Annotated in this window: 56 protein-coding genes; 29 read left to right on the plus strand and 27 right to left on the minus strand. The window is 72.2% G+C overall.

Features of this window, described 5'->3' with window-relative positions:
- The first annotated feature begins 190 nt into the window (after nt 1–190).
- Nucleotides 191–547, plus strand: a complete 357-nt coding sequence (locus ACWGH0_RS25535; RefSeq protein ID WP_453406566.1) for a hypothetical protein — start codon at nt 191–193, stop codon at nt 545–547.
- A 19-nt stretch (nt 548–566) separates the two neighbouring features.
- Here the strand turns inward: ACWGH0_RS25535 and ACWGH0_RS25540 are convergent, their stop codons facing one another.
- Complete coding sequence (locus tag ACWGH0_RS25540; RefSeq protein WP_453406567.1) at nt 567–995, minus strand: VOC family protein; 429 nt, start codon at nt 993–995, stop codon at nt 567–569.
- A gap of 159 nt (nt 996–1,154) precedes the next feature.
- On the opposite strand from ACWGH0_RS25540, the gene ACWGH0_RS25545 reads away from it, so the two are divergent.
- Both ACWGH0_RS25545 and ACWGH0_RS25550 read left to right on the plus strand, forming a co-directional pair.
- Nucleotides 1,155–1,514, plus strand: a complete 360-nt coding sequence (locus ACWGH0_RS25545) for a phage holin family protein (protein ID WP_453406568.1) — start codon at nt 1,155–1,157, stop codon at nt 1,512–1,514.
- Between the two features lie 39 nt (nt 1,515–1,553).
- On the plus strand, nt 1,554–2,408 hold the full coding sequence (locus tag ACWGH0_RS25550) for an alpha/beta fold hydrolase (protein ID WP_453406569.1): 855 nt from the start codon (nt 1,554–1,556) through the stop codon (nt 2,406–2,408).
- A gap of 87 nt (nt 2,409–2,495) precedes the next feature.
- Here ACWGH0_RS25550 and ACWGH0_RS25555 read toward each other — a convergent pair whose 3' ends face one another.
- Both ACWGH0_RS25555 and ACWGH0_RS25560 read right to left on the minus strand, forming a co-directional pair.
- The gene (locus tag ACWGH0_RS25555) at nt 2,496–3,149 is read right to left on the minus strand and encodes a hypothetical protein (RefSeq protein ID WP_453406570.1); all 654 of its coding nucleotides are present in this window, start codon (nt 3,147–3,149) and stop codon (nt 2,496–2,498) included.
- Between the two features lie 137 nt (nt 3,150–3,286).
- A complete protein-coding gene (locus ACWGH0_RS25560) occupies nt 3,287–3,859 on the minus strand; it encodes an HPP family protein (RefSeq protein ID WP_453406571.1) in 573 nt (190 codons plus the stop codon).
- Between the two features lie 566 nt (nt 3,860–4,425).
- Between ACWGH0_RS25560 and ACWGH0_RS25565 the strand changes: the two genes are divergently transcribed.
- The 7 genes from ACWGH0_RS25565 to ACWGH0_RS25595 all read left to right on the plus strand — a co-directional run bounded on the left by ACWGH0_RS25565 (nt 4,426) and on the right by ACWGH0_RS25595 (nt 9,852).
- Nucleotides 4,426–5,178, plus strand: a complete 753-nt coding sequence (locus ACWGH0_RS25565; protein ID WP_453406572.1) for an alpha/beta fold hydrolase — start codon at nt 4,426–4,428, stop codon at nt 5,176–5,178.
- The gene (locus ACWGH0_RS25570; protein WP_453406573.1) at nt 5,175–5,684 is read left to right on the plus strand and encodes a hypothetical protein; all 510 of its coding nucleotides are present in this window, start codon (nt 5,175–5,177) and stop codon (nt 5,682–5,684) included. Before ACWGH0_RS25565 ends, ACWGH0_RS25570 begins: the two co-directional genes overlap by 4 nt.
- Nucleotides 5,685–5,798: 114 nt before the next feature.
- A complete protein-coding gene (locus ACWGH0_RS25575; protein ID WP_453406574.1) occupies nt 5,799–6,212 on the plus strand; it encodes a DUF4190 domain-containing protein in 414 nt (137 codons plus the stop codon).
- A 276-nt stretch (nt 6,213–6,488) separates the two neighbouring features.
- A complete protein-coding gene (ppk2, locus tag ACWGH0_RS25580; RefSeq protein WP_453406575.1) occupies nt 6,489–7,469 on the plus strand; it encodes a polyphosphate kinase 2 in 981 nt (326 codons plus the stop codon).
- 250 nt (nt 7,470–7,719) lie between these two features.
- Nucleotides 7,720–8,688: a class A beta-lactamase gene (gene bla / locus ACWGH0_RS25585; RefSeq protein ID WP_453406576.1), complete on the plus strand. Its 969-nt coding sequence runs from the start codon at nt 7,720–7,722 to the stop codon at nt 8,686–8,688.
- A 199-nt stretch (nt 8,689–8,887) separates the two neighbouring features.
- Nucleotides 8,888–9,271, plus strand: a complete 384-nt coding sequence (locus ACWGH0_RS25590) for a hypothetical protein (protein ID WP_453406577.1) — start codon at nt 8,888–8,890, stop codon at nt 9,269–9,271.
- Nucleotides 9,272–9,402: 131 nt separating this feature from the next.
- Complete coding sequence (locus ACWGH0_RS25595) at nt 9,403–9,852, plus strand: SRPBCC family protein (protein WP_453406578.1); 450 nt, start codon at nt 9,403–9,405, stop codon at nt 9,850–9,852.
- A 48-nt stretch (nt 9,853–9,900) separates the two neighbouring features.
- On the opposite strand, the gene ACWGH0_RS25600 is transcribed toward ACWGH0_RS25595, so the two are convergent.
- Complete coding sequence (locus ACWGH0_RS25600; RefSeq protein WP_453406579.1) at nt 9,901–10,251, minus strand: hypothetical protein; 351 nt, start codon at nt 10,249–10,251, stop codon at nt 9,901–9,903.
- A gap of 228 nt (nt 10,252–10,479) precedes the next feature.
- Here ACWGH0_RS25600 and ACWGH0_RS25605 point away from each other — a divergent pair, with 228 nt between their 5' ends.
- The 4 genes from ACWGH0_RS25605 to ACWGH0_RS25620 all read left to right on the plus strand — a co-directional run bounded on the left by ACWGH0_RS25605 (nt 10,480) and on the right by ACWGH0_RS25620 (nt 13,580).
- Nucleotides 10,480–10,659: a CsbD family protein gene (locus tag ACWGH0_RS25605; RefSeq protein WP_453406580.1), complete on the plus strand. Its 180-nt coding sequence runs from the start codon at nt 10,480–10,482 to the stop codon at nt 10,657–10,659.
- Nucleotides 10,660–10,965: 306 nt separating this feature from the next.
- A complete protein-coding gene (locus ACWGH0_RS25610; protein WP_453406581.1) occupies nt 10,966–11,253 on the plus strand; it encodes a polyprenyl synthetase in 288 nt (95 codons plus the stop codon).
- Entirely contained in the window at nt 11,246–12,298 is a 1,053-nt protein-coding gene (locus tag ACWGH0_RS25615; protein ID WP_453406582.1) for a polyprenyl synthetase family protein, read from the plus strand. Before ACWGH0_RS25610 ends, ACWGH0_RS25615 begins: the two co-directional genes overlap by 8 nt.
- A gap of 115 nt (nt 12,299–12,413) precedes the next feature.
- Entirely contained in the window at nt 12,414–13,580 is a 1,167-nt protein-coding gene (locus tag ACWGH0_RS25620; RefSeq protein ID WP_453406583.1) for an oxygenase MpaB family protein, read from the plus strand.
- Nucleotides 13,581–13,607: 27 nt separating this feature from the next.
- On the opposite strand, the gene ACWGH0_RS25625 is transcribed toward ACWGH0_RS25620, so the two are convergent.
- Nucleotides 13,608–14,318, minus strand: coding sequence for a TetR/AcrR family transcriptional regulator (locus tag ACWGH0_RS25625; protein ID WP_453406584.1), 711 nt, complete (start codon nt 14,316–14,318; stop codon nt 13,608–13,610).
- A gap of 116 nt (nt 14,319–14,434) precedes the next feature.
- On the opposite strand from ACWGH0_RS25625, the gene ACWGH0_RS25630 reads away from it, so the two are divergent.
- A complete protein-coding gene (locus ACWGH0_RS25630) occupies nt 14,435–15,145 on the plus strand; it encodes a DUF4386 domain-containing protein (RefSeq protein WP_453406585.1) in 711 nt (236 codons plus the stop codon).
- Nucleotides 15,146–15,281: 136 nt separating this feature from the next.
- Nucleotides 15,282–15,713 (plus strand): VOC family protein, encoded by a 432-nt coding sequence (locus tag ACWGH0_RS25635; RefSeq protein ID WP_453406586.1) that lies wholly within the window; start codon nt 15,282–15,284, stop codon nt 15,711–15,713.
- A 33-nt stretch (nt 15,714–15,746) separates the two neighbouring features.
- Here ACWGH0_RS25635 and ACWGH0_RS25640 read toward each other — a convergent pair whose 3' ends face one another.
- Entirely contained in the window at nt 15,747–16,649 is a 903-nt protein-coding gene (locus ACWGH0_RS25640) for a LysR family transcriptional regulator (RefSeq protein ID WP_453406587.1), read from the minus strand.
- Between the two features lie 46 nt (nt 16,650–16,695).
- Here ACWGH0_RS25640 and ACWGH0_RS25645 point away from each other — a divergent pair, with 46 nt between their 5' ends.
- The gene (locus ACWGH0_RS25645) at nt 16,696–17,658 is read left to right on the plus strand and encodes an EamA family transporter (RefSeq protein ID WP_453406588.1); all 963 of its coding nucleotides are present in this window, start codon (nt 16,696–16,698) and stop codon (nt 17,656–17,658) included.
- Between the two features lie 154 nt (nt 17,659–17,812).
- Here the strand turns inward: ACWGH0_RS25645 and ACWGH0_RS25650 are convergent, their stop codons facing one another.
- A complete protein-coding gene (locus ACWGH0_RS25650) occupies nt 17,813–19,429 on the minus strand; it encodes a phospholipase D family protein (protein ID WP_453406589.1) in 1,617 nt (538 codons plus the stop codon).
- A 155-nt stretch (nt 19,430–19,584) separates the two neighbouring features.
- Nucleotides 19,585–20,190: a flavodoxin family protein gene (locus ACWGH0_RS25655; protein WP_453406590.1), complete on the minus strand. Its 606-nt coding sequence runs from the start codon at nt 20,188–20,190 to the stop codon at nt 19,585–19,587.
- Between the two features lie 226 nt (nt 20,191–20,416).
- Here ACWGH0_RS25655 and ACWGH0_RS25660 point away from each other — a divergent pair, with 226 nt between their 5' ends.
- The gene (locus ACWGH0_RS25660) at nt 20,417–20,629 is read left to right on the plus strand and encodes a hypothetical protein (RefSeq protein WP_453406591.1); all 213 of its coding nucleotides are present in this window, start codon (nt 20,417–20,419) and stop codon (nt 20,627–20,629) included.
- Between the two features lie 34 nt (nt 20,630–20,663).
- Here the strand turns inward: ACWGH0_RS25660 and ACWGH0_RS25665 are convergent, their stop codons facing one another.
- Complete coding sequence (locus ACWGH0_RS25665) at nt 20,664–21,365, minus strand: DUF2637 domain-containing protein (protein WP_453406592.1); 702 nt, start codon at nt 21,363–21,365, stop codon at nt 20,664–20,666.
- Nucleotides 21,366–21,504: 139 nt separating this feature from the next.
- The gene (locus tag ACWGH0_RS25670) at nt 21,505–21,813 is read right to left on the minus strand and encodes a hypothetical protein (protein WP_453406593.1); all 309 of its coding nucleotides are present in this window, start codon (nt 21,811–21,813) and stop codon (nt 21,505–21,507) included.
- Nucleotides 21,814–22,480: 667 nt separating this feature from the next.
- Between ACWGH0_RS25670 and ACWGH0_RS25675 the strand changes: the two genes are divergently transcribed.
- Nucleotides 22,481–22,924, plus strand: coding sequence for a flavin reductase family protein (locus ACWGH0_RS25675; protein ID WP_453406619.1), 444 nt, complete (start codon nt 22,481–22,483; stop codon nt 22,922–22,924).
- 114 nt (nt 22,925–23,038) lie between these two features.
- On the opposite strand, the gene ACWGH0_RS25680 is transcribed toward ACWGH0_RS25675, so the two are convergent.
- From ACWGH0_RS25680 to ACWGH0_RS25705, 6 genes are all read right to left on the minus strand, one after another.
- Nucleotides 23,039–23,860 carry an endonuclease I family protein gene (locus tag ACWGH0_RS25680; protein WP_453406594.1) on the minus strand — a complete coding sequence of 274 codons (822 nt, stop codon included), beginning with the start codon at nt 23,858–23,860 and terminating at the stop codon, nt 23,039–23,041.
- A gap of 253 nt (nt 23,861–24,113) precedes the next feature.
- Nucleotides 24,114–24,695 (minus strand): isochorismatase family protein, encoded by a 582-nt coding sequence (locus ACWGH0_RS25685; RefSeq protein WP_453406620.1) that lies wholly within the window; start codon nt 24,693–24,695, stop codon nt 24,114–24,116.
- Between the two features lie 142 nt (nt 24,696–24,837).
- A complete protein-coding gene (gene istB, locus ACWGH0_RS25690) occupies nt 24,838–26,025 on the minus strand; it encodes an IS21-like element helper ATPase IstB (protein WP_453406595.1) in 1,188 nt (395 codons plus the stop codon).
- A gap of 165 nt (nt 26,026–26,190) precedes the next feature.
- Entirely contained in the window at nt 26,191–27,024 is an 834-nt protein-coding gene (locus ACWGH0_RS25695; RefSeq protein ID WP_453406596.1) for a class II glutamine amidotransferase, read from the minus strand.
- Between the two features lie 72 nt (nt 27,025–27,096).
- On the minus strand, nt 27,097–27,792 hold the full coding sequence (locus tag ACWGH0_RS25700) for a L,D-transpeptidase (protein ID WP_453406597.1): 696 nt from the start codon (nt 27,790–27,792) through the stop codon (nt 27,097–27,099).
- Between the two features lie 144 nt (nt 27,793–27,936).
- Complete coding sequence (locus tag ACWGH0_RS25705; RefSeq protein WP_453406598.1) at nt 27,937–28,341, minus strand: ATP-binding protein; 405 nt, start codon at nt 28,339–28,341, stop codon at nt 27,937–27,939.
- A 280-nt stretch (nt 28,342–28,621) separates the two neighbouring features.
- On the opposite strand from ACWGH0_RS25705, the gene ACWGH0_RS25710 reads away from it, so the two are divergent.
- The 5 genes from ACWGH0_RS25710 (at nt 28,622) to ACWGH0_RS25730 (ending at nt 38,960) form a co-directional block, all read left to right on the plus strand.
- Complete coding sequence (locus ACWGH0_RS25710; RefSeq protein ID WP_453406599.1) at nt 28,622–29,410, plus strand: restriction endonuclease; 789 nt, start codon at nt 28,622–28,624, stop codon at nt 29,408–29,410.
- An 83-nt stretch (nt 29,411–29,493) separates the two neighbouring features.
- The gene (locus ACWGH0_RS25715; protein WP_453406600.1) at nt 29,494–30,384 is read left to right on the plus strand and encodes an RNA polymerase sigma factor SigF; all 891 of its coding nucleotides are present in this window, start codon (nt 29,494–29,496) and stop codon (nt 30,382–30,384) included.
- A gap of 347 nt (nt 30,385–30,731) precedes the next feature.
- Nucleotides 30,732–35,033 carry a HAMP domain-containing protein gene (locus ACWGH0_RS25720; protein ID WP_453406601.1) on the plus strand — a complete coding sequence of 1,434 codons (4,302 nt, stop codon included), beginning with the start codon at nt 30,732–30,734 and terminating at the stop codon, nt 35,031–35,033.
- The gene (locus ACWGH0_RS25725) at nt 35,030–37,354 is read left to right on the plus strand and encodes a SpoIIE family protein phosphatase (protein WP_453406602.1); all 2,325 of its coding nucleotides are present in this window, start codon (nt 35,030–35,032) and stop codon (nt 37,352–37,354) included. The genes ACWGH0_RS25720 and ACWGH0_RS25725 overlap by 4 nt, the downstream gene beginning before the upstream one ends.
- A gap of 97 nt (nt 37,355–37,451) precedes the next feature.
- Nucleotides 37,452–38,960, plus strand: a complete 1,509-nt coding sequence (locus ACWGH0_RS25730; RefSeq protein WP_453406603.1) for an alpha/beta hydrolase — start codon at nt 37,452–37,454, stop codon at nt 38,958–38,960.
- A 54-nt stretch (nt 38,961–39,014) separates the two neighbouring features.
- On the opposite strand, the gene ACWGH0_RS25735 is transcribed toward ACWGH0_RS25730, so the two are convergent.
- The gene (locus ACWGH0_RS25735) at nt 39,015–40,211 is read right to left on the minus strand and encodes a phospholipase D-like domain-containing protein (RefSeq protein WP_453406604.1); all 1,197 of its coding nucleotides are present in this window, start codon (nt 40,209–40,211) and stop codon (nt 39,015–39,017) included.
- A 96-nt stretch (nt 40,212–40,307) separates the two neighbouring features.
- A complete protein-coding gene (locus tag ACWGH0_RS25740) occupies nt 40,308–40,883 on the minus strand; it encodes a DUF6328 family protein (protein ID WP_453406605.1) in 576 nt (191 codons plus the stop codon).
- Nucleotides 40,884–41,031: 148 nt separating this feature from the next.
- Here ACWGH0_RS25740 and ACWGH0_RS25745 point away from each other — a divergent pair, with 148 nt between their 5' ends.
- From ACWGH0_RS25745 to ACWGH0_RS25760, 4 genes are all read left to right on the plus strand, one after another.
- Entirely contained in the window at nt 41,032–41,835 is an 804-nt protein-coding gene (locus tag ACWGH0_RS25745) for a maleylpyruvate isomerase family mycothiol-dependent enzyme (RefSeq protein ID WP_453406606.1), read from the plus strand.
- 30 nt (nt 41,836–41,865) lie between these two features.
- Complete coding sequence (locus tag ACWGH0_RS25750; protein ID WP_453406607.1) at nt 41,866–42,957, plus strand: DNA glycosylase AlkZ-like family protein; 1,092 nt, start codon at nt 41,866–41,868, stop codon at nt 42,955–42,957.
- An 88-nt stretch (nt 42,958–43,045) separates the two neighbouring features.
- Entirely contained in the window at nt 43,046–43,717 is a 672-nt protein-coding gene (locus ACWGH0_RS25755) for a lipoprotein (RefSeq protein ID WP_453406608.1), read from the plus strand.
- Nucleotides 43,718–43,966: 249 nt separating this feature from the next.
- Nucleotides 43,967–44,449, plus strand: a complete 483-nt coding sequence (locus ACWGH0_RS25760; RefSeq protein ID WP_453406609.1) for a MarR family winged helix-turn-helix transcriptional regulator — start codon at nt 43,967–43,969, stop codon at nt 44,447–44,449.
- On the opposite strand, the gene ACWGH0_RS25765 is transcribed toward ACWGH0_RS25760, so the two are convergent.
- The 9 genes from ACWGH0_RS25765 to ACWGH0_RS25805 form a co-directional block, all read right to left on the minus strand.
- Entirely contained in the window at nt 44,446–45,636 is a 1,191-nt protein-coding gene (locus ACWGH0_RS25765; protein ID WP_453406610.1) for a PP2C family protein-serine/threonine phosphatase, read from the minus strand. The genes ACWGH0_RS25760 and ACWGH0_RS25765 overlap by 4 nt on opposite strands.
- Nucleotides 45,637–45,759: 123 nt before the next feature.
- Entirely contained in the window at nt 45,760–46,272 is a 513-nt protein-coding gene (locus ACWGH0_RS25770) for a MarR family winged helix-turn-helix transcriptional regulator (protein ID WP_453406611.1), read from the minus strand.
- 73 nt (nt 46,273–46,345) lie between these two features.
- On the minus strand, nt 46,346–46,921 hold the full coding sequence (locus tag ACWGH0_RS25775) for a pyridoxamine 5'-phosphate oxidase family protein (protein ID WP_453406612.1): 576 nt from the start codon (nt 46,919–46,921) through the stop codon (nt 46,346–46,348).
- A gap of 35 nt (nt 46,922–46,956) precedes the next feature.
- Nucleotides 46,957–48,216, minus strand: a complete 1,260-nt coding sequence (locus tag ACWGH0_RS25780) for a globin domain-containing protein (RefSeq protein WP_453406613.1) — start codon at nt 48,214–48,216, stop codon at nt 46,957–46,959.
- 67 nt (nt 48,217–48,283) lie between these two features.
- Nucleotides 48,284–49,585: a PP2C family protein-serine/threonine phosphatase gene (locus ACWGH0_RS25785; RefSeq protein WP_453406614.1), complete on the minus strand. Its 1,302-nt coding sequence runs from the start codon at nt 49,583–49,585 to the stop codon at nt 48,284–48,286.
- On the minus strand, nt 49,582–50,595 hold the full coding sequence (locus ACWGH0_RS25790; protein ID WP_453406615.1) for a SpoIIE family protein phosphatase: 1,014 nt from the start codon (nt 50,593–50,595) through the stop codon (nt 49,582–49,584). Before ACWGH0_RS25790 ends, ACWGH0_RS25785 begins: the two co-directional genes overlap by 4 nt.
- A complete protein-coding gene (locus ACWGH0_RS25795) occupies nt 50,592–51,083 on the minus strand; it encodes an ATP-binding protein (RefSeq protein WP_453406616.1) in 492 nt (163 codons plus the stop codon). Before ACWGH0_RS25795 ends, ACWGH0_RS25790 begins: the two co-directional genes overlap by 4 nt.
- On the minus strand, nt 51,067–51,477 hold the full coding sequence (locus tag ACWGH0_RS25800) for an STAS domain-containing protein (protein WP_453406617.1): 411 nt from the start codon (nt 51,475–51,477) through the stop codon (nt 51,067–51,069). Before ACWGH0_RS25800 ends, ACWGH0_RS25795 begins: the two co-directional genes overlap by 17 nt.
- On the minus strand, nt 51,474–52,307 hold the full coding sequence (locus ACWGH0_RS25805) for an STAS domain-containing protein (protein ID WP_453406621.1): 834 nt from the start codon (nt 52,305–52,307) through the stop codon (nt 51,474–51,476). The genes ACWGH0_RS25800 and ACWGH0_RS25805 overlap by 4 nt, the downstream gene beginning before the upstream one ends.
- A gap of 450 nt (nt 52,308–52,757) precedes the next feature.
- Between ACWGH0_RS25805 and ACWGH0_RS25810 the strand changes: the two genes are divergently transcribed.
- On the plus strand, nt 52,758–54,443 hold the full coding sequence (locus ACWGH0_RS25810; RefSeq protein ID WP_453406618.1) for a ribonuclease J: 1,686 nt from the start codon (nt 52,758–52,760) through the stop codon (nt 54,441–54,443).
- Nucleotides 54,444–54,502 lie beyond the last annotated feature (59 nt).

Genomic DNA, 54,502 nt, shown 5'->3' on the forward strand with positions numbered 1-54,502 from the left:
GACCGGTACACCGGTCGGGCCCCGCCGTTCTTCCGGCGGCCGCCGCGCCGCCGCTGTCGTGCCCCGAACAGGTGGTTTCGGGCAGCCGCGGCATGAGGGCCGGCCGGACCGGGATGAATGCGATCGACGGTCCATCAGCCTCGCAGCCGCACAGTCTCGCCGGGGCGCACACGGAAAGAGGCCCTTGCCGATGCTGGGTATTCGCGTCCTTGGTACGGGGGTGCCGGTGCTGGCACTGGCGCTGACGGTCGGGATCTGCGGGACGGCACACGCCGCCGGCGAAGGCGTGGCGGGCACGCCGCACGCGGCGGTCCGACCCGCCGACCGCTCGGCCGTGGAGACCGTGACAGCGACCGGCACCGCCGACGGGGAACCGGTCGTCGCACGGTGCCCCGCCGGTACGAGGGCCGTGGGCGGGGGTGTGCGGACGCACGGCGCGGTGGACGCGTACGACACCTACCCGGCACCGGACGGCGCCGGGTGGATCGGATCCGCCCGGGGCCCCGACCCCCGGACGCCGATCACGGTGTACGCCGTCTGCGCCTAGCGGACGGCGCGGTCCGCCCTCAGTCGAGGCAGAACTCGTTGCCCTCGATGTCCAGCATCGGAATGCACGCGTCATGGCCGTCGTACAGCGTGCGCACGTGTACCGCGCCGAGCGGGACGAGCCGTGCGCACTCGGCCTCCAGTGCGGTCAGGCGCTCCGCACCGACGAGCCCCGTGCCGACCCGCACGTCGAGGTGCAGCCGGTTCTTGGCGGCCTTCCCTTCGGGCACCCGCTGGAAGAACAGGCGCGGGCCCACACCCGAGGGATCCACGCAGGCGAACCACGCGTCCTGCTGCTCGGGGGGCAGCGAGCGCTTGAACTCGTCCCAACCGGCAAAGCCCTCCGGCGGCGGCGGTACGACGTACCCCAACACCTCGCACCAGAAGCGAGCGAGGCGCTCGGGTTCCGCGCAGTCGAAAGTGACCTGCAACCTCTTGATGGATGGCATGAGGGCAACGATATTGACGCGTGCCGTTCAACGAGTCCCAGGGGTGCAGTCGCCGAGCCGGTCGCTGCGGGCGTCGGTGATTGTGCGGGCGGATCCGCACGGACCACGGCGAGTTGCGCGGGCTGCGTGCCGGGCCGGGTCACGGGTACCCGAGAGGGCATGCAGGCACTGTCACAGGATGTGATCGCGTTGGTACGTGAGGACGTTGGCCAGGTCAAGGCGGAGCTGGAGGCCGCCGTCAGCGAAGGCCGGCACGGGTCGGCGGCGTTGGGGGCGGGCGGAGTGCTCGGGGTACTGGCGCTGCTCGCGGCACAGGACTCGACGGTACGCGCGCTGGAACGCGTGTGGCCGGCGCAGCGGGTGGCGGGCGTGTTCGCGGCGGCGTACGGTCTCGGCGCCGTGGCGTTCGTCGCGTACGGGCGGGCGAGACTGCGGGAGGCGCGGGCCGCGTCGCAGGAGGCGCTCGCGTGCTCCCTGGACGCCGTGGAGCAGGTGGCGAACGAGCTGAGCGGGTCCTGAACCCGCCCGTGCACGGGACCGATACGGAGGGCCGGAACGGTGTTCGAGGGCTTCGCGAGCGAGCTGGTACGCACCCGGGACGCGTCCGTCTTCGTACGCCATGGCGGCGAAGGCCCGCCGGTGCTGCTGCTGCACGGCCACCCCAGGACCTCCGCCACCTGGCACCGCGTCGCCCCTCTGCTGGTCGAGCGGGGCTTCACCGTGGTCTGCCCCGACCTGCGGGGATACGGCCGCTCCCGTGGCCCGGCGCCCGCAGCTGACCACTCCGCGCACTCCAAGCGCGCGGTCGCCGACGACATGCTCGCCGTGATGCGTTCGCTCGGTCATGCCCGATTCGGGCTCGCCGGGCACGACCGAGGGGGCGCCGTAGCCCTGCGGCTGGCTCTCGATCACCCCGACGCGGTGGAACGGGTGGCGCTGCTCGACTGTCTGCCCGTCTCGGAGCACCTGTCCCGGATCACCGCGCGGTTCGCCACCCAGTGGTGGCACTGGTTCTTCTTCGCCCAGCCGGACATCCCCGAACGCGTCATCAACGCCGACCCGGACGCCTGGTACCGCGGAGATCCGCTGCGCATGGGCCGGGAGAATTACGACGAGTGGCGCGAGGCCACGCGAAACCCCGATGTGGTGCGGGCGATGCTGGAGGACTACCGGGCCGGTTTGACGATCGACAGGCGGCAGGAGGAGGCGGACCGCGACGCCGGGGTGCGGATCCGCTGCCCCGCGCTGGTCCTGTGGTCGCTCCGGGACGACCTCGAAGAGCTGTACGGCGACCCGCTCACGATCTGGCGGCAGTGGGCGCCCGACGTGCGCGGCCACGGCATCGACTCCGGGCACCACGTGGCCGAGGAGGCCCCGGACGCACTCGCCGGCGCCCTGGGCGGGTTCTTCTGAGCCGTCGCCGTCGCCGCCGCACTCACCTCACAAACCTCCGCCGCGCCCCGGTACTCCCGCACAGGGCCCCGCCGGTACGCGCCTCCGTCACGCCGGGCGGTCGTCGCCCACCTCGACCGTGGTGGTGACGCGTACCAGTGAGGGGCGTCGCGGCGCCGAGCCGAAACCGAAGCGTACGGGCGGATCGACGGGTGCGAGCGGACCGAGGCCGACCCCTTCGAAGCTCGCGTCGGCGGTGGTCACCGGCAGGAGATCCTGTGCTCCGTACCACTCCCGGCGGCCGTCGCCGGCACTGCCCCGGGTGCGTACGCCGGGGAGCAGGCGGGCGGGGAAGTCGACCAGGGCCGCCCAGAAGGGCCGGGCGGCGAGCGGGCGGGGCACGGCGCGCAGCAGCAGGCCGAGGGGGCCGCGGCTGCCCACGGTGAAGCGCAGGTGCAGCGGGCCGGCCTCCACGGCCCAGGACGCGCCCGTCATCCGCACCTCGACGGGCACGACCCGCACGGTGTCGAAGCCGTAGGTGTCGGCGACGAAGGCGGCGACCTGGTGGTCCGGCGCGAGCAGGAGGCGTTCGCCGTCCGGTCGTTCGATCATCACGTCGCTGAACGGGCCGAACGGCGACCGAGGCCAGTGCCCGAGGACCACTCGTGTCCCGGAGGAGGTCCCGACGCCGGCGATCCAGCCGTCGAACCGCAGACGCCCGCCCTTCGAACGGCACTTCTCTGGAGTCTCTCGACGTTTCACAGCGGCAGGGTCCCCCGCCACCGGCCGTCGCAATCCCACGCACGGCCCCGCGGGGACGCCCGCCCACGGGCGCGGCCCGGACGGCGGCAGGACGGTGACGGGCCGTCGGGCCTCACGGTGGGCGCGCGGGCCGCCGGTCACCACCAGTACGTGGGGTACCTCTGCGCCGTACGGCGGATCCGGGAGGCGGCGTACCCGGTCGCGACCAGGAGCAGGGTCGCCCCGAGCAGGAGGGGGACGAACCGGGTCGGTGCGGGGTTCTGGAGCACGATGACGACGGCGGTGGCGCAGGCGGGCGAATGCGGTGTGCGGGCGGCGATCATCAGGGCGAGCGTGACGCCGGCCGCCACGGCCGCGGCCCATGCGCTGCCGCCGACCGCGGCCAGCACGCCGTAGCCGACCGCGGCTCCGAGCAGGTGACCGACGACCACGCTGCGGGGTTGGGCGAGCGGCAGGGCGGGAGCGCTGTGGACGAGGGCCGCGCTGGCGGCCAGCGGCGGTATCAGCACGGGTTCGTGGAGCACCGCGCCGATCGCGGCGAGGCCCAGCAGGACCGTCGTCGCGGCGCTGATGCTGTGCAAGGCGGCCGCCGGGGTGGGCCTGGCCGGGGCCCGGCCGGCCGCTCTGCGCCGGGGGGACGCCTCGGGGGCGGCAAGCGGGGCCGCGGCGGCTGGGGCGGCTTCGGGACGCAGGGCGGCGTCGATGCTCATGTGAGGTGTTTCCGGGGGGCAGCGGCCGGGGGCCGGGTGAGACGGACGATCGAGGAGGTGCGCCCCGCGGTGGTGTGAACACTGCGGGAAGCGCGGTGGGGGGCGCTGTGGTCGACAGTCAACCCGCCCTTGCGTCCGTGTCCTGGTGCGGCCGGCGCACATCGCCCACGACCTTATCGCGCATGTTTGCGACGGAATGCATCGGGTGTGAGCGGATCGCCGGCCCGGTGGCGGCCCCGGCGGCGATCGGTGCGCCATCGGTCCACCATCGGTGCGCGATCAGAGACGCGATCAGTGACCCGATCACCGCGATCGCAGGTGCGCATGACCCCCGGACGCCGGGGCCGGCACCGTCCACGCCGGACGGTCAGCGGGCGAACGGGCCGCCGGGGCCGCACGCACGGGCGGCGAAACGCTCGCCGATGCGGCGGTTGCGGTCGTCGGCCGCCCGCTGCCGCACGGTCCGGGTGCGAGGCCCGGACGGACCGGGACACGCACGGGCCGCCCCGGTCGGCCCGCCACCGTGCTTCCCCGGCTCCGGGCACTGGTTGCGCGATGGTGGAGGCATGGAACACACAACACATGCGGGGCTCTTCACCCGCAGGTTCGGCCGGGTCCCGCGCGACGGCGCTCCGAGCGTGGTGCTCGTCCACGGACTCGGGCTGTCGGGCCGGTACTTCGTACCTCTCGCGCGGAGGCTGGCGGCGAGCGGGACGACCGTGTTCGTACCGGACCTGCCGGGCAACGCACGGTCGCGCGCCGGCGTGCGCCGCGCACCGGACGTCGCGGAACTCGCCGGTGCCCTGACGCGCTGGCACCAGCGGCTGCGCCTGGGCCCGAGCCTGCTGGTGGCCAACTCGGTCGGCTGCCAGGTGGTCGCGGCCCTCGCCGCCCGCCAGCCGCGCCTGGTGCGGCGGATGGTGTTCGTCGGTCCGGCGCTGGAACCCGGGGCGTCCGCCTGGCGCCAGTGCGCCAGGCTCCTGGCGGACGCGCCGCGGGAGCCGCTCTCCCTCCTCGCGGTGGCCGCGACCGACTACCTGGTGACCGGCCCCTTCCGCTTCGCCGCGTCGTTCCGCCACGCCCTGCGGGACGCGGCCGAGTCCTTCGAGGGGCATCTGGCCCAGGTGCACGTGCCGACCCTCGTGGTGCGAGGGGCGGGCGACACCATCGCCTCGGACACCTGGACCCGGCGGGTGGCGCGCATGGTGCGCGACGGGCGGGCGGCCGAGGTCCACGGCGCCGCGCACGCGGCCCACTACAGCGCCCCGGACGCCGTGGCCGCGCTGATCAGGCAGTTCACGGCGGGAGGGCACGCGTGAAGCCGTCGAGAACGACCGAAGGATCGCGATCCCCGCGCACGGACCGCCCCTCGCCGTGGCTGCGTCTGCTGCCGGGCATCTCGCCGGAGCGCCGCGGTTTCGTTCTGGCCTGGTGGGGGTTCGCCCTGACCTTCGGCGGGATGCGCCTGCTGACCTGGCTCATCCACATCGACGTGGCGGGGCTCGGGGACGTACAGGCCGGCGGAGTCCACATCCACCACTACGTCTGGGGAATCCTGCTGCTCGCGGCGGTGGGTGCGGCCGGCCTCGTCGAACGCACGCCTCGCGCACGCGCCTGGCTCGGACTGGCCTACGGGGTGGGACTGGCCCTGGTCCTGGACGAGGCCGCGCTGCTGATCAGCCTGGAGGACGTGTACTGGGACACCGAGGGCGGCGTCAGCATCGCCCTGGCCATCGCGCTGATCGCCGTCGCGGGCAGCATCCTCGCCATGACGCGCGGCCGCCGCGCCGACGGACGCGGCGGGGACGGCGGACCGGCGCGATGAACGGTGCGCCGGGAGCTCCCGCGAGAAGCCGGCACGCATCCGTGGCCGCGCCCGGGGCACAAGGGGCACGTACGACAACTCGACGGGCCGGAAAGCAGAGATGAGAGTGATCACGTGTCCTTCTCCAACCACCCGCAGACGCCGGACAGTTACGGGCAGACCCGTCAGGACACGGAGGTGAAGCGGGGCAACGGGCTCGCGGTCGCCGCGCTCGCCCTCGGCATCGCGGCGCTGCTGCTCTTCTGGACCGTCTTCGGCGGGCTCGTACTCGGTCTGCTGGCCGTCGTCTTCGGCATCCTCGGCGCGCGCAAGGCCCGCGGAGGCCGTGCGCCGCGCGGCAAGATGTCGATCATCGGCGCGGTGCTCGGCGCGCTCGGCCTGATCGCCTCGGCGGTGATCATCGCGATCGGTGCGTCGATCCTCAACTCCGACGAGTTCAAGAACTTCGACGACTGCGTCCGGCAGGCCGACACGCAGAGCGAACGGGACGCCTGCGCCAAGGACTTCGACCAGGACGTGAACAACTGACGCGTACGCGCAGGCACGGCACACGACATCCGTCGCCCGGGGATCCGCCGGAGGATCCCCGGGCGACGGGCGTCGGTGCTCCGACGAGGGCCGTCCGGCGTCGCGGCGACCGCAATCCGCGGCTACGGAGAGTGGCGAATCGTCGCAGGCGCACGTGCGGGTGCGGCGGGCACAATGGGACAAGTGACATCCGGTGTGCCGGAATCGTCGTACCGGGAGCGTATCGGGGCACACAGGGGCCATGACCTTCGGTGCGAGCGGGGCGACGGTGACGCGATGAACCAGGAATCAGGCGGCAGGGACCGGGCCGAGGAGCTGCTGGACGGCCTGACCGTGGACGAGACCAGGCCGGAACAGCCGATACTCCTGGACGCCACCGGGCAGTCGATCAAGACGTGGCAGGAGAACTACCCGTACGACCGCAAGGTCCGGCGACGGGACTACGAGCGCCGCAAGCGGGTGCTCCAGATCGAGGTGCTGAAGCTGCAGCGCTGGGTCAGGGAGACCGGTCAGCGGCTGATCGTCATCTGCGAGGGCCGGGACGCCGCGGGCAAGGGCGGCACGATCCAGCGCTTCACCGAGCGGCTCAACCCCCGTGGCGCCCGGGTGGTGGCCCTGGAGAAGCCGACGGAGCGAGAGGCCTCGCAGTGGTACTTCCAGCGGTACACCGCGCATCTGCCCTCGGCGGGCGAGATCGTCTTCTTCGACCGCTCCTGGTACAACCGGGCCGGCGTCGAGCGTGTCATGGGCTTCTGCACGCGTGAGGAGTACGAGCTGTTCCTCCGGCAGTGCCCGGCCTTCGAGCAGATGCTGGTGGACGACGGCATTCTGCTGGTCAAGTTCTGGTTCTCGGTGTCGCGCGCGGAGCAGCGCACCCGGTTCGCGATCCGGCAGGTCGATCCCGTCCGGCAGTGGAAGCTCTCGCCGACCGACGTGGCGTCGCTGGACCGGTGGGACGACTACACCGCCGCCAAGGTCGACATGTTCCGGGCGACCGACACATCGTTCGCACCGTGGACGGTCGTCAAGAGCAACGACAAGCGGCGCGGCCGCCTGGAGGCCATGCGCAGCCTGCTCTCGCGGTTCGACTACGTCAGCAAGGACGCCGAGGCCGTCGGCAAACCCGATCCGCTGATCGTCGGCGCCGCCGACACCCTGCTGGAGCCCGGCGAGGAACACACCAGCCTCTCCCCCACGCCGCTGGTACCCGACAGCACCGGCCCGGGGGCGCACCCGCCCGCAGCGAACCCCGGATAGCGCGCCCGAAGCCGCCGGGCTCGGGCCGGCCTCCGTCGTCTCGCCGTTCCCCCGTCCCCACCCCGACGCGGGCGGCGACGGTACGCAGACGGGCGGTCCGTGCCCGCGCGTATGGGACCGTGGAGGCCGCCCGGGACGATCGTGGGTGCGGTCCCCGCAGTCACGATCGGGTACCGGGCGGAAGCCGTGTCGCTCCGACCCGCCATGCGCCCCGTGCGGGCGCCTCCGGAGGTTGTGGACCATGCAGACGATGCGACCCGTTCGCCGCATCCCCACCCGGCGCACCGTTCTCGGCGCGCTCGCGACGCTCGCCCTCCTCCCGCTCGCGGCCTGCGGCCAGGGCGGGTCGGCGGCCTCGTCGTCACCGTCGTCCGCGCCGTCGCAGTCGTCCCCGGCGCCGTCTGCCGAGAAGACGCGGCCGGGGGCGCCCTCGCAGCCGTACGCCGGTGAACTCAAGGCGCTGGAGCGCCGGTTCGACGCGCGGCTGGGTGTGTACGCCGTCGACACGGGCAGCGGGCGCGAGCTGGCGTACAACGACGGGGAGCGCTTCCCCTTCGCCTCCACGTTCAAGGCGCTGGCCGCCGGAGCGGTGCTGCGCGAGTACCGGCTGAGCGGGATGGACAAGGTGGTCACGTACTCCCGGGCGGATCTGGTCGCGCACTCCCCCGTGACGGAGAAGCACGTCGAGAGCGGGATGACGTTGCGCGCACTGTGCGACGCGGCTGTCCGCTACAGCGACAACACCGCGGCGAACCTGCTCTTCGACGCGCTCGGCGGCCCCCGGGGCCTGAACGCCGAACTGAGGAGGATCGGCGACGACGTCATCCGCATGGAACGCCGCGAGCCCGAACTCAGCCGATGGTCGCCGGGCGACCCGCGGGACACGAGCACACCGCGGGCGATGGCCGAGGACCTGCGCGCCTTCGTTCTCGGCGACGTACTCGCCGGGGAGGAACGCGCACAGCTCACGCGATGGCTGCGGACCAACACGACCGGCGGCGACACCATCAGGGCCGGTGTGCCCGAGGGGTGGGTGGTCGGCGACAAGACCGGCACCGGCAGCGGTTACGGCGTCCGCAACGACATCGCCGTGGTGTGGCCCCCCGGCACGGCACCGATCGTCGTGGCGATCATGTCGAGCCGCGACGAGGAATCGGCCGGACACGACGACAGGCTGATCGCGGAGGCGGCGTCCGTGGTCGCCACCACGCTGTCGTAGCGTCAGGGCGGCCTGGCAGCGCTCGACTTCGGCGCCCGGGGCGCACAGGACTGCAACCGGCGCCCCGTCGACTGCGTCGTATGCCGCGTACCGAGGCCGTCGGGGAAGTGTGGCCATGCGGAAACGCCCTGCGGCGGCTTCCGACGCCACAGGAAGCCCACGGCCGCCCACGCAGAACCACGGAAACACAGGAGTCGACTTGTCCATACGCCGAACCCTCGCCGCCTCCGCCACGGCTGCCGCCCTCGCCGTCGTCGCCCTCCCCGCCACGGCGCAGGCCGGTGACGCGATGAAGATCTGCGGGGTCCGATCGAACGGTGTCCTCTGGTGCGGCAACTCGGCGCCCACGTCCGTCCGCAGCTACCCCGACGCCACCGACAGCTGGCAGGTGGACACCCTGCGGACCACGTACAGCTGGTTCAACTGCTGGACCACGGGCTCCCTGCACTCGGGCGGCAACCACACCTGGTACAAGACCACCGGCGACGACAACGGGGCGTCCGGTTTCGTACCCGCTTCCGCCGTGCACACCTCGTCGTCCTTCGACGCCTACCCCTCCGCGCACGGCCTGCGCCACTGCTGAGCCGTCAGGACGCGACGGCGGTGCGGCGGGTGCGCCGGTCATGACGGGCGGCGACGTGGGTACACGCGTGTCCAGGACGCACGGCTGACACGAGCGTGCGGGCACGCGGAACCAACGAAAGGCAGCGCCTGATGTCGCAGGTCGAAGAGTCCGTAGAGGTACGGGTACCGGTTCGCACGGCCTACAACCAGTGGACTCAGTTCGAGACGTTCCCGGAGTTCATGGAGGGGGTCGAGCGGATCGATCAGCTGACGGACACCCTGACGCACTGGGTCACGGAGGTGTCGGGGGCGAAGCGGGAGTTCGACGCCAGGATCACCGAGCAGATCCCCGACGAGCGGGTCGCCTGGACCACCGTCGGCGGCGAGGTCGAGCAGGCCGGAGTGGTCACGTTCCACCGGCTGGCCGACGACCGCACCAAGGTGATGCTCCAGCTGGACTTCCGCCCGGACGGACTCGCCGAGACGGTGGGCGACAAGCTGGGCGTCGTGCAGCGCCGCGCCAAGGGTGACCTGGAGCGCTTCAGGACGTTCATCGAGTCCCGGGGCACCGAGACCGGTGCGTGGCGGGGCGACGTCTGACGCCACCGCCCGAGCCGCCGCCTTTCCCGCCCGGGGAGGGCGGCGGCGTCATGCGGGCCGGTCGCTGTACCCGCAGATCCAGGCCAGGGCGTCGTGCGCTCCGCTGATGTAGTCCCGGGCCTCCCCCTGGGTGGTGGCGTCGTCCAACTGGACCACCGAGGCATCCACTTCCGCCGTCAGCAGCGGCAGTCCGGGCACCCCCCTGGCCTCCGCCGTGCCGGTGATCGGGGAGCGGCCGGTGCGGCCCAGGGCCCAGGTGTAGGCGGCGGCCGCCCCGGCGGAGAACTGCGACACCTCGTCGCGTTCCGCCCTGTTCTTGAGCGCCAGGTCGATGTCGGCGGGGGTGCGTACGCCGACGAGGGGGGTGTCGTCCGGTCGCGCGGTGTGGGGGTCGGTCATGTCGGTCGCTTTCCGTGTCGGCCACTCACGTCGTGGTGGTCCCACCATGCCAGGAACGCGTGCGTTTCTCCGGGGCGGCCCGGCCGTCCGTCCTCGCGCGGATCGCCGCCGCGCGGCCGGCGTCGCCGTACGGCGGCGGCAGCGGGTGCCGGCGCCACCGCACCTTCGCCACGTTTGACCGGCTCGTGAGCGGTCAGACGTAAGACGTCACCGCTGAACCGGAAGGACGTGAGTGCCGTGGCGGACCAGAAGGCGAAGTCGAAGGCCGAACAGGCCAAGGGCAAGGCTAAGGAAGCTGCCGGCCGGGCAGTCGGCAACGAATCCATGGAGACCGAAGGCCGCGCCGAACAGGCCAAGGGCGACGCACGCCAGGCGAAGGAAAAGATCAAGGACACCTTCAAGCACTGACGCTCGACGCGTGATCTCTGCCAGGGCCCGGCATCCCCATGCCGGGCCCTGACGCATGCCCTCCTCCCCTCGCGCGGGGGCGCGGGCCCCTGCCGTCCGTACGGACGGGGTCGCCCGGCCCATGACCGGCCCGCTCGCGCGTCGGGCGGACGCCAGTCCGGCCGGTCGCTCGATCGGTGATCCCCGGTGCGTCGCCGAGGCGGACCGGAGAAGCTCCCAGGGGGACGGGGGCGGAGCCACTCGTTCCCCGGCGCCGCCCTGCGGCTGCCGGATGCGGGCGGGACGTACGAGGAGGGGGAGAACGGCATGTCCTATGAGACCGGGCCGGAGCGAGGGACAGCACGGCACAGCGACGCGGTGCTGCTGGCGGCGGGCATCGCGGATCTCGCGGTGGGGGCGGTGGGCGGTGTCGTGAGCGGCCTGCGGGGGCTGCTGGGCCGCGCGGACGTGGCCGAACTGGCCGAGGACGGGCAGCAGGAGCTCAAGGCGCGCGGGCGCCTGGTCCTGGACCGCCACGCGGCCGGAGCACCCGCCCATTTGGAGGTGCTGGCCCGGCAGGTGACCGCCCGGCGCGGTGGTGCCGCGCATGGCTGACGGTGGTGAGCAGGCCGCTTTCAAGGCCCGGGTGGACCTGGTGCTGCACCACTTCGTCGAGCGGGAGGCCGACCGCCTGGTCGACGTCGACGCGGACCTGGCTCCGGTGGCCGAGCAGCTCCAGGTCGCCACGGCCCACGGAAAGCGGCTGCGGGCGGCGTTCTGCTACTGGGGGTGGCGGGCGGCCGGACAGCCGGACAGCGACGCCCTGCTACGGGCGGCCGCCTCCATGGAGCTCGTGCACGCCGCTGCCGTCGTGCACGACGACCTCGTCGACCGGAGCCGCGTACGGCACGGGCTGCCCACCGTCCACGAGGCCCTGCGGACGGTCACGTCGGCCGGGCCCCGTCCGAAGGCCGCCGCACGGTCGCTGGCCATGCTGGTGGGCGATCTGCTGATGTCCTGGGCCGGGCAGCTGTTCACGGCCTCCGGTCTGCCGGCGGCCTACCTCGCGCGGGCCCGCCCTCTGTGGGCGGTGCTGGCCCGCGAGCTGGTCGCGGGCGAGTGCCTGGAGATCCTGCGCACCGGTACGCGGCCGGACACGGACACCGCGCTGAAGGTGATCCGCTACAAGACGGCGAAGTACACCGTCGAGCACCCGCTGCACATCGGGGGCGCGCTGGCCGGCGCCTCCGGCGCGCTGCGGCAGGCGTATTCGGACTACGGGCTGCCGCTCGGGGAGGCGTTCCAGCTGCGGGACGACCTGCTCGGCCTGTTCGGCGACCCTGCCCGTACCGGGAAGGCGAACAAGGACGACCTCGTCGCCCACCGGCCCACCGCGCTGCTGGCCCAGACCTGGCAGGAGGCCACGGCCGGTGAACGGCGCACGCTCGAAGAGCTGCTGGGCCGGCGCGACCTGTCCGGGGACGGCGTACGGGAGGTGCGGGAGATCATGCGCCGCACCGGGGCGCCGGCCCGTATCGAGCACATGATCGCGGAGCGGATCCGGATCGCCACCGCCGTCCTCGACGACACGCCGCTGCCCGACGAGGCCGGCCGCGCGCTCGCCGGCCTGGCCCGGACGGCCACGGTCCGCCGCCACTGACGCCGCGGTCCGGTCCGCGGTCCGGTTCCAGCCCCGATGCACAGCCCCGATCCGTAACCCCGGTCCGGCCAACCGCCCGCGACGCGGGCCCCCGGTCCCGTGAGGAGTTTTGCAGATGACCTACACCGAGCAGTCCCTCGACGCCCTGCGACACGTGGGGGACGAACTGGCCGACGCCGTCGTGGCGACCATGTTCGAACGCGGTGAGGTGGGCAAGTTCAACACCCTCATGCGTTTCGTCTCGACCTCGGGCCAGACGCTTCCGGACGGGCTGCCGGAGGTGGCGCGTGCGTATCTGCACGAGACCAGCGCCCCGCCGGCCTGGGTGGACTGGGACGAGATGGAGAAAGCCCGGCTGTTCTTCATCGACAACAACGTGCACATCTCCACGGCCCTGTCCTTCGCCTCCATGCCCGCGTGCTACCTCCTGCCGCACGTGGCGAAGCTCCTGTCCGCGACGCACGCCCTGAAGTACCCCTCCAAACGCATGGCGGAGACCGGGCAGTTCACGGTCCACCTCATGCAGCCGAACGCCTTCGAAGCCGGCAGCCGCTTCATCCCCGCCGCGCAGAAGGTCCGCCTCCTGCACGCGTCCATCCGCCACCACCTGCGACGCGAGGACCGCTGGGACACCGCGAATCTCGGGACGCCGATCTGCCAGGAGGACATGATCGGCGGGCAGATGATGTTCTCGCTCCAGGTCCTGGACGCCCTGCACCGGCTCGGTGTCCACATGAGCACCGAGGGCGCCGAGTCGTACTACTACGCCTGGCGGGTCGTGGGCGCCATGCTGGGCGTCGACCAGAGCCACGTACCGGCCGGCCTGGAGCAGGCCCGCGCGTTCTCCGACCTGTACATGACCCGTCACATGGGTCCATCCGAGGAGGGGGCCCACCTGACCCGCCAGCTCATCGACCTCTTCGAGGAGGTTGTGCCCGGCACGTTCTTCGACCCTCTCGTCGGCGCCCTCGTCCGCCACCTCATCGGCGACACCTGCGCCGACTGGCTCCAGGTGCCGCGCACCCCGTGGGACACCGCCGTCAAGGCCGCTCCCGCACTGCTCGGCGTACTGGAGACGATCGAGGACAGGTCGCCGCTCGGCGCCTGGGCACTGGACCGCCTCGGCCACCTGACCACGCTGTTCGAGCTCAGCTCGCTGACGCGGGGGCGCGTCATGCACTACGCCGTCCCCGAACACCTCAAGAAGGACTTCGGCGTCGCCACGGCCGTTCCGCGGACGCACCGCTGGACACCGCCGGCGCCGCGTGTGCCGCACGCCTGACCCACGGGCCGGGCGGGGCGCCCGGTGTCAGGCCGTCGTGTCCCCCGAGGGGCCGGCGGAGGACCAGCCCCGCTCGTGGAGCCGCTCGAACCCGTCCAGGAGCAGATCCAGCGCGAACTCGAACTCGAACTGGTCGTCGCAGCCGGCGCCCACCACGGAATCCTGGTCGTGGGCCACCGCACCGGCCAGTTCCAGCACGTGCGGGAACCTCGCCGCGTCCTCCGGCGAAACGGCCGGGCGCGCCTGCGCGTCGGGGCTGGGCGAGGCGTCGAAGAGCTCCTGGGTCAGCCCCATCACCCGGCTGCCCAGGGCGTGCATCGCATGGTGCGTCAGATCGACGGAGAACCCACCGGCGCGGAACATGCCGATCACCGTGTCGATGTACGCGAGCACGACCGGTGTGGGGCCGTTGCGCGACTGGATGACCTGGGCGGCCCACGGATGGCCGAGGAGCGCCCCGCGCGCCGACAGGATCCTGCGCCGTACCGCCTGCTTCCCGCCGGATCCGGGCGCGGGCGCGGCGATCTCGCCGATGACGACGTCCACCATGCCGTCCAGGAGTTCCTCCTTGTTGGCGACGTGCTTGTAGAGCGCCATCGGCACGACGCCGAGCTCCTGCGCCAGCCTGCGCATGCTCAGGGCGTCGATGCCCATGCCGTCGGCGAGCGCGACGGCGGCGCGCAGCACCCGGTCCCGCGTCAGAGGGGTCCGGCGCGTCGCCTCCGCCTGCTGAGCCATGTCCCCACCCGCCCGTTCGTGATCTTCGTACGGCATCCGCCTTGACGAGTGTACGACGTACACCTACCGTGAGCCTTCGGTGTACGCCGTACACCTTTGGGCAGGGGAGGGTCCTGATGGACTCAGTCAGAAGAACCGCGGTCGTGACGGGCGTGCTGTTCCTGGTCACCGAGGTGACCGCGATAGGCGCTCTCGCGCTGTACGGACCCGTTCTGCGGGGCGCCGAGTACGTCGTGGGGCCGGGCGCGGACTCCCGGGTGTTCCTGGGGGCGCTGCTGGAGATCGTCCTCGCGGCGGCCGTCGTCGGCACGGGGGTCGCGCTGTTCCCCGTCATCAAGCGGCAGAACGAGGGCGCCGCGCTCGGCTACGTCTGCGCCCGGCTGCTGGAAGCCGCCGTCATCCTCGTCGGCACGATCAGCGTCCTGGCGGTGGTGACCCTCCGCAAGGACCTCGGGGAAGTCGGGGACGGCGACGCCGCCGCTCTCGCCACGGCCGGCGAGGCCCTCGGGGCGATCCACGACTGGACGTTCCTCATCGGCCCCAACTTCGTCCTGGGGGCGAACTCCTTCGTACTGGCGTGGCTGATGTACCGCTCGGGGCTCGTGCCGCGCTTCATCGCCGTACTGGGGCTCGTCGGGGGCGCGCTCATCTGCGTGTCCGCGACATGCGTCCTGTTCGGGCTGTACGAGCAGGTCTCCGTGCCGGGGTCGGTCGCGGCGATCCCGGTGTTCGTGTGGGAGGTGAGTCTCGCCGTCCGGCTCATCGCCAAGGGCTTCGAGCCGTCGCCCCTCACCTCAGGGGTCCCCCCTCGCTCCGGCGGCGCGTGAACCGGGCACAACTCCCGCGCCGCAGGCGTCCTGCTGAGCGTTTCGGCGTGCGCGACAGTTCCCTCATGGGCGACGGTTGACCCGGCCCGCCGTATTTCGCGGCCGGGTCGCGAAGCCGCGTCCGAAGGAGACACCCATGCAGTGGACACTCGAAGTCGTCCCGGTCCCGGTCACCGACATGGACCGGGCCAAGGAGTTCTACGCCGAGAAGGCCGGATTCCACGTCGACCTGGACGACGAGGTCGCCCCCGGGGTGCGCATCATCCAGGTGACTCCCCCGGGTTCACGGTGCTCGATCGCCATGCTCCAGGGCATGCCCCCGGCGCCCGGCACCAAGCAGATGGCCCCCGGTACGCTCCAGGGCCTCCAGTTCTGTGTCACCGACATCACGGCGGCCCGCGAGGAGTTGCTGGCGCGGGGCGTGGACGTCTCCCCGATCCGCCACGTCGGCGCGGCGGGCTGGGAGGACGGCAAGGGCGGCACCTGGAACTCGTTCATGTCCTTCGAGGACCCGGACGGCAACGGCTGGGTGGTCCAGGAAGCTCCGTCGGAGCTGTCGCAACGCTGAGCTGCGACGGCCCGGCCCGCCGGCCGCCCGCGATCACCGCCCGGCCCCGGTCACGGCCGCCTGCCGCAGCAGGTCGGTGACCAGGGCGAGCGGTGGCCAGTTCAGACGGCCGCGTCCGGCGACAGCGTACGCCCGCAGCTCCACGTCCGGGCCGGTGAGCGGGACGAGCCGCACCTGCGGGTACAGCACGGTGCCGAGCGGCAGCAGGCCCACGCCGAGCCCGGCCGTGATCATGCCCTGCACCAGGTCGAGGCTGTCGGCCTGGTGCGTGACGCGGGGGACGAACCCCGCCATCGAGCCCAGCGTACGGATGACGTCCTCGTCGGCGGTGTTGCGCGAGTTCACGATCCAGTCGTACGAGCGGAACCGGTGGACGATGTCCAGCGCCGTCCCCCCGCCGGCGTCGGCGTGCGCGGGCACACCCAGGCCCCACTTGGCCGTCCACAGCGCCGTGGCGCTCACGGCAGGATCCTCTGCGGCCGGCGCGAGGTTGTAGTCGTACGTGAGGGCCAGATCGGCTTCGTCCGCCGCCAGCAGGGCCAGCGCCTCGGCGGGCTCGTGCTCCCGGATCAGGACGTGCAGCCGCGGATGGCTCACGGCCAGGTCGGTGACGAGGGGCAGCAGGTACGCGCGGATGGCGGTGGCGAAGCCGGCGACCCGCAGGGTGCCGTTGGGCTCCGCCCCCGGTGTGAGGTCGAGGTACGCCGCCTCGACGGCGGCGAGGATGGTCACGGCGTGTTCGGCGAGCCGCCGGCCCGCCGGGGTGAGCCTGACCCGCCGCCCGTGCGGCTCGATCAGCGCGGTGCCCATCTCACGGGCCAGTACGGCGATCTGCTGGGACACCGTCGAGGTGGTGGTGCCCTGCGTCTCGGCCACGGCCCGCATCGACCCCAGCCGGGACAACTCCACCAGCAGGCTCAGCCGTCGTGTCTCCATGCCTCCATTGTTCAGGAATCCCGAACAGACCGTCCATGATCGGCACGTGGACACGGACGATGTCCAGGCCCTCTACTTGGGGCCCATGAGCCCGCTGACCTCCCCGAACACCACATCCCGCACCGACAGGGCGCGCCTGCGGGGCGCCGAGGGCGGAGCCCTCATGACCCTGGCGTCGATGTCGAGCGTCCAACTCGGTCTGGCCCTGTCGGTCACCCTGCTCGACCAGCTCGGCGCCCTGGGCACGACCGGCCTGCGCCTGGCCTGGGCGGGCCTGCTGCTGCTCCTGCTCGTACGCCCCCGCCCCCGCGACTTCGCCGGCCGGGACCTGCTGGCCTGTACCGTGCTCGGCGCCGTGACCACCGGCATGATGGTGTTCTTCATGCTCGCCGTGACGCGCCTGCCGCTCGGCACCGCCAGCGCGCTGGAGTTCCTCGGTCCGCTGGCGGTCTCCCTGTACGGGCCGGGCGGCGGGCGGGGGCGCTGGACCGCCGCGGCGGCGGTGGGAGTCGTCCTGCTCACCGAGCCCTGGCACGGCGGTACCGATGTCGTGGGAGTCGGCTACGCGCTGGCCGCGGCAGCGTGCTGGGCCGGCTACATCCTGCTGACCCAGCGCGTCGGCGACACCGTCACCGGGCTCAACGGGCTCGCCCTGTCCATGCCCGTCGCGGGCGTGCTCGGCGTGCTCGTCGCCGCGCCCTCCGGCCTGGGCCAGGTGACGGGGCGACTGCTCCTCGTCATGCTGGGGCTGGCCGCGCTGAGCGTCGTTCTGCCGTTCGTCCTCGAGTTCCTCGCCCTGCGGCGCCTGACCACGTCCGCCTTCGGCACCCTGATGAGCCTGGAGCCGGGCATCGCTCTCCTCGCGGGACTGGTGGTACTCGGCCAGATGCCCGGGGTCCTGCCCGCACTCGGCGTCGTGTGCGTCGTGGTCGCCGGCATCGGCGCGACCCGCACCGGGGCCCGCGAACCGGCGCCGGCCGAGGCCCCCGTCACCGCCGACGCGCGCTGATCGGAGGCTCGTACAGGCGGCCCGTCCGTCGCAGGCGTCGCGGGCCGCACACGGGTGGGCCCGAGGCCCGTCGCGTGAGCTCGCGGATCAGCCGGGCATGGCAGCGGCCAGCAGCCCGGCGTCCGGCGACGCGCCCCGGTACGCGCGGTGCCTCTCAGTAGGCGTTGCGGCGGCGCAGGGCGAAGGGCCGGCCGTCCGGGTCGACGAGCAGGCGGTATAGGGGCATGGCCAGCGCCTTCTCCGGCCGTGAGAGATCCGGCGGTCGGTACGTGCGCAGCCGTCCCGGCGGCCGGGGCCCGCGCCCGCCGCCGTCGTGCCAGGCGTCCAGCGCGGCCGCGCTCGCCGCGAAGGCGTCGAACGCCTCGACGGGGTCGCACAGGGCGTCCGGGGCATCAGGGGCTCCGGGTTGTTCCCGGTCCAGGTGTTCGCGGGAGAGTTCCAGGCGCAGATCTCTCGCGTAGACGCGCGCGCCGTCCCCCAGACCGGCGGGGTCGCGCGGTTCGCGCGGGTCGGCGGTCGCGTCCAGTACGGCGCAGTCGAGTTCGGAGTCGTGCGTCCAGGAGCGCAGGTTGATGTTGTCGGACCCCACCGAGGCCCAGACGTCGTCGATCACGCACACCTTCGCGTGCACGTAGACGGGTGTCCCGGCATGGTTCTCCAGCCCGTATACCGCCACGCGCCCCTCTCCCCCGCGCCGCAGCCTCTCCAGCGCGGTGATCCGGCCGACCAGGTTCATCGGCAGGCTGATCCGGCCGTCCTGCTCGGGGACGGAGGGGATGACCGCGACGAGCCGCAGTCCGGGGTTGTCGGCCAGCGCCCGGGCGAAGAACTTCACCACGTGCGGGGACCACAAGTACTGGTCCTCCAGGTAGATGAGCGCGCGGGCCCGCCGCAGCGCCTTGAGGTAGCCGCGCGCGATGCTTCGTTCCCCGTCGGGAGCGAAGTCGTAGCCGCGCAGCAGACGGTTCGGGTACGTGCGCAGGAGCTGGACGGTGTGCGTGCCGCAGGGTGACGGGTCGGGCAGTTGGGGCGGCAGCGGGTCCGCGTCGACGTCCTCCCGGTGCGCGCGCTCGCGCAGGCGGGTGACGGGGCTGCGGCTGAGCGGGGACGGGTCTTCCCAGCGTTCGCGGAAGCACGCCTCGACGTCACCGACGGCCGGTCCGCGCACGGCGAGCTGGATGTCGTGCCAGGGCGGGCGCGGTCCGTACGCGGCGGAGATGGGCTGCGCCTGGGGGTCGCCGCGGTGCGCGGCGTCGTCGTTGCGGTTGTGGCACAGGTCGGTGCCGCCGACGTACGCGACGTCCAGCTCCGGGCGGCCGGGGTGCCGGAGTACGACCAGCTTCTGGTGGTGGGAGCCGCCGGGGCGTACGCGCATGTCGAGCAGGCACTCCCCGCCCGCCGCTTCGATCTCCTCGCCGAGATGGCGGTTCTCGGTCTCGCTGAACTGGAAGCGGTCCAGGTGGGAGCGCCAGACCAGTCCCTTGACGATCACCCCGCGCTGCGCCGCCTCGCCCAGTACGGCGCCGATCTCGGTGTCCTGGCCCGCCAGCCGCTCGTCGGGGTCGCCGCGCCAGTCGGTGAACAGCAGGAGATCACCGGCGCGCTGTTCGCGGATCGCCGCGAGAAGTTCCCGGAAGTACGTCGCGCCATGGACCAGGGTCCGTACGTGATTGCCGTCCGACCAGGAGGCCCGGTCCGGGCGGCGGCTGTCCAGGCGGGTCGCGGTATTGCCGCGTTCGCCGGACGTCAGGAGCCATTCGGTGCGTCCCACGGCCTGGAACCTCCCGCCCGGTCGGGGATGTCGGTGCGTCTCCGCGCCGTGCGGGTACCCGCTTCCCGCCGGCTCACCCGGCCCGGGCGTCCCAGCCGGCCGTCTCACGATCGGTCGGCGCTCGGCGGTCGGGCCGGGACGTCGGATCGGGGACGTCAGGCCGGCGGGGCCTGCAAGGGGTGGGCGGCCAGGGCCTCGGCCGTGGTGTGCAGGTTCGCGGCCATGGCGCGGCCGGTCCGGTGCGCCCAGTCGTGCCCGCGCTCGTCGTCGAGGTAGTCGGGCCCGGCCCCCGGACCGAGGTGCCAGTACGTCCATGCCTGGCCGGGAATGGTGTAGCCGATGTCGCCGAGGGCTCCGCCGATCTCGCTGATGACGTGGTGGGCGCCGTCCTCGTTGCCGGTCACCACGACGCCGGCGACCCGGTTGTACGCCACCGGCCGGCCCTCGTCGTCGGTTTCGGACAGCATGGCGTCCATCCGCTCCAGCACCCGCTGGACGACCGAGGACGGCCGGCCGAGCCAGGTCGGGGACGCGACGACGAGGATCTCGGAGCGCAGCAGCTGCTCGTGCACCCGCGGCCAGTCGTCCCCCTCCCCCATGTCCGACTGCACGCCGGGCAGCAGGTTGAGGTCCACGGCCCGTACCGATTCCACGCTCACCCCGCGCGACACCAGTTCCGCCGTGACCACTTGGGCCAGCGCCTCGGTGTTCGACGGCTCGGGTGAGGGCTTGAGGGTGCAATTGATCATGAGAGCTCGCATGTGTGACCGACTTCCCTGCCACCTCGTGCGCTAACCACGCCGGGGCCCGTCGGCGGGTGTGGAGCTCTTCCCGGGGCCGCCGCTGCGGGCGGACAGGGCGTAAACCTCCTGTTTCCGGTTTTCCTCCGGGTGGCTCACGCCGATTCGCCCCTTCAGACGCGACGGCGTCTCATGGAGACAGCGAGCGGGCCGGTCCCGCTCGCCGTGAGCGCAGAAGGGCACGCCGATGTACGAGATGCGCGCCGAGTCGACTGTCGGCAGAGGCGAACTGATCTGGCACGTCATCCGCAAGGATGTGGACCCCAGCGCCCTGTGCGGGCGCTTTCTGACCCAGGTGTCACCGGCAGCGCTGTTCTCCCAGATCGAGGCGGCCGCGGAACGTTACTGCCCCTCGTGCATGACGGCGTTCAGTACGGCCTTCAGGAGTCACGGCCACTGAGGGGGCCGGCGACCCCGGTACCCGCGCCCCGGCGTCACGCCGACGGACGGCTCTGTCCGGCGGAGCGCTGGGGCGCCGACGTGGGGCTCCGGTGGCGGGGGGCCGCCTGCCGGGGCGGCCGGGTGAGGGTGATCTGCCGGACGAGCTGCTGGAAGCAGGCGAGCGCGGCGAACGACGGGAGAGCGGCGGCCGCCACGTCCACGACCGTGCGGGGAACCTGGGAGACGCACAGGAGTACCGACACGGTGGAGAAGAGGAGTACGACGCTCCACGAGTGCACGGCACGGCGCTGGTGCAGCGCGGCGCGCAGGATGGAGAGCGAGGCGACCATCCAGGGCCCGTAGACGAGCAGCGGCCACCACGAGACGGCGCTTTCGGCGGTGCGGTAGCTGGCGAGGTGGCGCAGGGGGTCGTACGTGACCATGCCGCCGAAGACGCACACCATGGAGACGATGACCGCGGCCAGCGCGGCGAGGAAGAAGCTCATCGTCTGGAGCACCCCGGCCGGGCGTTTCCGTGACGGTGCGCGGCGGCGGCGGGGCGCGGTGCGCACGACTGGCAGTTCCGCCGTGATGCGCGTCAGACCTTCGAGGGGCGTACCGGTGTCCTCGGTCGCCGCGACGTCCGCCTCGAGGTCCGGGCCGTCCGGGCCGACGGGCGGCGCGGCGGTGTCCGCGTCCGCCTTCAGTGCCTCTTGCAGCAGGTGGGCGAGTTCCTCCGCCGGGTCCCAGGGCATGTCGAGCGGACCGAGGGGGTCGAGGGGCGCGGGCTGCGCGTGTCTGGCCCCGCTCCGCGGACGGCCGTCGACCTGGGGCGACCAGGGGCCGGCGCCTGGGCCTTCGTCCGGCGGTCCCGTCCGGTGACGTCCGCGCGCTTCATGCATGGCACGGCCCGCCCGGCCGGTCCCGACGGCCGTCCTCGGCTGCGGCGGCGTGCAACAGTCCGACGAACTCGGCCTCGATGCGCCCCAGCTCCGTCAGGAAGACCTCAAGGAGCGGGGACGAGTAGCGCAGGTCGACGCACCGGTCGTCGTCGTGCAAGGTCGCGTGTACCCGCTGGGCGAAGCCGCCGCGTACGGGGGGCGTGAAGACCCACTTCCCCATCCGCACAGCCGGGGCGGCGACTTCACTCCTGGGGCCGATCGAGCCAGGCACGGGCGAGTCGGCCCGCTGCGCTTTCGTCATATTCCGCCCAACGGTGCAGGCATTGGGCAGGATGTGCGGCATTTGGGTGATGGGGGAGCATACGGGCGTTCGCGCCCAGGCGGTTTATCGGTTCTGCGGGGGGCCTGCGGTGTACGGTGCGCCCTTCCCCGGCCCGCCCGGGCCCGGCCCGGTTCCGCTCCACCCCGCCAGGTGGTGCGGAACCGGCGGAAGCCGCGGCCGGGGCGATCACGCCGCCACGGGTGGAGGCGTCCGGCCGGTGAGCCGCCCCCAACCTACGGCGCGCGCCGGCCGCCGACGACGGGCCGGCCCGGGGGTCCGGAGGTGCGCCGGGGGCGCACAGAGGTGTGGGCGCCGACCGGGCGGTGCTTCGCGCCGGTCGCCCGCCGGCCAGGACGCCCCGCCGCTCCCGCATCACTCTCGACGTCCCCGCCGTCAGCGGCCGGCCGCGTGCTCCGGGACGGCGGCGGCCAGTGGTGGAACGACCTCCCGTGGCGGCGCGTGGGCCGTTTCGGGAAGTCGGTGACGGCGCAGGGCTGTTGCTCGAAGGACCAGGTGGAGCGGCCGGGGTCACGGTGGCCGTGGCGGATCACTCACTCAGCGGGCCCATGCCGTACCCGGCGCGTGCGCCGCGCGGTACGGTCCTTTCGTGGAGCTCGACACGTTCACCGATCTGCTCGACTACCCGATGTACCTCGTGACCGCCGCGACGGCGGACGAGCGGGCGGGGTGCCTGGTGGGATTCGCCTCCCAGACCTCGATCGACCCGTCCCGGTTCGTGGTGTGGCTCTCCCGCGCCAACCGCACGTACCGTGTGGCGCGCCGGGCCGAGCACGTGGCGGTGCACCTGCTGAGACGTGAGGACAGGGCGCTGGCCGAACTGTTCGGCGGCGAGACGGGCGACAGCGTCGACAAGTTCGCGCGCGTCGCCTGGCAGCCGGGGCTCGGCGGGACCCCTGTGCTGGACGCGGCGTGCGCCTGGTTCGTCGGACGCGTACTGGACCGTTTCGACGGCGGGGACCACGTGGGGTTTCTCCTCGCGCCGGTGGCGCTGTCCCCGCACGCGGCCGGCCGCCCCCGGTTGCTCGGCCTGACCGACGTCGCCGGCATGACGCCGGGCCATCCCGCCTGATCCCGCACCGCGAGTCACCCTGCGGCGCGGCCGGGCAGAGCCCGGACCGCCGGCCCCGCCGCTGCGCGCGGGGCCGGCGCCGGATCCCACGGCGCTGCTGCCGGGGCGACACTGCTACCAGATGGACTCGACCCACTCGGGGTGGTCGATGAACGGGTTCCGGTTGTGCTGGTAGGTGCTGTAGATGACCTCGTTGCGGCGCTTCTCGAAGGCGTCCGGCGGGTCCTGGAGCGACCACTGCTTCAGGACGCTGAGGCGGCCGATCGCCGGGAGCGAGCCGTTGCCGACGCGGTCGTTGGGTTCGAGGTCGGCGAAGCCGTCGCCGCCGTCGTACCGTACGGCCATGTAGAGGATCATGCGGGCCACGTCGCCCTTGACGGCGTTGCGGGGCTCGAAGCTGTCGGCGTCGGTGTAGTTCCCGGTCGCGCCCGACACGGCGGAGCCGCCGTTGTCGAAGTCCTTGTTGCCGCGGATGCTGTTGACGGTGACGTCTTCCGGGCGCAGGTGGTGCAGGTCCGTGCCGGGCCCGGTGGAGGTGCCGAAGTCGCCGTGCGACTTGGCCCACACGTGTTCGCGGTTCCAGTCGCCGGTGTTGCCCCCACTGCGGGTCTTGGCGATGGACTTGCCCGTGTAGAGCTCGATGACGTTCGCGGTGTTGGCCGGGTCCTGATCGGTGTTCTTCAGGGCTGTCCACACCTGGTCGTACGACACCGTGGACTGCGACCTGATGATCGTGTGCAGCGCGCTCTTGAGCGTGGCGCCGGTCTTGCCTTCGGCGGCGGCGTAGTACGAGTCGACGTCCGCGGCGGCGGCGGTCGCGGCGCTGCCGGTGACCGGAGCGGCGGATCCGGCCTGGGTGGGGGACGCTGCGGCCACGCCTATGGACGCGGCCGCGACCAGGGCGGCGGCCCATCTCAGAGTGATGCGACGGGACATGGGGATGGTGTCCTCTCACGGGCGCCCGATGGGGCGGGCGATCTCGACGGTGGTCGGACCTTGCCACACCGTGGACAACTTCGGATGACATCCACGCAACAACCACAATTCAAGATCACAACTGTTCATCGGCCGCCACGTCGACCTCCGAACTGGCCCCGAAGGGGCGCACGTTCAACCTGACGCCGCGCAGGAAGGGGTTAGCGCGGGGTCCATGAGCCGTCACCACCACGGCAGTTGCCGCCGCCCGGCCTCAGCGGCCGGGCGAGGGAACGGCCGTGAACGTGACGTCCGTTGCGGTGGCGGTGATCTCGGCCCCGGCGCCGAGGGCCCATTCCGCGACGCGTGAGACCACGGCGGCCGGAACGGCCTCGCTGATACCGGGCGCCGCCGGGATGTCCTGTGTGGCGTGGGCGTCGTGCGGGATCACGACCCGGTAGCCGAGCGCCAGCGCCGTACGGGCCGTGGCCAGTACGCACATCTCCGACATCACCCCGCAGACAGCGAGTGCCCGTACCTCCGCGTCGGCCAGCACACGCCCCAGCGAGGTGCCCGCGAACCCGTCGTCCTCGGGCTTGCGGACGACCACCTCGGTGGGACCCGGCTGCGGCGGGTGGTGGAGTTCCCAGCCGGGCGTGTGCGGCTCGTCGTCCGCTCCGGCCGGCCCGTCGTTCTGGATGTGGACCACGAGCGCCCCGCTCCTGCGCGCCCGCGCGATCAGATCGCCCGTACGGTCCACGAGGCGGGCGGCGTCGGGTACCGCGCCTGCGCCTTGGACGAACGCCGACTGGACGTCCACAACGAGCAGGGCCTCAACGGGTTTCTCGGAAGTGATCACACCGCCATCATGGCCGCCCGCGCCGCCTGCCCGCACATGATTTCGACCCGGCTGGAGCCGGCAGCGAACGCGTCTCACGGACGCGATGCGCGCGGCTGGACGCACGCGTGGTGGCACGCGCCTCCCGGTGGCGGGCGCGTCAGCGTCCGGGAGCCGCTGCCTCGCGTCCCGCGACGACGACGGCCCCGAGCCCCCGTGTGCGGTAGCTGTCGGCGTCGAGGGTCACCACCTCCGCGTGGTGGGCCAGGCGGTCGACCGTCGCGGAGGCGATCCCGGCGTCCTGGAAGATCTCCTCCCAGCGCCCGAACGGCCGGTCGCTGGTGACGATCAGTGAGGCCCGCTCGTAGCGGTGGGAGACGAGCTGGAAGAGGAGGTGGGGCGCTTCCCCCTCCAGGGGCGCGTAGCCGAGTTCGTCCACGATCAGCACCGGATACTCGTCCAGCCGTGCGAACTCCTTCGCGAGCCGGCCGGCTGCCTTCGCCTCGCCGAGGCGGGCGGCCCACTCGGCCGCCGTGGCGAACAGCACCTGGTGGCCCGCCTGGCACGCCCGTACGCCCAGCGCCACGGCCAGGTGCGTCTTGCCGGTGCCAGGAGCACCGAGGAAGACGACGTTGCGCCTGCTGCCGACGAAGTCGGCCTTGCCCAGCCGCGCGAGGGTCTCGGGGCCCGGCGAACGCAGGTGGCTGTCGTCGAACATCTCCAGGGCCTTGCGCGCGGGGAAGCCGGCCGCCTCGATCCGCGCCTCCGCCGCACTGCCCGGCACGTCGGGCTCGTGGTCCCGCTGGCGCGGCAGGACGACCGGTTGCGGCTCGGCCGCGGCCTGCCCCCGGTGCTCGTGCGAGGCCATGGGGCCGGACATGTAGGCGAGGATCGCCGCCGAGGCGATGAACGCCATGTGGATCACCGTTCCCCACAGCAGGTCGTGCTGGGGCGTGTGGTGCACGTCCACGAACATCTGGAGCAGGTGGACCGACGAGATGCCCACGATGGCGGTGGCCAGCTTCACCTTCAGGACGTTGGAGTTGACGTGCGAGAGCCACTCGGGCTGGTCGCGGTGGCCCTGGAGTCCGATCCGGGAGACGAAGGTCTCGTACCCGCCGACGATCACCATGATCAGCAGATTGGCGATCATCACGACGTCGACCAGCTTGAGGACGGCGAGCATGACATGGGTCTCGTCCGCCCGCCCGCTGACCACGTGGTCGATGAGGTGCCACAACTCGTTGAAGAACTTGTAGACGTAGACCCCCTGCGCGGCCACCAGGCCGAAGTACAGCGGAGCTTGCAGCCATCGGGTGGCGAAGAGCGCGCACCCGAGCGTCGTCATGGTCGATGGGGACGAGGCAGGGCGGGACACAGGACCTCCGGCCGTGGGGAGCTTCGTATTCTTGTGGTCCACGGCCGAAAATCTGAATTCGCGCCACCCTTTGGGGTTAATAGAATTCCAGTAGGACAGCCGCATATGTCCACGAAGGGACCGCAGCTTGCCCGGCTACACCGGCTCGGGGGCGAAGGGCGTGAGTTCGTCAGCGCCCGGCTGGACGACGGCGCACGTGGCCTCGGGCAGCTCGTTCCACACGCCCGGCAGGTCCCCCAGCGGCTCGGACACGATGAGCCGCGTGTCGGGCGAGACGTTCCGCAGGAACGCGAGGTCGGGGTGGAGCGCCCGTACGGTGGCCGGCCGGGCGCTGTAGAACAGCGACCGCGAGCGCATCTGGCTGGAGTACCGGAAGGCCCACAGCCGCTCACTGTCGGTCACCGCGACGGTCATCTGGAGCGGGAACTCCACCCCGTGCTCATGCCCCATCGCCTCCACCAGACCCGCCATCCGCGCCACCGCGCCCGGGGCGTCCTGGTCCAGACCGAGGGTGATGGCCAGGTAGAACATCACCTCGGAGTCCGTCGAACCCTCCAGCGACGAGAACAGCGCCGGGTCGATGGCCATGGACAGGGCGCGCCGCATCCGGTGGAAGTCGGTGATCACCCCGTTGTGCATCCACATCCACCGTCCGTGACGAAAGGGATGGCAGTTCGTCTGCTGCACGGCCGTACCGGTCGAGGCGCGCACGTGGGCGAAGAACAGCGGTGAGCGGACGTGGTCCGCGATCTCCTGGAGGTTCCGGTTGTTCCAGGCGGGGCCCGTGTCGCGGACGATGGCCGGAGTGCCGGCGCCGGATCCGTACCAGCCGATGCCGAATCCGTCGCCGTTGGTCGTCTCCACCCCCATCCGCGAATGAAGGCTCTGGTCGATCAGGGAGTGAGCGGGCTTGTACAGGATGTCACCGAGCAGTACGGGAGTCCCGGAATAGGCAAGCCATCGGCACATGGAGAACACTCCCTGCCTCGACGCAGCTTCCCCTGGCGGATGCCCAGCACGATCGCCGGGAAACGGGTGTACTCAGGTACCGGACTTACGGCCGTAGACGAAGACGTCGTCGCCGGTGCGGAGCATGCTCCAGTACTTGGAGGCGGCGGTTTTGGTCATGTTGACGCACCCGTGCGAGCCGGGCGGCGCCCAGACGCTGATGCCGACGGAGTGGAACGCCTGGCCGCCGTCGAAGAACTGGCTGTACGGCATCGGCACGTCGTAGATGCTGGAGACGTGGTCGATGTTGCGCCAGTAGATCTTCTTCAGGCCGGTGCGCGTCTCGTAGCCGTCGCGTCCGGTACGCACCGGGACGGGTCCGTACTTCAGCTCCCTGCCGTCCTGGATCCAGCTGAGCTGGAGCGTCAGGTCGACGCAGGCGATACGGCCCTTGTTCGTCGGGCAGTTCCCGGACCGGTTCGGGTTGGTCCCCACGGCCTTCTGCTTGTTCATCAGATTCATGACGCCCCAGGTGACGGGGCCCGCGAAACCGGCGTTCGGGCTGATGGAGTGTTTCGTCTGGAATGCCTGGATCGCCCGGCAGTCCGCCGCCGACTGCCTTCCGTCGACCGGCCGGCCGAGGAACTTCTCCACCTGCTTCTGGTAGGGGCCGGTCTGCGTCGTGCACGAGGCGGCCTGGGCGGGCGCGGCGCCCAATGCCACGGTGAGCGGAGCCACCAGTGCGGTAATTCCGGCTGCGACGATTCCTCTTCGGCGTATGTCCCTCACTGCGTCCGCCTTCCTGAGCGCCCGTGATTAACGTTTCGCCTAATAGACGGCCGAAATGGGGTCACAGTTGCACGGAAGAAGGAGACGGTTCGGTAACCGCCCCAATGCGGTTCGGTAACCGCCTCGGTGAGAGCGGTGAACGCCTCAGCCCGGCGAGGTGACGGCGCCGGGCACGAGCGCCCAGACGTACTTGCCGTCCGTGTGCGTTTCGACGCCCCAGCGCGAGGTCAGCCGGTCGAGGATGTGCAGCCCGAATCCCCCGACGCCGCCGTCGAGATCGGGAACGCGCCGGGAGGGCGGCCGGGGACTGGCGTCGCGGACGGTCAGGCGGACGCCGTCCTCGGTCGGGTCCAGCTTGAGCCAGGCATCCGTGCCGGCGTGCCGGTGGGCGTTGGTGACCAGCTCCGAGACGAGGAGCACCACGACGTCGACACGTTCCGCCGGCCAGCTCCACGCCTCCAGCGTTTCCCGGGCGAGATCGCGGGCATGACCGAACGCGCCGGGCCCCTGGGCGATACACCAGCCGTGGCCGGTCACGGCGTCAGACATCGCTTTCGCGCGTCCGTCTGGAAATGATCACGTCCATGGATCCCTCGACCGAACTCGAATCATGGGCAAAGGCTACGGGATCCGTGGCGGATTCCGTCAGGTCCTCGCGCTCAAGGCTTCTCCGCCCCTTTGCAGGAGCCGCTTTCCGGGGCCGCCGTCCTCAAGTCCTCGACGTGCGGCGCGCGGTGGGGATTCGCCCTGTTGTTCAAATGGCCGGATCGGGGCAGACGGCAGCAATGAATGATCTTCACGCTGCCGCATCCAGGGGTGACCTTCACATATGACCATATCCATGCGCAGGCCGGGACGGACCGAGCGGAGAAGGGCATTCAGCCTCCGGCAGACGATTCTGTGCTTCGGCCTGGTGGGCGTGGTGCTGTGCGGGGCCGGGCTCACCGTCAGGCTCGCCGTACGAACCGCCGACAGCCGTCCGCTGGTTGCCGTGCTGATCGCGGTCGCCGTGGCCTGCGCGGTGGCGGCCTCACGCCGGGCACGGGGGCGCCGGAGCGCCGCGCGCGTCGCCGAAGCCGTCGTGGAGGCCACGTACGAGATGGCCGAGGGCGCCCCGGCCGGGGCGGGGCGCGGCGCTCCCGCCCCCGCCGCGGCGACGGAGGCACAGGCCGTCGCGGAAGCGCCCGTCGAGACCTTCGCCGCGGCGGACTACGCCGCGATGGACCCGGCGGACTTCGAGCAGGCCGTCGCCGCGCTGTGCGAGCGGGACGGCTGCCACGACGTCCACGTCGTCGGCGGAGCCGGGGATCTCGGGGCCGACGTCGTGGGCACCACGCCCGACGGACGGCGCTTCGTCATCCAGTGCAAGCGCTACGGCCCGATGAACAAGGTCGGCTCGCAGGACGTGCAGCGCTTCGGCGGCACGTGCTTCGCGGTGCACGAGGCCGAGGTCGCGGCCGTCGTCACCACCGGTGAGTTCACCCGGCCCGCCGCCGAGTACGCCGAGCAGTGCGGAATCCTGTGCGTCGACCACGCGGGGCTCGCGGCATGGACCGACGGCAGCGGCCCGGCCCCCTGGGAGGCGGAGGTGAGCGCGCCCGTCGGCGATTGCCCCTGATTCATTGCCGTACAGCATGAATACAAAATTGAAGCCAGGGCACACCGTCGTGGGAACAAGCTCTACCAGGGAGGGACAGAGACATGACAGCGACTTCCGCCCAGGCCGCCGACACCGACAGCACGGAGGCCGCGGCCCCGTCGGGTGTCGGTGCACCGGCCGGTGCCGAGGAGTTGCCTTGGATCGAGGACGCGGGGAAGGTGGCCCCGAAGGACGCTCGAGCACTGTCGAAGCTGTTCTTCGAGCGGCTCCAAGTCCTTGAAGAGGGCACTCACGAGTACCAGTACGCCCGCAACACCCTCGTCGAGATGAACCTCTCTCTCGTGCACTTCTCCGCGCGCCGGTTCCGCAACCGCGGCAGCGGCGAGATGGAGGACATCATCCAGGTCGGGACCATCGGCCTCATCAAGGCCATCGACCGGTTCGACCTCTCGCGCGAGGTCGAGTTCACCAGCTTCGCCCTCCCCTACATCGTCGGGGAGATCAAGCGCTTCTTCCGCGACACCTCGTGGGCCGTCCACGTTCCCCGGCGGCTCCAGGAACTGCGGGTCGAGCTCGCGAAGGCCAAGGAGCGCCTCTCCCTCGACCTCGGCCGCGAGCCGACCGTCAAGCAGCTCGCCGACCACCTCAACCTCACCGAGGAAGAGGTCATAGAGGGCATAGTCGCCTCGAACGGTTACGTCGCGGGCTCCCTGGAGACACCCAGCGACGGCGGCGACCACGGTGAGGGGGCCCGGACCGTCGCCGACGTGCTGGGCGAGCCGGACCCCGCCATGGAGACGATCGAGGATCTGCACACGCTGGCTCCCCTGCTGGACCAGCTCGACGACCGGGAGCGCCGTCTCATCGAGATGCGTTTCGGCCAGGAGCTGACCCAGGCCCAGATCGGGGAGCACCTCGGCGTCTCGCAGATGCAGGTCTCGCGCCTGCTGAGCCGTACGATCGCGAAGCTCCGGGCGGGCATGTTCGCCTGAGCGTCCGCCCCTGCGCCGGGCGGACCGGTGCGGCCGCCGCAGGGCCACGAGCCACTCCGTGGGCGCTCGTGGCCCGCGGCGGCCCCCACGCGTGCGCTCCCGGTGGCGCGGGCGGCGGCCACGGGCCGGGGCGCCCGCGCGAAGGACCGCCGGCCGCGGGTTTCGGCCGGGGCCCCGGCGTACAGAAACCCCTGCGGGACCGGCGGCGCACCAGAATGCTTGCCGCATAGCAACTGTGGCAGGATGAGCCCGACCGTACATCCGGACCATTCGGCCTAGAATCACCGCGGCCGGTTCCCTGACGGTCGGTCCACGGGGGCTTGCAGAACGAGGGGCGGAAAAACACGATGACTGTGGGCCAGGGGCAGGGAAAGCGCGCCGCCGTGCGGGTGCGCGACGCCGAGCGGAACGGCGCGGCCGGGGCAGTGGGCGAGCCGGAGCTGCGGCAGCTGCTCGCCGGACTGACCGCGGTGCGCGACGGCGACTTCGGCACCCGTCTGCCGGCCGACAGCGAGGGCCTCCTCGGAGAGATCGCCACCGTCTTCAACGGCATGGTCGACCAGCTCTCGCTGTTCACCTTCGAGGTGACGCGCGTCGCGCGCGAGGTCGGCACCGACGGCAGGCTCGGCGGCCAGGCGCACGTACCCGGTGTGGACGGTACGTGGAAGGACCTCACGGACTCCGTCAACGCCATGGCCGGCAACCTCACGACCCAGGTGCGGGACATCGCCCAGGTCGCGACCGCCGTGGCCAGGGGCGACCTCTCGCAGAAGATCACCGTGGACGCGCGCGGGGAGATCCACGCGCTGAAGAAGACCATCAACACCATGGTCGACGAGCTGTCGGCGTTCGCCGACGAGGTGACCCGGGTGGCCCGCGAGGTCGGCACCGACGGCCGCCTCGGCGGCCAGGCGCAGGTCCCCGGGGTCGGCGGAACGTGGCGCGACCTCACCGACTCCGTGAACTTCATGGCCGGGAACCTCACGGCGCAGGTGCGGTCCATCGCCCAGGTCGCGACCGCCGTCGCCCAGGGCGACCTCACGCGCAAGATCGACGTCGACGCGCGCGGCGAGATCCTCGAACTCAAGACCACCATCAACACGATGGTCGACCAGCTCTCCGCCTTCGCCGCCGAGGTCACCCGCGTCGCCCGCGAGGTCGGCACCGAAGGCCGTCTCGGCGGCCAGGCCGATGTCAAGGGCGTCTCGGGCACGTGGAAGGACCTCACGGAGTCCGTCAACGTGATGGGCGACAACCTGACCGCACAGGTGCGGTCCATCGCCCAGGTCACGACCGCCGTCGCCCAGGGCGACCTCTCGCAGAAGATCCGCGTGGACGCGCGCGGCGAGATCCTGGAGCTGAAGGAGACCATCAACACGATGGTCGACCAGCTCTCCGCGTTCGCCGACGAGGTGACCCGGGTGGCCCGCGAGGTCGGCACCGAGGGCAACCTGGGCGGCCAGGCCACCGTGCGCGGCGTGTCGGGCACGTGGAAGGACCTCACCGACAACGTCAACGTCATGGCGTCCAACCTCACCAGTCAGGTCCGGTCCATCGCCCAGGTCGCGACCGCGGTGGCCCGCGGCGACCTGTCCCAGAAGATCACCGTGGAGGCGAAGGGCGAGGTCGCCGCGCTCGCCGGTGTGATCAACACCATGGTGACCACGCTGTCGGCGTTCGCGGACGAGGTGACCCGGGTGGCCCGCGAGGTCGGCACCGAGGGCATTCTCGGCGGTCAGGCGCAGGTGCCGAACGTGGCGGGCACCTGGAAGGACCTCACCGAGAACGTCAACTCCATGGCGAACAACCTGACCGACCAGGTCCGCAACATCGCCCAGGTGACCACCGCCGTCGCCCAGGGCGACCTCACGCGCAAGATCGACGTCGACGCGCGCGGCGAGATCCTGGAGCTCAAGACCACCATCAACACGATGGTCGACCAGCTCTCGTCCTTCGCCGCCGAGGTCACGCGCGTGGCGCGCGAGGTGGGCAGCGAGGGCCGCCTCGGCGGTCAGGCCGAGGTCGAGGGCGTGTCCGGCACGTGGAAGCGCCTGACCGAGAACGTCAACGAGCTGGCCGGCAACCTCACCCGGCAGGTGCGCGCCATCGCGGAGGTCACCGGCGCCGTGGCGGAGGGGGACCTCACCCGCTCGATCACGGTGGACGCGTCCGGTGAGGTGTCCGAGCTCAAGGACAACATCAACTCCATGGTGGAGTCGCTGCGCGAGACCACCCGGGCCAACCAGGAGCAGGACTGGCTCAAGACCAACCTCGCGCGCATGTCGGGCCTGATGCAGGGCCGGCGCGACCTCAAGGTCGTGGCCGAACTGATCATGGACGAACTGACGCCGCTCGTCGGGGCGCAGTACGGCGGCTTCTACCTCGCCCAGGAGCGGGGCGGCCTCAGCGAGCTGGAGCTCATCGGCTCGTACGGTCACCCGGGCGACGCCTCGGACACCGGGTGCCCGGTGCGCTTCCGGTTCGGGCAGTCGCTGGTCGGGCAGGCGGCGCGCAGCCGCCGCACGATCGCGATCGACGAGCTGCCGGCCGGTTACATCACGATCTCCTCGGGCCTCGGGTCCACCGACCCGGCCAGTCTGATCGTGCTGCCCATCGTCGTCGAGGGCCAGGTCCTCGGAGTGATCGAACTGGCCTCGGTCACCGCGTTCACCCAGGTGCACCGCGACTTCCTGGACCAGCTCATGGAGACGGTCGGCGTCAACGTCAACACGATCGTGGCCAACGCCCGCACCGACGAGCTGCTCGGCGAGTCCCAGCGCCTGGCCGCGGAGCTCCAGGCGCGGTCCGGGGAGCTCCAGGTGCGCCAGGAGGAGTTGCAGAACTCCAACGCGGAACTGGAGGAGAAGGCCGCCCTCCTCGCCTCGCAGAACCGTGACATCGAGACGAAGAACCTGGAGATCGAGCAGGCCCGCCAGGAACTGGAGGAGCGCGCCCGGCAGTTGTCGCTGGCCTCCAAGTACAAGTCGGAGTTCCTGGCCAACATGAGCCACGAGCTGCGCACACCGCTCAACAGCCTGCTCATCCTGGCGCAGCTCCTGTCGCAGAACCCGACCCGCAACCTGACGCCCAAGCAGGTGGAGTACGCGGGCATCATCCACTCGGCCGGGTCGGACCTGCTCCAGCTGATCAACGACATCCTCGACCTGTCGAAGGTCGAGGCGGGCAAGATGGACATCAGTCCGGAGCGCGTCTCGCTGCGCCGTCTGCTGGACTACGTGGAGGCGACCTTCCGGCCGATGACGGCCCAGAAGGGGCTCGACTTCCGTATCAGCGTCGCGCCCGGCGTGCCCACGGACCTGATCACGGACGACTCCCGGCTGCGGCAGGTCCTGCGCAACCTGCTGTCGAACGCCGTCAAGTTCACCGAGGAGGGCGCCGTCGAGCTGCGGATCGCCCCGGCCGCCGACTCGGACGTGCCGCCGCAGGTGCGCGAGTACGGCCCGGCCCTGACGTTCCGCGTCCTGGACACCGGCATCGGCATCGCCGAGCCGCAGCTCGAAGCGATCTTCGGGGCCTTCCAGCAGGCGGACGGCACGACCAGCCGCAAGTACGGCGGCACGGGCCTGGGGCTGTCCATCAGCCGGGAGATCGCGCACCTCCTCGGCGGAGCCATCCAGGCGGCCAGCGTCCTGGGCGAGGGCAGCACGTTCATCCTGCACCTGCCCGTGGCGAGATTCGAGGAACGCGAGGCGGTGGCGGACGAGGACACGCAGCAGCCGCTGGCGCTGTCCGCGCCCCAGCTCATTCCGGCGCAGCGCCGTCTGCTCGTCATAGAGGACCGGCCGCGCGGTCTGCTCTCCCTCGTCGCCGAGAGCGCCGTCGCGGAGCTGGCCGAGAACCAGAGCCTCGTCGACGCCCGCGGGCCGGTGCGGCTGCGTACCGCCGTGGGTCCGGAGGAGGCGGCGGCCGCCCTGGCGGCGGAGCCGTGCCACTGCGTCGTCCTGGGACTGGACATGGCCGGCGGGGCCGCCATGCAGTTGCTGGAGGCGCTGAACGGCGACCCGGGTCTGCGTCAGGTGCCGGTGCTCGCCCATCACACGCGGCGCCTCGACCAGCAGCAGGAACGCCGGCTGCTCGAACTGGCCCGTATGAAGCCCCTGGAACTGCTGCCCAGCCTCGACGAGCTGCGGGAGCGCATCGCGCTGCACCTGACGGCCGAGCGGCCGTCCGACGTGCTGCCCCTGGCGCGTTCGGCGGACTCCGCGGCGCTGACCACCTCCGCCCCGGACCTCGGGGAGAGCCCGGACGGCCAGCTGACGGGGCGTGTGGTCCTGGTCGTCGACGACGACGCCCGCAACGTCTACGCGCTGACCGGGATCCTGGAGATGCACGGCATGCAGGTGCTGCACGCCGACAACGGCCGCAAGGGTCTTGAGGTGCTGTCCCGGCACGACCACATCGAGCTGATCCTGATGGACGTGATGATGCCCGAGATGGACGGTTACGCCGCGACAGCGGCGATCCGGGCCATGCCGGAGCACGCGGACCTCCCGATCATCGCGGTGACGGCCAAGGCGATGGAGGGCGACCGGGAGAAGAGCCTGGCCGCCGGCGCCAACGACTACATCACCAAGCCGGTCGACGCCGATGTGCTCGTCGCCTGCATGCTCCGCTGGCTCAACCGGTGACGGGGCACAACCAGCGGCTCGACGCGCTGGCCGCCACCGTAGAACAACTGCGCCAGGACCTGGCGCTGGCGCAGGAGTCCAACGACGCCCGCGCCCTGATCGGGATCGCCACCGGCATCCTCGTCGAGCGCGGGCACGGCGGGCCGACGGAGGCGGCGCAGCACCTGGAGAGCCTGGCGGAAGCCGCCCGGCTCCCGCTCCTGGAACTCGCGGCAGACGTGGTCAACGCCGCGTCGGGCGACGCCGTCACCGACGTGCTGCCGCCGAGCGCGGCGCCCGGGGACAGGCAGGGCGCGCCGGGCGCGGTGCTGCGGCTGCGGGCGGCGGAGGCCGGCTCGCTGTCCAGTGATCCGCAGTCCGCGGCGGAGTCGCTGCTCGAACAGGCGCTCGCCCCGCTCGGGGCGGACTCCCTGGCGCTGTGGGCGGCCGGGCAGGACGGTGCCCTGGTCCTGGCGGGCCACGCCGGCTTCCCGCGCGGGGAGGCGGAGCGGTGGCGGTACGTCCCGCCCGGCGTCGGAACGCTCGCCCAGCGCGTGCTGAGCGCCCGCAAACCGCAGTGGTACGGCAGCCTGCCCGCCGGTTCCCTCGGCATCGGCGTGAGCAACGGCGGGGCCCGCGCCGTGCTGCCCGCCGAGAGCGCCGGCCGCCTCCTGGGCGTACTGGAGATCTGCTGGCCGCACCCGCAGCCACCGCTCACGCACGCCACCACCCGGCAGCTCGACGCGCTGGCCGACCTGTGCGCGCACACGCTGCCGGGCGCGGACATGGCGGGCACCTTCACGGACCAGCACCCCGACGACGCCAAGAACGCGCTGGGCGACCTCGCGGACGGGCTGCTCGATCCCGCGCTGGTGCTGCTTCCACTGATCGACGGCCAGGACGCGGTGTCGGACTTCCGCATCGCGCACACCAACGCCCACTTCAGCGACCTGGCGGGGCGTCCGCGCAGCGCGGTCACCGGCATGAGCCTGCTGGAGGCGTACCCGCTGACCGCACGCGAGGGCGGTCTCTACGAGCACGTCGTACGGGTCCACGCCACGGGTGAACCGTTTCGCTCCGAACGGATGGCGCTCGGCACCCTGGTGGCCGACGTGCCGCTCAGCACGATCGCCTCGGTGGGGATGTCCCGCTTCGGCGACGGCGTCCTGCTGACCTGGCGCGTCGAGAGCGAGACGACGCGGCTGGCCGAACTCCTCCAGCACGCGCAGCGGCTGGGGCGCATCGGCGGCTTCGAGGAGAACTTCGTCAACCGGCAGGTCATATGGAACAGCCAGCTGTTCTCCCTGTTCGGGCTGCCGCCGACCTCGTCGCCCGTACCGCTCGAAAGGCTGCACAAGCACGCCCACCCGGACGACTCGGTGGCCATCGGCCGTTTCCTGCGCACCCTGATGCACCACCGCCACTCCGCCTCCACCGCCTTCCGGCTGCAGCGCGCGGACGGAGTGGTACGCCACATCCGCATCGTCGCCGAGCCCGTGATCGGCCCGGTGGGCCAGCTGGTCGCCGTCCGCGGGGCGTACCAGGACGTCTCCTCGCAGCACTGGACCGAGGTGGCGCTGGCCGCGACCCGCGACCGGCTGGCCGACTCGGAGCAGCAGTCCGCCGAACGCAACCGCCTCGCCCTGCAGCTCCAGCAGGCGATCATGCCGCCCTCTCCCCCGGCGGTCGACACCTCCGGGCTGCGGGTCGCCGTGCGGTACCGCCCGGCCGAGGAGGGCCACCTGGTGGGCGGCGACTGGTACGACGCCGTCGTGCTGCCGTCGAAGATGGTCATGCTGGCGGTGGGCGACGTCGCCGGGCACGGCATCAAGGCGGCGACCGGCATGGTCGTCCTGCGCAACGCGCTCCGGGGCCTCGCCGCGACCGGCGCGGGCCCGGCGCAGCTGCTCGGCTGGCTGAACTCGGTGGCACACCATCTGACCGACCAGGTGACGGCCACGGCGATGTGCGGCATCTACGACCCGGACACCCGGCAGCTGCGCTGGGCGCGGGCGGGCCACCCGCCGCCCGTACTGGTCCGCGGCGGCGAGGCCACCGCGCTGCCGCTGCCGGGCGGCATCCTGCTCGGGGCGGTCGCGGAGGCGCCCTACGAGGAGCACCTCGTGACGCTGCGGGCCGAGGACCGGCTGCTGATGTACACCGACGGGCTGATCGAGCGGCGCGACCTCTCGGTGCAGCAGTCGCTGGAACACCTGTTGTCGATCGCCCAGGATTCGGCCGCGGACGCCGCGGAGCTCGACAAGTACCTGGACCAGCTGCTGACCCACAGCCGTTCGGACACCGACGACGACACCTGCCTGATCGGCGTGCGCGTGCAGTGAGTTGAATCTCCCTCAGGGGGAGGTCCCACCGTGGTGGCGAGCGCGGAGCGGCCCGTACGGACGGGTCCCGCGGACCACGGCGTACGAGGAGTGGCTCATGACGGCATTCGTCCTGGTGTCGGACATCTTCACCGGCGGCTGGATATGGGACGAGGTGGCCGGGCGGCTGCGGGAGGCGGGGGCGCGGGCCCTTCCCGCGCGGCTGACCGGAATGGGCGAGGGGCACCCGCCGGCGGACCCCGGCACCGATCTGGAGACGCACATCGGGGACGTGGTGCGGCTGATCGACGAGGCGCGGGCGCCGGACGTGGTGCTCGTAGGTCACGGGTACGGCATCCATCCGGTGCTCGGCGCCGCCGGACGGCGCCGGGAGCTGATCTCCCGGGTCGTGTACCTGGACGCGGGCCTGCCCCGGGACGGCGACCCGGCCGCCCGGCTGGTGGCCGACCAGGCGGTGCGCGAACGGCTGCTAAACCCGGCCGAACGAACCGCCGCCGACCCGCACCTCGCCCCGCCGTCGGGCGACGGGTGGCAGCGCTGGGGCAGCACGGCGGGGGTCTCGGCCGAGGCGCTTGAGCGGCTGTCGCGCCTGGCCGCACCGCAGCCGATCGGCACGCTGACCCGGCCGCTGCGGTTGTCGGACGAGGTCGCCGAGCTTCCGACGACGGGCGTCCTGTGCACGGCGAACGGGTCGAGCATCGCCATGGTCGAGCGGCTGGTGGGGTTCGGCGACCCGCGCCTGCACGCCCTCACCGGTCCGCGCGTGACGTTTTTCGAACTCGACACCGGGCACTGGCCGATGCTGTCCCGCCCCGACGAGCTGGCCGGCGTACTGCTCGGGGCCGCGGCAGGAGAGGGGCGCCGGCTCAGGGCCGATGCGGAGGAACAGCCGGCGCACCTGCGGCCGTTCCTGCTGGACGTGGAGCGCCGGCGGCGGGAGCGGGTGGGCCGGGTCGATCTCCACCTGCCCGATGCCGAGGGGCCGCGCCCGGCGATCCTGTTCGTCCACGGCGGCCCGGTGCCCGCCGGGGCGCGTCCCACACCGCGGGAGTGGCCGGCCCTGGTGGGGTACGCCCAGTACGCGGCAGGTCTGGGCGCGGTCGGCGCGACGGTGGACCACCGGCTGCACGGTCTCGCCGACTACGGGCGCGCCGCCCGGGACGTCGCCGACGCGGTCGCGTGCGTACGGGCCGATCCGCGGGTCGACGGGGAGCGGGTCGCGCTGTGGTTCTTCTCCGGCGGCGGCCCGCTGTCGGCGGACTGGCTCGCGGCGCCGCCGCCGTGGCTGCGGTGCGTGGCGGCGACGTATCCGGTCCTCGGGCCGCTGCCCGGCTGGGGACTCACCGGTTCCCGGTTCCGGCCCGCGGACGCCGTACGGGGAGCGGGGCGGCTGCCGGTCGTGCTGACGCGGGTGGGGCTGGAGCGGCCGGAGATCGCGGCGACGGTCGAGGAGTTCCTGCGCGCCGCCGAGGACTGCGACGCCCCTGTGGAGGTGGTCGATCTACCGGGCGGCCACCACGGGTTCGAGACGACCGACCGGTCACAGGAGGCGCGCCGGGCGGTGGAGCGGGCGGTGCGGTCCGTGCTCGGGCACGTGCGCAGGTGAAGCGGGTGGAACGGAGCCGCCCGCCGTACGGGTCCCGGTCCTTCCGGGACGGCGTCACAGGAAGCGGCGTACGGGCTGGACGGCCAGTTCGCGGGCGCGCTGGGCGAGCGAGCGTCTCTTCCAGCGGCTTCTTCTGATCGGTTCGCTCACCGCCACGTCGTCGTCGAAGTGCGCGTCGAGCGTGGCGGTGAACTCCTCGTCCAGCACAGCGAGCATGACTTCCTCGTCGTGGTCGAGGGAGCGCCGGTTGAAGTTCGTCGAGCCGATGAGCGCCGCCGTGCGGTCGACCGTGATCACCTTGGCGTGCATCATCGTCGGCTGGTACTGGTAGATCTTCACGCCGCAGGCGGTGAGGTCGTCGTAGAAGTGCTGGCCGGCCAGCTTGCAGACGCGCTTGTCGGTGTGCGGGCCCGGCAGGAGTATCTCGACCTCCACCCCGCGCCGCGCGGTGGCGCAGAGCAGCTCGACGAAGTACGCGTCCGGGGAGAAGTAGGCGGTGCACAGCCGGAAGCGTTCCTCGGCCGACTCCAGCATGACCCGCATGAGGGTCTGCATGTCCTGCCAGCCGAAGCTGGCCGAGCCCCGCACCACCTGCACCACCGCGTCGCCCTGCGGGCGGTGCTCGACGAACCGGTCGCGCTCGTCGAAGAGTTCGTCGTGGCACTCGGCCCAGTTCTGCGCGAACGCGGCGGCGATGCCGTCGACGGCGGGCCCGGTGACGCGCACATGGGTGTCGCGCCACTCGCTCGCGTCGCGGGCGTCGCCGCACCACTCCTCGGCGATGCCGACCCCGCCGGTGAACGCGGTCTGCTCGTCGACGACGAGGACCTTGCGGTGGCAGCGGTGGTTCTGCTTGAAGGGCGACAGGCGCAGCGGCTTGCGGAACCACATCACCTGCACCCCGGCCCGCTCCATGGTGTCCAGCTGGTCGGTCTCGATCAGTCGGCTGCCGAAGCCGTCCAGCAGCAGCCGCACCCGCACCCCGGCGCGCGCCCGCTCCGCGAGCGTGTCCGCGAACTGGCGGGCGATGTCGCCCTTCCAGTACACGAACGTCATCATGTCCACGGTGTGCCGGGCCGAGCGGATGCCCTCCAGCATCGCGGCGAAGATCTCGTCGCCGTTGCGCAGGGGGACGAGCGCGTTGCCTTCGGTCGCCGCGATGCCGATGAGCCGCTCCAGCCGCCGGCGTATGCGCGCGCTCCGGTCCTCGCCGGACACGGCGGTCTGTGCTGCGACGGTGCTGGCGGTCATGTCCGACGGCTCCTTGGTACGGGTGGGCAAGCGGCGGGTGCGTTCTGCGGGGCCGTGGCCGCCCTTCGGGAGCGGCCACGGCTGTCGCGGCCGGGCCTAGGCGTCGCCGGCGGCCGCGGAGCGCCTGGCGGCGCGACGCCGCAGCCACAGCGGCAGCGCGTACCAGCACAGGCCGAACCAGAGCATGACGCCGCCGACCAGCGTCCCGGCGAGGAAGTTCGGCGCCACGACACGCAGGATGAGCAGCAGCGTGCAGCCGATGGTCAGGGCGAGGAACACCATGCCGCACATCATCAGGCGGCCGGCGACCTCCACGACGTCGTCCTTCATCCGCTGACCCGACAGGAAGCGGTGTATGGACACGGGGGCTATCAGCGACCCGGTCGCCGACGCGCCCAGGACCACGGTGACGACGTAGACGGACCGGTCGAACGTGCCGAGATCGTGGAACAGGGGGGTGAAGGCCACGCTGAGCAGGAAGCCGAAGAGGATCTGCACGCCGGTCTGGGCGACCCGTGTCTCCTGAAGGATCTCGTTCCAGCGGCGGTTGACCCGCTCGCGCGCGCTCTCCTGCGACGCGTCGACGGGGTCGTTCGCACCGCCGCCGGCTCTGTGCGCGTCGCGGACGTTCTCTCCCGTGCGCGACTCGACGGGCTGTCCAGTCATGGTCATGGCATCCTCCAGGCTCCAGCACACCGGTTGCCCCGTCGGGACGAATCCATGCGGCGGCGGGACCGGAGGAGGGCCGCGCCACACGGCGAGCCCGTGCCGTCGGTGACGTGCGGCGTAGCCTGGGGCTGAGGGGAAAGGAGGGTGCGGCATGGCCACTCCCACTGTCACCGCCCGTGAGATCCCCCGTACGTCCCCGGCACGGGCGCGTCAGGTCAACGCGGCGGAGATACGCGCCTCGCTCGCCCTGCTGGCCACCCTGGAACCCGAGGCGTGGTCGAGGCCGACGGCGTGCACGGGCTGGACCGTGCGGGACATGGTGGCCCACGAGCTGGGCCAGTACGAGGAACTGCCCAAGCCCTGGCTCATGGTCACCCGGATCCGCCGCGCCCGCCGAACGCACCCGGAGCTGGGCGCCCTCGACGGCCACAACGCGAGCCAGGTCGAGGATCGCGGCGACGTGCCGGGACGGCAGCTGGTCAACGAGCTGGCCCTGATCGCCCCCAAGGCGGTGCGGGCCCTGGACCGCATGCCGGCCGCGATGCGCCGCCGGGTGCGGACCAGCGTGATCTTCCCGGAGGCGAAGCAGCTCGCCGAGGACTCGGTGGAGTACCTGAACAGTGTCCTCGTCGCGCGCGACACGTGGATGCACCGGATCGACATCAGTGACGCCACGGGGGCCCGGCTGGTACTCGACGCGCACGATCGCGAGATCATGAACCAGGTGGTGCTGGACCTGGCGCTCGACTGGACCGGTCCGCCCTGCCTGCTGGACCTGTCGGGGCCGGCCGGTGGACGCCACCGCCTCGGCAGCGGGCCGCCCGTCGTCACACTGCGGGCGGACGCGGTCGCGTTCGCCCGTCATCTGGCGGGCCGTCCGCCGCGCGGCGCGCTGGAGTTCGAGGGGGACGAGGACGCCGCGGAGGCGCTCAGGGCCGCCCGCGTCATGTTCTGACCGGACACACGCGTACGAGGGGGTGCGGTCGTGGGCGGGACACACCGGCGCGGCGTGGCCGTGACCCGGGAGCAGGCTCTGGCCCACCGGGTGGCGGTGCACGGGTTCGCACGCTCCTCCCCCGCACCCGACGTGCTCGCCCTGGGCGTGCGGGACACGCCGAACGGATCGGCCCGGCAGGCCCTGGCCGCACGGGGTGCGTCCGCCCGGGGGCTCGAACTCGTCTGGACGTTCCGCGGCGCGCCGCACCTGCACCGCCGCGCGGACCTGCCGGCGCTCGCCGCCGCACTGTGGCCGGTGGACGACGAGGACGCCGCGGCCCGGATCGACACAGCGGCGATCAAGGAAGGGGCGCGCCTCGGCGTCGAGGCGTTCCGGGTCACCGCCGAGGCGTTTCGCGCGGTGGTGACCGCGCCGACGGCCAAGGGCGAGGTGAGTACGGCGGTCAGCGCGGCCGTGCCCGAGTCGCTGACGTACTTCTGCGAGCCGTGCGGCGCGCGGCACATCTCCGGGCTGTTGTTCCAGCAGGCCGGGATCTTCGGGGGCGTCCGCGTTCGGCCGGAGGGCGGCAGGACCGCGCTGGCCCCGCTGGGGGCGGAGTATCCCGTGCCGGTGACGGCGTCAGGGACGGCCGGGCTGATCCGCGCCTACCTGCGCTTCCTCGGCCCCGCGACCCCCGCGGAGGTGGCGAAGCACCTGGGCACGAAGGCGTCGGTCGTTCGGCGGGTGTGGCCGGACGATCTGGCGGAGGTGACGCTGGAGGGCAGGCGGGCGTGGCTGCCTTCCGGTGATCTCGACGCCCTGCTGGCGGCGAGGGGCGGGAAGCTCGTACGGCTGCTCCCGCCCGGTGATCCGTTCCTCCAGGCGCGCGACCGGGACCTGCTCGTGCCGGACAGAATGCGGCAGAGGGAGATCTGGCGTGCGGTCGGCGGGCCGGGGGCGCTGCTGGTCGGCACGGAGATCGCCGGTACGTGGCGGGCCAGGGCGGCCGGCCGCGCGACCGACCTGACCGTCACGCCGTTCGCGCCGCTGTCCCCCGCCGTGCGCCGGGAACTGGACGCGGAGGCCGCCACCGTGGCCGCCGCGCGCGGCACGGCCGAGGTGCGCCTCCGCATCGCCTAGACGCTCCCCCGCCGGCCGACCGCCCCGGGGACGCGGGCGGGCGTGGGATAGCCTGCGGCGATCGGTCAAGCTCAGGGGTGGGGTTGCAATGGGGCAGGTGAAGGCGCGGTGCGTCGTCCCGGCGGCGCTGGCGGTACTGCTGCTGGCGGGCTGTTCGTCGGCGCCGGACGGCGGCGCGGCGGGGCAGGGAAGGCCGGCGGAGCAGCCGAGCGGAGGCGCGGGGGCGAAGGCGGGGGCAAAGGTGGGGGCGAAGGCCGCCGACCGGAAGGCGGCGCTCGTCGGGAGCGCCGGAACACCGTGCGCCCTGCCGGTGTCGTTCCGCACCGCCGCCGACTGGACGGCGGAGAAGGTGACGGCCGGTGACGAGGACGACGCGTTCGCCTCGCTCGCCCGGCAGGGGTCCGTGAAGCTCGTCTGCGAGATCGACGCCAAGCCGGCCGGGAACATCGGGTTCCTGCGCGTGTGGACCGGTGCGGGCGGTGGCACACCGCGTGAGGTGCTCGAATCCTTCATGGCGGACGAGAAGAACGCCGGGACCGTCCGTTACCGCGAGACCAAGGCCGGGGAGCTCCCCGCCACCGAGGTCACCTACCTCGTCACCAGCGAGTTCCAGGACGAGCCGAAGAAGGAGCGGGCGCTCGCCGTCGTCGCCCCCGGCGGCGCGGTGGTGCTGCACCTGGGAGGGCTGGACACGGCCGAGCACGAGCAGATGCTGCCGGCCTACGACCTGGCCAGGAGCACGATGGCGGTCACGGGCTGACGCGCGCCGCCCGGGCGTGCACCGCCTCGCGCACGGTGTGCGCACGGGCCCGGGGGACCGGCGGCGCGATCGGCTGAATTCCGGCGGGCGCAGGACGCCCGCGGTCTCGGCCACGAGCGAAAGACACCTGTGCGGGGATACTTTCGACAGAGCGGGCAGACGACCCGTACTAGAGTCGGCGAATGCGTGCGACGACAGCGTCGGCCTCCTGCCGGAGGTGCGCGGATGTTTCCTGGGAGTGACGGCCGTATGCAGCGCGCGGGACCACCGGACGACCCCGTCGACGAGATCGCCGTCCAGGTGGCCGCGGCCGCCGAGGCGATGGTGTCCACCTGGACGAAGGCGTCGCGCACCGCTTCCCCGCGGCTTTCGGCGCTCCAGTTGGACGCGCTGCTGTTCGTCCGGCGGTGGCCGGGCGTCAACCTCACGGGGCTGGCCGAGGAGGTCGGCGCCGCCCCGCCCGCCGTGAGCCGGCTGTGCGACAGGCTGGAGGCGGCCGGGCTGCTGCGCCGCGAGCCGGCTCCCACCAGCCGGCGGGAGATCGGTCTCGTGCTGACGTTGCAGGGGCAGGAGCTGATCGACGCTCTGTTCGCCCGTCGCCACGCGATGTTCGCCGATGTGCTCGACCGTATGCCGTCCGCCGAGCGCGAGAAACTCCTGTCGGGGCTGCTGGCCTTCTTCCGGGCGGCTCAGCCGGGCGGCATCGACGCCGACCGGCAGGTGCCGGGCTAGCCGGTCCGACCGCGCCAGTCCAGGCAGACCACCGCGGCGTCGTCGGGCAGGTCGTGGCCGCCGTGGTACTGCATCAGCGCCTCGACGACGGCGCGGGCGGTGTCGTGGGCCGTCGCGCCACCGGTGGCGGCGATCGTCTCGCGCAAGGCGTCCTCACCGAAGACTCCGGCCCGCTCGCCCGACCGCGCGCCGTGCACGCCGCTGCTCACGACGACCAGTCGGTCACCGCGTTCCAGCTGGAACGACTCCTCGTGGTAGTCCGTCTCCTCGAACATGCCGAGCGGAACCTGCGTCTCCAGCTCCAGCCGTTCGACGGAGTCGTCCCGCCGGCGGAACACATGGGGCGAGCCCGCGTCGACGGCCCGCACCCGGCCGGTGGCCCGTTCGCATTGCAGCAGGAGGGTCGCCGAGTACCGCTCTCCCCCGTACTCGCCGTAGATGGCCTGGTCGGCCAGGCACGCCTGGTCGGCGAGCGGGACTCCGCCACGGCGCGCGTTGCGCAGGGCTCCGACGGTGAGGCCGGCCAGCAGAGCGGCCTGGATGCCCTGCCCCTTGCCGTCCGACACGGTCAGGTACAGGTGCTCGTCGGTGACCGACCAGTCGAAGTTGTCGCCTCCGATCGCGTACGCCGGTTCCAGGTGCGCGCCGAGAGTGAACTCGGCCTCGTCGAGCCCCCGGCCGGGCAGCAGCTGCCACTGCATCTCCGCCGCCAGGGTGAGGCGCTTGCGCCGACGGGCCTGGAGGTAGAGGTCAGTGTCGCGTTCGGCGACGATCAGTTCGTGGCCGAACGCCGTGGCGAAGTCGGCCAGCTCCAGCAGGGCCGGCGCCCCCGCCGCCGGCTCCGGCAGGTGTACGGACAGCACGCCCAGGCGGTCTCCCCGTACGGTGATGGGCAGGTGCGCGGTGACCATGCCGGGATCTTCCGTGACCTCCATGACCGGGACCTGCGCCGAGAAGGCGCGTGCGGCCGGGTGCCCTCCGCGTACCGGGACCGTCTCGCCGGTGTGGGGCAGGCGCGTCACCGGCTGGAGCACCGCGAGGCCGTAGTCCGCGAGCAGCAGCGTCACCGAGCGGGCGTCCACGGTGTCGGCGAGCAGCGAGCGGGTGGTGGACAGCAGACCGGTGGGGGGCGCCGCCCGCAGCGCGCTCTCAGCCGCGCCGAGCCATCGGCCGGGCCGGTTGTCCATGTCTCATCCCTCGGGTCCACGACAAACTCCACGCGGACGGCGACAGGCAATCGCTCTCCGTCGCCGCGCCCTACGCAGACTTCATCTTCCCGGCCCGCGGCCGGACATGCCCGGCCGTGGGCGTCAGGCGATGTCCGCCGACTGCCCCGCCATGTCCGCCGCGCGGGGCGCGGCGCCGGGGCCGATGCGGGCGGCGGCCGCCGTGTGGAAGGCTTCGAGCCCTTCGGCGAGCGCCTTCAGTTTGGCGGGTTCCATCTCGCGCAGGACGGCCTCCAGCTCGCGTACCCGGAACGTACGGAAGTCGGCGAGTACGGCGTGCCCGCGCCGGCTCAGGCGTACCTCGACCTCCCGGCGGCTGGTCGCGCTCGGGAACCGCTCGACGAGGCCGGCCGCCTCCAGGCGGTCGCACAGGCGGCTCACGGACGAGGGCCGCGATCCGAGCGCCTCTCCAAGGGCCCGGAGGTTGACGCCCTCCTGACCCTCCAGCGCGGTCAGCGCGCGCAGTTGCGAGGGCGACACCGGGCCGGAGGGAACGGCTTCCTGACCCCGGCCCCACAGAAGCTGCAGCAGTTCCAACGCCGCGCATGCGTCATGGGCCACCTGCTCGTGGCCGGTGGAGTGCAGAGTGCGGAGCATCGCACCACTCTCTCACTCCGGTGGGTGATTTGTCAGCCGCCGTTTTCCCGCCGGCCCGGGGCGGGACGCCGCGCTACCGGTCCGCGACGAGGCGGTCGGCCGGGGCGGCGGCGAAGTAGTCGGCGTCCTTGGGACGCTTGAGCGACGGGCTCTGCGGACGGCGGGCGGGCTCCAGGTGGGGTATGTGCTTGGAGCAGTGGATGTACGCCTCGACGACGGTCACGCGCACCCAGAACTCGGGCTGTCTTCCCGGGGCGGTGTCGACCGGTATCAGGGGGTGGGCGGCGCGCAGTTCCCGCTCGTCGACCAGTTGGGCCGTGCCGTTGACGTGCAGTCCGACGTGGTGGTGGGTGAAGTCGAGGAACAGCAGTCCCAGGTGCGGGTTCTCCGCCATGTTGCCGGCGCTCGCCATGACACCGTTCCCCCGGTACTCGGGGTAGGCGAGGGTGCGGTCGTCGAGGACGGTGACGAATCCCGGCGGCCCGGCGCGGAAGCTGGCGTCGCAGTGGCCCCGGGCGTCCGACGTGGAGAGGAAGAGCATCGACTGACGGCCGATGAAGTCCCGCATCGTCTCGTTCAGACGGGGATGGACCTGCCGGTCGTAGAAGGCGTCGGCCCTCTGCACGGTGCCGAGGTGGTCTTGCAGCATGCGCTCCCCGCGCGAGGGTGAGGCGTCGTGACTGTTCACAGGTAGTCGCTCTCGGGGTGGTGTCGGGGCGGTGCCAGGGGCGTGGTCAGGACGGGATCGCCGAGCGGGTCGTGGTGGATGCGGGCAGCGGGGACTCCCTCGTTGCGCAGGATCCGGGCAGCGGCGGTGACCATGCCCGGGGGGCCGCACAGGAAGGCCTCATGCTGCCCCCAGGGCCCGAATTCGCGCAACACCTGCGGCAGGGTGCCCTCACGGCCGGCTATGTGCTGGTGCGAGACGGCGGCCCGTACGGAGAGCCAGTGCTGACGCTGCGCCATCCGCAGCATGTCGTCCAGACCGTAGAGCTCGTCGGCGGTGCGGGCGCCCACGAAGAGGTCGACGTAACGCCGCATGCCGCCGAGCGCCGCCTGTTCGAGGAGGGCGCGGATCGGCGCGAGTCCGGTGCCGCCGGCCACGCACACCAGGTCGCGGTCGCCGGCCGCCGCCAGCGTCATGTCGCCCTGCGGCGGCCCGAGGGTGACGACGTCGCCGACCGCCGCGCGGTGCACCAGGGCGTTGCTCACCCGGCCGCCGGGCACGGCACGGACGTGGAAGGTGAGTGAGGAGTCCGGGCGGGGAGCGTTGGCGGGCGAGTACTGGCGCCACGCCTTGGGTTCCCAGGGCGTCCGCATGCTCACGTACTGGCCCGCCTCGTACGCGTAGGGCACGTCCGTACGCACCGTGATCTCGGCGATGCCGTGACCCCGGTGGTCGTGCCGGACGATCTGCGCCTCCCAGGTGGCGGGGCGCAGGCGGGTGTCGTCCGCGGCGGCCAGAATCATCACACGCGCCGCCGTGGTGTACGCCCGGCTCCAGGCCGCTTCGACGTCCGCCGTCCACGCCGCCCCGGCGTAGCGGGCCAGGGACGCGAGGAGGCACTCGCCGACCGCGGGGTAGTGGGCTTCGAGGGTCCCGAACTTGCGGTGGTCGCGCCCCAGGAGGGTGCAGAAGCGCACGAGGCTGTCCGGGTCGTCGACCAGCTCGACGATGCGCAGGAGGCCGCGCAGCAGCCTGTCGCGCTGTGCGTCCATGTTGTCCGGGAAGAGTTCGCGGACCTGCGGGTAGCGGGCGAAGAGGATGCTGTAGAAGTACACCGTCAGGTCGGCCGCGTGCGGTTCGATCACCGCCAGACCGGCGCGTACGAGCGAGATCTCGTGGGCGGTGAGCGGTGTGGGCGCCAGGCCGGCGGCGGGCGGGGCCGTGGGCGCGTGTGCGGGCGCCGGGTAGCTGTCCGGGTGCATCGGGCGTGCGGGCAAGGAACGTGTCGCAATCGCGCAGGGCCCGGCCTGTGAGGGGCCGGGCGGGGACGGTGGGCCGGGAGGGTCAGGCGCCGCTTCGCGCGGCGGGCACCCCCACGCGGGAGGGCCCGGTGAAGCGGATGGCCAGGGCGAGGGTGTCGTCGGGGTGCAGGACGACGGTGTGCATGTCGGCGGCGACGGCCGCGGGGATCTCGGTCAGGGGCCTCGCCGCGTGCCGGCGCGCCGCCTCGACGAGGCGGATCTCGCCCTCGGTGGGGTCTCTGCGGCTCTCGGTGAGGCCGTCGGTGTAGAGGATGAGGAGGTCCCCCGCGTCGACGTCGAGGTGCAGGATCTCCTCGCTCCCGGGCAGCGGGAACCCGATGCCCCTGCCGCGCAGTTCGAGGTAGCGGGCGGTGCCGTCGGCCCGCAGGAGGAGGGCGGGCGGGTGGCTGCCGTTCGCGATGCGCAGCTCGCCGGTGGACGGGTCGAGCCGGGCCAGCAGGACGGTCGCCATGAGGTCGGGGTCCAGCGGCATGAGGATCTCGTGCGTGCGGGCGAGGATCGACTTGAGCGGGTGGCCCTCCAGCGCGAGGGTGCGCACCGCGTGGGTCACGTTGAGCGCGCTGCGGGTGCTGCGTACGCCGTGCCCGAGGGCGTCCACGACGGTGATGTGGAGGGTGCCGTCGGGGAGCACGAACCAGTCGTAGTGGTCGCCGCCGGTGGGGGCGTTGGAGTCGGCGGGGGCGTAGTGCACCGCGAGTTCCAGGCCGTCCACGGTGACCGGGCGCGGACGCAGGGCGTCTTCGAGTTCCCGGAGTATCTGGCCGTGGGCCTTGCGCAGTTGTTCGTCGCGCTCTTCGAGCTGGACGTACAGCGCGAGTACGCCGGCGTTGGTCTCGGCCAGTTCGTGCTTGAGGCGCCGGTGTTCGGCGACGAGGCCGTCGGTACGGGCGAAGGCCGCGCGCAGCTCCTCCTCCACGGCGCGGGTCTCGGTCCACCGGGCGCCGGGCGGGAGGCTGCCGGGCGCCGGGCCGTCCTCCCGCGCGGGTACGGGGATCCGCCAGCCGACCGAGTCGTGGGACGGGTTCGCCGCCGGCAGCGGCAGGTCCTCCGTGGTGGGCGGGCCGGCCGCCTCGGGCAGCCGCAGCGTGACGGCCAGCACGTGGGAGTGCGTGGTCTCCGTACCCGTGTCCGGGTCCGCGCCCGGGTCCGGCTCCTGCACGGCGCTCAGGGCGGCCGGCCGGCCGGCGCGCAGCTCGCCGCCGGCCACGTCGGTCACGGACAGCACGAGGCGGGCCCTGACGTCGGCGGGCAGGCCGTGTTCGCGTGCGATGCGGCGCACGGCGCGGCGCAGCGGCGGCAGGGTACGGAAGAGTCTGTCGGTCATCGGGGCCCTTGGTGAGGCTTGGCGGCGAGCACGGTCGCGTCGTCGCGGCCGGAACGGTGTCCGTGGGCGACGGCTGCGGCGAGCAGCGGGGGTGGCAGGCGCAGGTGGAAGGGGGACGGGGCGTGGGCCCAGGTGTGTGTGATGCCGTCGCTGTGGAGTACGGCTGTTGTTCCCGGGTCCAGTGGGATCATGCGCGGCTGCGGTACGGGCATCTTCCAGCCGACGACGCCCGGCTGGCCGGTCAGTCTGTGGTGGACGCCGCGGGCGGAGACGGCCAGGGCCCGGACGTTGCCGATGCCGCAGTACTCCGCCCGGCCGGGGCGCAGGCGCAGCAGCCCGACCGCGGCGCCGCGGGTGTGGCGCAGCGACCGGTGCAGGGCCGTGAGGATCTGGGGCAGCGTCCGGTCGGCGGCGGGCCCGAAGGCGCGCAGGGCGGTCTGGGCGGCCTCGGCGGCGTTCGGTCCGTGTCCGAGTCCGTCCAGGACGATCGCGGTGCGGACCCCGTCGGCCTCGACGAGGGCGGCGGCGTCCCCGCAGTCACGCTCCCCCTCGGCGGGCAGGCAGACGAACCCGGCGTCCTGGCAGACCGGCTGGGGCAGCCCGGGCAGCACGAGCCGGGCGCAGACCAGGGTGCCGACGCCGACCTGGGTGCGGATGGTGAAGTCCGACGCGATGCGCCGCACGGCCCCGAGCCCGGCGCCGAGGGTGCCGGTGGTGGTGTATCCGTCGGTGAGACAGCGCTGCGGTTCGGGCATGCCGGGACCCCGGTCGGCCGCGAGGACCTCCAACCCGGCGCCGAGCGGCAGGGCCTGGATGTACAGGGCGCCGTCCTTGGCGTGCTTGTCGAGGTTGCTGGCCAGTTCCGAGGCCAGCACGGCGGCCCGGTCCGGCATCGCGCCGGGGAGCCCGCACTCCTGCGCCAGCGAGCGGGCCGTCGCCGCCGCCAGGTGGACGGCGCTGTAGTGATCGATGCGCACCAGGGCGGTGGGCGGTACGACCGGACGCGTCAACGGGGCACCCACCGCGTGGCGATCACGGTCGTCCCGCGGCCCGGCGCGGTCCGGACCTCGAAGTCGTCCATCAGGCGACGGGCGCCGCCAAGGCCGTGGCCCAGCCCCGCTCCGGTCGTGAAGCCGTCCACGAGCGCCGCGTCCACGTCGGGGATGCCGGGGCCGTCGTCACGTATCGTCAGCCTCAGCCCCTGCCCGCCGTGGCGACGCGGGAAGTCGATCGTGAGCACCCCTCCGCCGCCGTGGATGTAGGCGTTGCGGGCCAGTTCACTGGCGGCGGTCACCACCCGTGTCTGGTCGACGATGCCGAAGCCCGCCGCGAGAGTGGCCGCGCGCACCGCGTGGCGGACCGTCAGCAGGTCCTCCTCGGTGTGCAGGGCCACCCGCGTGACGGACTCCGCGGTGGCGTCGGGCTCGGTGGCGCCGCGGTCCGCGGCGTCGGGGCGGTTGTCGCGCGAGGTGGTGGACGTGTTAGCGAGTTGAGTCACGGTGGGCCCCTTCCGGGGGCTGCGGACTTTGGTGCCAGCCCAGGGCGGCCATCCCTTGCTCTGCGTTCAGGGCGGTTTCCACGCCGACGAGTTCGATGCCCAGTTCGACCAGTGTGATGGCGACGGGCGGCCGCATTCCGGCGACGATCACCCGCGCCCCCAGCAGCTTGGCCATCGTGGTCAGTTCCATCAGGGTGCGGGCCACGAAGGAGTCGATGATCTCCAGACGCGAGATGTCGATGAGGACCCCGCGCACCCGGTCCGCCGAGATGCGCTCGGTGAGTTCGTGGGTGAAGGCGAGGGCGGCCTTGTCGTCGAGCTCGTTGAGGAGCCCGGTGAGCAGGACGTCGCCCAGGCGCAGGATGGGCACGCCGGTGGATGCGGGCCCGCTCATCGGAAGGCCGGTCCGTCGGGGGTGGGCAGGGGTCCGGCGGTGAGTTTGATGGCCTCGGACAGCGCGTCGGACAGGGTGGCCCGCGTCATGATGGTCGACAGGTCGATGCCCAGTTGGGCGATGGTCTGCGCGATCGGCGGCCGGATGCCGCTGATGATGCAGTCGGCCCCCATCAGACGTACCGCGTTGACCGTCTGCATCAGGTGCTGCGCCACAGCTGTGTCCACCGTAGGCACACCGGTGATGTCGACGATGGCGACCGTCGCCTCCTGGTCCTGGATGGCCTGGAGCAGGTTCTCCATCACCACCTGGGTACGCGCGGTGTCGAGCGTACCGATGAGCGGTACGCCCAGAACCTGCCGCCACAGCCGGACGACCGGCGTCGACAGCTCCAGGAGCTGCCTGCTCTGTCGGCGGATGATCTCCTCGCGCCCCTCGACGTACGTGTCGAAGGACAACGCCCCGGCACCGTCCAGGAGCCGGTTGATCAAGAGGGCCGCGGAGAACAGCTCTCCGCTGTCCTGCGTGGTCTCCTGCACGGCCTCCAGCAGCGCCTCCTTGAGGACGAGGACGGCCAGCGCCGTGGCGGTGGGAGACTCCCCTCCCCTCGCCCTGCGCAACGAGAGGTCCGTGACCGCGCGATTGAGCTCGGCGTGCGAGTTCGCGATGCGGTCGATCGGCAGAGCGCTGTCGAGACCGGTCACGAGGGCGGCGACCACCGTGTCCGCCTCCTCGCGCAGTTCGCTCTCGCTCGTCGTGCCGCTCAGGGCCGCCTGCTGCACCTGGAGCCGGACCCATCGGTCGGCTATTTCCTCGACGCGGCCCCGCATGGCGTTGGCGACGTGCTTCCGGGCCACGGCCTCGCTGCTGCTGCTCACCAGATTTCCCTTCACGACCCCCGCCGGCGCTGCCTGGGCCGGCGGCCGGCCGGGGTGATCCGCTCCGTTCGATTGTTGTCGTGCGGCAAATATAAGCACGGGACGCTCGCACAAGGAAAGCAGGGCCGCCCCCGTCACTCGATCGATCGACCGCGCGACGGCCCGTCCCCTCCTGCCCCTGCCCCGTGATCGCGTTCATGAACTGAGTTCACCGTCACAACCGGGTGATGTCCGGGGACCCCGGGGTGACTCCGACGCGTTCCCGAACGGCCGAAGGGCGTCACCGACGGCCGGCCCGAAGGGGCTCCTGGGCGGGCGGGGGCTCACTTCGGGTGTTCCGGTGAACCTGCTGGGTGAACCCGTAAAGGATCTGCGGCGCGGCCTCCGGTAACGTCACAAGTTATGAGCCATCCGCATCCCGAACTCAAAGCCGCCCCTCCCCTGCCCGCCGGAGGGCTGAGGGTCGTCGCCCTGGGCGGTCTGGGGGAGATCGGCCGCAATATGACCGTCTTTGAGCATGCCGGCAAGCTGCTCATCGTGGACTGCGGCGTGCTGTTCCCCGAGGAGACCCAGCCCGGGGTGGACGTGATCCTCCCCGACTTCACCTCCATCCGCGACCGTCTGGACGACGTCGTGGCGGTGGTGCTGACCCACGGCCACGAAGACCACATCGGCGCCGTCCCCTACCTGCTGCGCGAGCGGTCGGACATTCCCGTCGTCGGCTCGAAGCTGACCCTGGCGTTCCTCGAAGCCAAGCTCAAGGAGCACGGCATCAGGCCGCGCACCGTGCGCGTGCGTGAGGGCGACCGGCGGAAGTTCGGCCCCTTCGACTGCGAATTCGTGGCGGTCAACCACTCCATCCCGGACAGTCTCGCCATCGCGATCCGCACGGACGCGGGCATGGTGCTGCACACCGGCGACTTCAAGATGGACCAGTTCCCGCTGGACGACCGCATCACCGACCTGCGCGCCTTCGCCCGGCTCGGCGAGGAGGGTGTCGACCTCTTCCTCACCGACTCGACCAACGCCGAGGTACCGGGCTTCACCACGTCCGAGCGGGACCTGAACCCCGCGATCGAGCAGGTCATGCGTACGGCCCCGAGGCGGGTCATCGTCTCCAGCTTCGCCAGCCACGTGCACCGCATCCAGCAGGTGCTGGACGCGGCCCACCAGCACGGCCGCAAGGTCGCCTTCGTCGGCCGCTCGATGGTCCGCAACATGGGGATCGCCCGCGAGCTGGGCTACCTGAAGGTGCCGTCCGGCCTGATCGTGAGCATGCGGGAGCTGGAGAAGCTGCCGGACAACAAGATCACCCTGGTGTGCACCGGCTCCCAGGGCGAGCCGATGGCGGCCCTGTCCCGGATGGCCAACCGCGACCACATGATCCGCATCGGGAAGGGCGACACCGTCCTGCTCGCCAGCTCCCTGATCCCGGGCAACGAGAACGCCATCTACCGGGTGATCAACGGACTGACCCGGTGGGGCGCCCACGTCGTCCACAAGGGCAACGCCAAGGTGCACGTCTCCGGGCACGCGAGCGCCGGTGAGCTCGTCTACTGCTACAACATCGTCAAGCCCCGCCACGTGATGCCCGTCCACGGCGAGTGGCGCCACCTGCGGGCCAACGGCGACCTGGCCATCCGTACCGGTGTCGACCCCGACCGGGTGGTCATCGCCGAGGACGGAGTCGTGGTCGACCTCGTCGACGGCCGCGCCTCCATCACGGGCAAGGTGCCGGCCGGTTACGTGTACGTCGACGGCATGACGGTCGGCGGCGCGACCGAGGCCTCGCTCAAGGACCGTCTCACCCTCGCGGAGGAAGGCGTCGTCACGGTCGTGGCGATCGTCGACGCCGACACGGGGGCGCTGGCCGAGGCTCCCGACTTCCTGGCGCGTGGCTTCGTCCACGACGACACGACGTTCGAACCGGTCGTGCCGGTCATCGAGAAGGTCCTGGCCAAGGCCGCCGAGGAAGGCGTCGGCGACGCCCACCAGCTCGAACAGCTCATCGCCCGCGCGGTGGCCTCCTGGGCGTTCCGGACCCACCGCCGCAAGCCCCTCATCATCCCGGTCATCATCGACGCGTGACGGGGCGGCCCGGTTCCGGTGCGGTACGCCCTTGACGGCGTCCCGCACCGGGCCGGGCC

Source organism: Streptomyces sp. NPDC054887 (genome assembly GCF_053610585.1).

Bases quoted from the DNA above. Each gene is read 5' to 3' on its own strand.
- ACWGH0_RS25535 (WP_453406566.1), top strand. From the start codon at position 191: ATGCTGGGTATTCGCGTCCTTGGTACGGGGGTGCCGGTGCTGGCACTG.
- ACWGH0_RS25540 (WP_453406567.1), bottom strand. From the start codon at position 995: ATGCCATCCATCAAGAGGTTGCAGGTCACTTTCGACTGCGCGGAACCC.
- ACWGH0_RS25545 (WP_453406568.1), top strand. From the start codon at position 1,155: ATGCAGGCACTGTCACAGGATGTGATCGCGTTGGTACGTGAGGACGTT.
- ACWGH0_RS25560 (WP_453406571.1), bottom strand. From the start codon at position 3,859: ATGAGCATCGACGCCGCCCTGCGTCCCGAAGCCGCCCCAGCCGCCGCG.
- ACWGH0_RS25565 (WP_453406572.1), top strand. From the start codon at position 4,426: ATGGAACACACAACACATGCGGGGCTCTTCACCCGCAGGTTCGGCCGG.
- ppk2 (WP_453406575.1), top strand. From the start codon at position 6,489: ATGAACCAGGAATCAGGCGGCAGGGACCGGGCCGAGGAGCTGCTGGAC.
- bla (WP_453406576.1), top strand. From the start codon at position 7,720: ATGCGACCCGTTCGCCGCATCCCCACCCGGCGCACCGTTCTCGGCGCG.
- ACWGH0_RS25595 (WP_453406578.1), top strand. From the start codon at position 9,403: ATGTCGCAGGTCGAAGAGTCCGTAGAGGTACGGGTACCGGTTCGCACG.
- ACWGH0_RS25600 (WP_453406579.1), bottom strand. From the start codon at position 10,251: ATGACCGACCCCCACACCGCGCGACCGGACGACACCCCCCTCGTCGGC.
- ACWGH0_RS25610 (WP_453406581.1), top strand. From the start codon at position 10,966: ATGTCCTATGAGACCGGGCCGGAGCGAGGGACAGCACGGCACAGCGAC.
- ACWGH0_RS25615 (WP_453406582.1), top strand. From the start codon at position 11,246: ATGGCTGACGGTGGTGAGCAGGCCGCTTTCAAGGCCCGGGTGGACCTG.
- ACWGH0_RS25620 (WP_453406583.1), top strand. From the start codon at position 12,414: ATGACCTACACCGAGCAGTCCCTCGACGCCCTGCGACACGTGGGGGAC.
- ACWGH0_RS25625 (WP_453406584.1), bottom strand. From the start codon at position 14,318: ATGGCTCAGCAGGCGGAGGCGACGCGCCGGACCCCTCTGACGCGGGAC.
- ACWGH0_RS25630 (WP_453406585.1), top strand. From the start codon at position 14,435: ATGGACTCAGTCAGAAGAACCGCGGTCGTGACGGGCGTGCTGTTCCTG.
- ACWGH0_RS25635 (WP_453406586.1), top strand. From the start codon at position 15,282: ATGCAGTGGACACTCGAAGTCGTCCCGGTCCCGGTCACCGACATGGAC.
- ACWGH0_RS25640 (WP_453406587.1), bottom strand. From the start codon at position 16,649: ATGGAGACACGACGGCTGAGCCTGCTGGTGGAGTTGTCCCGGCTGGGG.
- ACWGH0_RS25655 (WP_453406590.1), bottom strand. From the start codon at position 20,190: ATGCGAGCTCTCATGATCAATTGCACCCTCAAGCCCTCACCCGAGCCG.
- ACWGH0_RS25660 (WP_453406591.1), top strand. From the start codon at position 20,417: ATGTACGAGATGCGCGCCGAGTCGACTGTCGGCAGAGGCGAACTGATC.
- ACWGH0_RS25665 (WP_453406592.1), bottom strand. From the start codon at position 21,365: ATGCCCTGGGACCCGGCGGAGGAACTCGCCCACCTGCTGCAAGAGGCA.
- ACWGH0_RS25670 (WP_453406593.1), bottom strand. From the start codon at position 21,813: ATGACGAAAGCGCAGCGGGCCGACTCGCCCGTGCCTGGCTCGATCGGC.
- ACWGH0_RS25675 (WP_453406619.1), top strand. From the start codon at position 22,481: ATGTACCTCGTGACCGCCGCGACGGCGGACGAGCGGGCGGGGTGCCTG.
- ACWGH0_RS25680 (WP_453406594.1), bottom strand. From the start codon at position 23,860: ATGTCCCGTCGCATCACTCTGAGATGGGCCGCCGCCCTGGTCGCGGCC.
- istB (WP_453406595.1), bottom strand. From the start codon at position 26,025: ATGACGACGCTCGGGTGCGCGCTCTTCGCCACCCGATGGCTGCAAGCT.
- ACWGH0_RS25695 (WP_453406596.1), bottom strand. From the start codon at position 27,024: ATGTGCCGATGGCTTGCCTATTCCGGGACTCCCGTACTGCTCGGTGAC.
- ACWGH0_RS25705 (WP_453406598.1), bottom strand. From the start codon at position 28,341: ATGTCTGACGCCGTGACCGGCCACGGCTGGTGTATCGCCCAGGGGCCC.
- ACWGH0_RS25710 (WP_453406599.1), top strand. From the start codon at position 28,622: ATGACCATATCCATGCGCAGGCCGGGACGGACCGAGCGGAGAAGGGCA.
- ACWGH0_RS25715 (WP_453406600.1), top strand. From the start codon at position 29,494: ATGACAGCGACTTCCGCCCAGGCCGCCGACACCGACAGCACGGAGGCC.
- ACWGH0_RS25720 (WP_453406601.1), top strand. From the start codon at position 30,732: ATGACTGTGGGCCAGGGGCAGGGAAAGCGCGCCGCCGTGCGGGTGCGC.
- ACWGH0_RS25730 (WP_453406603.1), top strand. From the start codon at position 37,452: ATGACGGCATTCGTCCTGGTGTCGGACATCTTCACCGGCGGCTGGATA.
- ACWGH0_RS25735 (WP_453406604.1), bottom strand. From the start codon at position 40,211: ATGACCGCCAGCACCGTCGCAGCACAGACCGCCGTGTCCGGCGAGGAC.
- ACWGH0_RS25740 (WP_453406605.1), bottom strand. From the start codon at position 40,883: ATGACCATGACTGGACAGCCCGTCGAGTCGCGCACGGGAGAGAACGTC.
- ACWGH0_RS25745 (WP_453406606.1), top strand. From the start codon at position 41,032: ATGGCCACTCCCACTGTCACCGCCCGTGAGATCCCCCGTACGTCCCCG.
- ACWGH0_RS25755 (WP_453406608.1), top strand. From the start codon at position 43,046: ATGGGGCAGGTGAAGGCGCGGTGCGTCGTCCCGGCGGCGCTGGCGGTA.
- ACWGH0_RS25760 (WP_453406609.1), top strand. From the start codon at position 43,967: ATGCAGCGCGCGGGACCACCGGACGACCCCGTCGACGAGATCGCCGTC.
- ACWGH0_RS25765 (WP_453406610.1), bottom strand. From the start codon at position 45,636: ATGGACAACCGGCCCGGCCGATGGCTCGGCGCGGCTGAGAGCGCGCTG.
- ACWGH0_RS25770 (WP_453406611.1), bottom strand. From the start codon at position 46,272: ATGCTCCGCACTCTGCACTCCACCGGCCACGAGCAGGTGGCCCATGAC.
- ACWGH0_RS25775 (WP_453406612.1), bottom strand. From the start codon at position 46,921: ATGCTGCAAGACCACCTCGGCACCGTGCAGAGGGCCGACGCCTTCTAC.
- ACWGH0_RS25785 (WP_453406614.1), bottom strand. From the start codon at position 49,585: ATGACCGACAGACTCTTCCGTACCCTGCCGCCGCTGCGCCGCGCCGTG.
- ACWGH0_RS25800 (WP_453406617.1), bottom strand. From the start codon at position 51,477: ATGAGCGGGCCCGCATCCACCGGCGTGCCCATCCTGCGCCTGGGCGAC.
- ACWGH0_RS25805 (WP_453406621.1), bottom strand. From the start codon at position 52,307: ATGCGGGGCCGCGTCGAGGAAATAGCCGACCGATGGGTCCGGCTCCAG.
- ACWGH0_RS25810 (WP_453406618.1), top strand. From the start codon at position 52,758: ATGAGCCATCCGCATCCCGAACTCAAAGCCGCCCCTCCCCTGCCCGCC.